Source organism: Salinivibrio sharmensis, assembly GCF_001995985.1.
GTDB classification, from domain to species: Bacteria; Pseudomonadota; Gammaproteobacteria; order Enterobacterales; family Vibrionaceae; genus Salinivibrio; species Salinivibrio sharmensis.
The window spans coordinates 1-57671 of record NZ_MUFC01000014.1; the positions used below are offsets into that span (position 1 = coordinate 1).

The following is a 57671-nucleotide window of genomic DNA, read 5'->3' on the forward strand; positions in this document are numbered from 1 at the left end:
CTCGAATAAACTCGAAGTCGATGGCACGGTCGATTTTACGAACAAGATGGTCTTTGGGAACAAGTTGTTCCATCGTCACCATTTCAAGTTCATATTGGTGTGGAGAAGGTTCTTGAAGCATACCGGAGCATCCCTATTGCGACACTCCTATTAGATCAAAGGTCTAGCTCGAAAGCTAGACCTTTGTCAGCAGTCTGATGCGCCAAATTGGCGCATTTTTTTCTAACCATGTTGCCCGTTTGGGCATCACTGTGTGGGCTAGGCCACTTCTTCTTCTGCCAGGTCGAACGAGGCGGCAATCAGACTACGCGTATACTCGTTTTGCGGGTTATGGAAGATTTCTTCTGGGGTGCCCGCTTCCATGACCTTCCCTTTTTGCATCACCATCACGCGATCGGAGAGGGCTCGAACCACACTCAAATCGTGGCTGATAAACAGATAACCGATGTTATGACGCTTCTGAATATCTTTCAGCAAGTCGATCACGGTCAGCTGTACGGAGCGGTCCAGTGCCGAGGTTGGTTCATCCAGCAAGATAAACGCAGGGTTCAAAATCAGTGCACGAGCAATGGCGATACGCTGACGCTGACCGCCGGAGAACTCGTGCGGATAACGGTTGATCGCTGAGGTATCTAGGCGTACCTCATACAACGCATCTTTCACTCGCTCGAGACGCTCTTTTTTGCTCAACTCGGGGAAATGCGTGCGCAAGCCTTCGGCAACGATTTCACCGACGGTCATGCGTGGCGACAAAGAGCCAAATGGGTCTTGGAAAACCATCTGCATATCGCGGCAAAGTGCTTTGTTCTCGCTGTTTTTGATCCCGTGAATATCTTGGCCTTTAAAGCAAACGCGACCTTCAGCCACGGGTAACAGGCGCATAATGGCGCGGCCTAGGGTTGATTTGCCCGAGCCGGACTCACCGACGATACCCAAGGTTTCGCCGCGACGCAGTGATAAGCTGATATCACTGACCGCTTCGAAGTAGCGTTTGTTGCCACCAAAGAAGTCGGCACCTAAGAAGTATTTGATGGTGACGTTATCCACGGTGAGCAAGTTTTCTGCATCGTCCTGCGGGGCTTCTTTACGGCCACGTGGCACCGCGTCGATCAGCATCTTGGTGTAATCTTTTTGTGGGTTCTCGAACAGGGCTTGGGTGTCGTTGGTTTCGACCACTTCGCCTTTACACATGACCACCACACGATCGGCCAGGTGTTTCACCACGCCGAGATCATGCGAAATAAACATGATGGCCATGCCCATTTTTTGCTGGAGCTCGCCAATCAGATTAAGCACTTCCGCTTGCACGGTCACATCAAGCGCGGTGGTTGGTTCGTCGGCAATCAACAAATCCGGTTCGTTAACCAGTGCCATGGCAATCATGATGCGTTGTAGCTGACCGCCAGAAAACTCGTGCGGATACTTTTCTAACGCGCTGGTTGGGTTAGGCAAGTGAACCAGGTTCAGCAAGTCGATGATGCGCTGTTTTGCTTTCTCAGCCGTAGTGCGATGGTGACATTGAATCGCTTCGGTCAACTGCTCGCCAACACGCATATACGGGTTAAGCGAGGTCATCGGCTCTTGGAAGATCATGGCAACACGATCGCCGCGCATCTTCTGAATTTGCTTGGTGGATAGCGTCAACACATTGGTGTCATTAAAGGTCACTTTAGAGGCTGGCTTAACCAGTGCGTTATTGGGGAGCAGCCCCATCACCGCGCTACTAGAAACCGATTTTCCCGACCCTGATTCACCAACGATTGCCACGGTTTCACCGGGCATGATGTCAAAGCTAACATTTTTAACGGCATCGACCATGCCGTCGTTGGTGGTAAATGACACACTCAGATTTTCGACACTGAGAAGTGGCTTAGAAGCAGATGAAGACATCATCACCTCACTGGTTGATTATTCGACGTCACGAGGTATCCGATAGCCTTTGATGCTGAGTTTGTTCAGTATCGTTGGCACGGTACATACTCGATGATTTGGATGGTCGCCCGCGATTTATACGCAAACGCCCGTCATTCGTGTTGGGTTGGTCATTGTTGGCCGGAGCCACAATGCACGCCCTGATGCGGATATCAGCCAGCTGGAGCCTTTCATCAATAGCCAAAACAGGCATGATGAACAGCTTGCGCCAGTGGAAGAGGTAGGATACGAGTGTCGCGATAACCGAAAGACGCTTAAGGTTACCTCTCCTTGCGAACACAGCTTTTCAACATCATCCGTGTTGAAACCAAGCAGCGTGAATATCCATATATCACCCACACAATATACGATTCGGATATAAAAGCAAATCGTTATTGCGTGCAAGGTTTGTGATGCCAGAGTTTGACCTGTCAGACAAAAACACCCTTGTTGACGTTTTATACAGTGAAATATCTGTTTTATGCGCGCGACACAGGGTCGCGCGCATGCATGCTAGACGCGCATGTTCAATGACTTACTGACGATCAAACTCAAGGCGCGTTGAATAGCGCTCTTCGCTGTGTTGACCGTGCTCAAAGGCGATTTGGCCATTGACGATGGTCATATCAATGCTAGAGCCAAACGTGTGGCCGTCAAACGGTGACCATTGGCATTGGTAGAAGAGGTTGTCTTTGCCAACAGTTTGGGTTTGGTTGAGATCCACCAAGACCAAATCGGCCCAGTAGCCTTCGCGGATAAAGCCACGATCTTTCACCTGATAACGCACTGCAGGGGCGTGTGCGACTTTTTGCACCACCAAAGGCAAATCGAAGATACCACGATGATAGAACTCTAAGGCGACTTGTAACGCATGTTGCACAAGTGGCAGGCCAGCCGGCGCGTTGAAATAGCTGTTTTGCTTTTCTTCATACGTATGAGGCGCATGATCGGTGGCAATCACATCAATCACGCCGTCTTTGACCGCTTGAATCAGTGCTTGCTGATGGTGAGCTTCTTTGATCGCTGGGTTGCATTTGATCAGCGTGCCTTTGGTCGCGTAATCATCACGGTTGAAAAACAAGTGATGGACACAGGCTTCCGCGGTGATCTGTTTTTGCTGCAGGGCTTCGAGCGTTTTAGCAGGCTCAAACTGATACAGCTCATCTTCAGTGGTTAAGTGGAGTACGTGTAAGCGTGTACCGTGTTTTTTAGCTAAATTGACCGCCAATTGTGAAGATTTTAAGCATGCCTCTTTGGAGCGAATATGGGCATGGGCGTCAATCGGTACGTCGTCGCCATACTTTTCACGGTAAATACTCTCTAGCTCACTGATCATGGGGGTGTCTTCGCAATGGGTCGCGATCAGCGTGGGACAATCAGCGAAAATGGCGTTGAGTGTCTCTGGGTTATTGACCAGCATATTGCCCGTGGAGGCGCCCATAAACACTTTTACCCCGCAGGCGCTATTTGGGTCTAAACGACGAATTTCGTCGATATTGTCGTTGGTCGCGCCCAAGTAAAACGCGTAGTTGGCATGGCTGGATTGTGCGGCGCGTTGGTATTTTTCTTCCAGCGCCTCTAGCGTCGTGGTAGGTGGATTAACGTTAGGCATTTCCATGTAGGTGGTAATGCCTCCCGCCACAGCGGCTTTGGATTCGGTGGCGATGGTGCCTTTTTTCGGAAAACCGGGCTCACGAAAATGCACTTGGTCGTCAATCATCCCTGGGAGAAGGTGCTTGCCGGTGGCATCAATCACGCGGCAATCGGCCGCGGCGGGCGCGCTGATATCTTGGGCGATTTGGCTGATTCGGCCATGCTCAATGAGGACGTCCGTTTCAACAACTTGTCCTTCGTTGACAACGGAGACATTCTTAAATAATAGGGTGGTCATGCTGTGATCCTTACATGTCAAGGCATTGTCGCTATGGTAACGCAATCGATTACTTGATTCAGCCCCTGATTGTTTAAGGAGATTAACCAAGTTTTAACCGAGTGTTGACGCAATTGTTGTACATTAGCACAGTCAGCATATTGCCCTTCAAGTAGGGCTGCCGCATACTTGGCGCGGTAAACAACAATAAAAGGGAGTGAACCATGGCGGAAGAAACCATTTTCAGCAAAATCATTCGTAAAGAGATCCCCGCAGATGTTTTGTACCAGGACGAACTCGTGACCGCCTTTCGCGATATCAACCCGCGTGCCCCTGTGCATATTTTGGTGGTACCGAATAAGCTGATCCCAACCACCAACGACGTGGAGACGGATGATGAACTGGCGCTTGGGCGCATGATTACCGTGGCGAAGAAGCTGGCCGCTGACGAAGGGATCGCCGAAGACGGTTACCGCTTGATCATGAACTGTAATCAACATGGTGGACAAGAGGTTTACCATATTCACATGCATCTAGTCGGTGGCCGTGCGTTGGGGCCGATGGTGGTTGGCTAGTCGAGATAAGCGTTAAGAGGGCAAGAGTATGGGTAAATGGTTGTGTTTACTGGCAACCCTGAGCCTGTTGGCTGGATGTACCACCGGCAAGCCATCTCTTTCGATCACGCCAGGACAATCTGTGGTTTATTCGGATACTACTCTGGCGCAGGTACTCGACGTTAAACGGCGGGCGTGTGCCGATGCGAAGACCATGCAACAAACCTGTTTAACGCTTATTAATCGTAGCCAGCATTCCCAGTGGATGCGTTACCGCTTTTATTGGTACGACAAACAAGGGCTGCAAGTGGAGGCCTCGCCGTCTGAGTGGCAGCGTATTAACTTGCCAGCAGAAGCCTCAAAGCGCATTGACACTCAGGTTCCTTCTGCAAGCGCGACGCAATACCGTATGGTGATTGTCCACTAGGGGCTGCTCAAGCCCCAAAACACCCGCAGACTCACGTTTACAATCTAGGAAACAACACAATGGCACTTGTTTGCTCTGCTTTTTCGTCTCCACGTTGGCTGGGACGTCAGCGTCCACAGCTAATCAAGCTCGTGGTGGCCATTTTTCTGCTCGGTTTGGTGGGTTGTGCGCCGCGCACCCAACCTGTCTATCAACCGTCAGGCACAGATAACCCATCTCCCATGCCAGCATCTGGCCAGCCACATCGGAGCGTTGAGCTAGCGATGCGCGCAGCAGTACGTGCACTGCTCGATAGTCAGCCGTTGCAATCCTCGCCGGTGACCTTGGTGCAGCCGATTCAAAACCTCAGTAACAGCTACTTTCCGACACAGCGCTATTCCGAGCAGCTTGAAGCGGGGCTCGTTAGCGCTGGCCGCATCACGCCAGTACCAGAGGTGAGAGTACAAGCGGTGCGTCAATCCCTTGGGCTTGCGCAAAATCAGGCATTGGTCGATCCCTCTACCATTGTTCAATATGGCCGCATGTTGGGGGCTGAATATCAGCTAAGTGGCAAAATCATTGGCCGCAGTCCGCATCGACTGCGTTTACAGCTGATGGACTTACACTCTGGTGTTATCGCGTGGCAAGGTGTTGAATCGTTTGTCAGTGAATGATTGGGCACCAGCGCTAGCGGCCAAGCTTAACACCGAGCTAAGCCGATATTACGCGCAACCTACCCAGATTACGGCGGTTGAGCCACTGGAAGCAGGCTTGACCAACCGATGCTTGCGTTTGACGGACTCTCAAGGTGGGCTGAGTGTATGGCGTCCTAATAGCCAAGCAGTCAGGGCATTTGACATCGAACGCTCCCGCGAAGCAAGTGCACAATCTTTGGCTGCCAATTACGGGTTGGCACCCCAGCCGATTGCGCTGTTGGCTGAAGGCTTACTGGTGCCCTGGGTGCCCGGTCAGCCACTTGATCAATGTAACGATGATTACACAGCGATCTTAATTGACCTGTTGGTTCGTATACACCAACTGCCGGTTGACGTTGAAACCGCCTCGGTGGATGCACAGTGCCAGCATTATGAGCGGCAGCTTTCAGCCGGGAACGTGCGTTGTCTAGCCGACATTAAAGCCTGGGCAATCGAGCAGCGACCTGCCGAGCAGGGTTACATCCCGGTGGTGTGTCACATGGATCTGGGCGCTTACAACGTTGTGATGACGCCCCATCGTGGCGCTTTAGTGCTCGATTGGGAATATGCGCGTACGGCCGATGCGCACCTTGATATTGCGCTGTTTTGTCGTGCCAATGGTCTTCAACCCGATACGGTGATTGAAGCTTACTGCGCCAAGCAGCAGATAAAGACGGTAGAGGCCGTGCGCAGGCGTGTGTTGGCTTGGTTGCCGTTTGCCGACTATTTGGCGCTATGCTGGTATGAGGTAGGTGCGAAGTTGTATCGGCTACCGGCCTATAAAGAGGCGGCTAATCAGCTTTTTGAACAGCTGGCGGCACAAAGGCGAGGCTAATTGAACACGGAGGAAGGGATGGTCAAACAAGGTTGTCGAACAGGGTGGTTAGTTGGCTGTTTGCTTTTGCTGGTGGGCTGTACCACAGAGCTGGCCTACAACACCTTGCCGTTTTGGATTCATTACTACATTGACGATATAGTCAATTTGCGCCCCGAGCAGTCCCGCCAAGTCAAAGCCGATCTCGATAAGATTCAACAATGGCACCGCACTCACGAATTGCCCGCGATTGCCGAGCGATTAGGATTGATCGCCTCGCAAAGCACTGAGCGGCACACCATGGCGCAATTACGCGCGCATCAAGAGGCGGTGAAAGAGAGAATTCGCGCGACGTTACAGGCTTTTGTGCCCGCCACCGCACGTTTACTTGATAGTTTTGACGATGAGCAAGCCAAAGCACTCACGCAGTGGATGGAAGAGGAAATTGAACAAGCCACTCAGCGCCGCGCCAAGCGTTCTGAGGACGAGCAGTTTGCCTATCAGCGCGATGACTTAGAAGAAGATACCGAAGAGTGGGTGGGTGATACCGACCGCGATCAGCAGCCGCTGTTCGCCGAAATGGCGCAATACCAACAAGCGGCGATGCCGACATTCCGTCAAGTACGCGAGCGGTTAGTCAGCCGTCTGTTCAACATTATCAATAACAGACAATCGATCGATACCGAGGCGGCGCTGGCCCAATGGGTCGATGATGTGGTGGCGTGGCGAGCGGGGCCAGAGGCCGAAACCGAAATGGCGATATACCGTTCGCGACGGCTTGACTGGCTGTTGCGCCTGGACCGCAGCTTAGACGATGAGCAACGTAACCACCTGGTGGAAAGCCTCAATGAGTGGCAGACACGCCTCGATAATATGAGTCGCTAGCGTGGCTCGGTGGGCGGACAGAGGACCTATACGCTTTTTTTTGACAGGCTCTGATTGACTGCAGTAATTGCGGTCACACCAATACCCTGATTATTTCTAAGGTGATCTTGCTCATTTTTCTGGTTGGAGGGCTATGCTATTGATAAGGGTCACAGCTCCGCGACAACCAAGGACGGCTTTACATGATCATATACCTTCACGGTTTCGATGCCACTAGCCCAGGCAACCATGAAAAAGTGCTGCAGCTTCAATTTGTCGATGACGATGTCCGTACCATCAACTACAGCACCATGCACCCTAAGCACGATATGCAACACCTGCTGAAACAGGTTCAGACTCAAATTGACGCGAGTAGCGATCCAGACCCTTTGATCTGCGGTGTCGGCTTGGGGGCTTATTGGTCTGAGCGCATTGGCTTTCTGTGCGGCATTAAGCAGGTGATGATTAACCCCAATCTGCATCCTTACGAGAATATGCAGGGCAAAATCGACCGTCCGGAAGAGTATGAAGACATCGCCACGAAATGCGTTACCGATTTTCGCCAGCGGAATCAACAGCGTGCATTAGTTATCTTGTCGCGCGAAGATGAGGTGCTAGACAGCCAGCGCAGTTATCACCTGTTGTCGCCTTTTTATCCGGTGCGCTGGGATGAAAAACAAACCCACAAATTTAAAAACCTCTCCGCCCATCTACAAGCCATTGCCCAGTTTAAACAATCGGCCTAATGCCATGCTCGTAACCACAGTGTTGCGAGCATTTGGTGTAATTTTCCTACATGTAATCCATTAATTAAGCGCAGACAAGGCTCGAAGTAATTGTCGTTTTACGGCAAAATAGAGCCTTGCGTTGACGAACAACCCAATAAAAAAGAACGCAGAATACGCAATAGATGTTGTTAGTTACTGACAAAATGCCAATGAGTGCCAGTTTTAGCCAGTCGCCGATGGGCGGCTAGCGTGTATTTTTTAATTAGGTAAGGATGTAGAAGTGACCAAAATTATCGTTGTCGGTGGCGGTGCAGGCGGGCTTGAGCTTGCAACCAAGCTGGGCCGCACGTTAGGCCGCAAGCGTCGTGCAGAGATCACCTTGGTGGACAAAAATAGCAGCCACCTTTGGAAACCGTTATTACACGAAGTGGCGACCGGTTCAATGGACGAGGGCGTCGATGCACTGAGCTATCGTGCCCACGCTAAAAACCATGGCTTTGATTTCCAAATGGGCACGCTGTGGGACATTGACCGTGATCAGAAAGTGATCACCCTCGCGCCCATGTATGATGAAAACAATGAGCTGTTGATGCCTGAGCGTGAGCTGGAGTACGACATCTTAGTGATGGCGATTGGCTCAACGTCGAACGACTTCAACACCCCAGGGGTGCGGGACAATTGTATTTTCCTCGACAACCCCAAGCAGGCGCATCGTTTCCGTCGTGAGATGAACAACGAGTTTATGCGCTTGCATGCCAAGCACGGCCAAGGCAGTGTCGATATCGCTATTGTGGGTGCGGGCGCGACAGGGGTAGAGCTGTCTGCCGAGCTACACAATGCGATTAAAGAGTTGCGTAACTATGGCTTCCGTGACCTCGATAACTCGAAATTGAACGTGACCTTGGTTGAAGCCGGTGAGCGGATCTTGCCCGCGCTGCCGCCACGCATTTCCAGTGCCGCACATCAAGAGCTATTAAAGTTAGGCGTGAAGGTGAAAACCAATACCTTTGTCACCAAGGCCGATGAGGAAGGGCTGGAAACCAAAGAAGGCGAGCGCATCCACGCTGATATTATGGTGTGGGCAGCAGGCATTAAAGCCCCTGACTTTTTGAAAGATATTGCCGGTTTAGAAACCAACCGTATCAATCAGCTAGAAGTAGAAAACACCTTGCAGACCACCCGTGACGAAAACATCTTTGTGATTGGTGACTGCGCGGCGTGTACACAAGAAGATGGCAGCAAAGTGCCACCACGCGCGCAATCTGCCCACCAGATGGCGAGTCGCTGTTTTAGTAACATTGTGGCGAAGTTGAATGGACGTGAACTCAAACCGTATGTCTTTAAAGATCACGGTTCGTTAGTCTCACTCAGCCGCTTTTCTACCGTGGGTAGCTTGATGGGTAACCTGACCAAAGGCTCGATGATGATCGAGGGCCGGATTGCTCGCATGGTTTATATCTCGTTGTACCGGATGCACCAAATTGCGTTGCACGGTTATGTCAAAACCGGCTTGATGATGCTGGTTGGACGGATTAACCGTGTATTGCGCCCAAGCCTAAAGCTGCATTAATACAACGTATTCGCTGACAAAACCGAGGCGTGTCCTCGGTTTTTTTATTGCCGCGGATCAACGATAGTGGTTGCCGCGTGGCGTGAAAGTCGTCACAATGGCGCGGTAATCAAGATTATTGATATCACTTCTAGAGCAACCCTCCTGACGCCGAGTTTTTCTCACAACACGATATTGATATTCATGACCCTAAGTGACGGGCCATGCGGCCTGTGACGACATTTTTTATTTATTGAGATCAATTGATGAGTTTCTCCTCTTTAGGACTATCTGCACCCCTACTAAAAGCCGTGCAAGAGCAAGGCTATACCACACCCTCACCGATTCAGGAAAAAGCGATTCCAGCGGTGATTGAAGGCCAAGATGTCATGGCTGCCGCGCAAACCGGTACAGGTAAAACGGCGGGCTTTACTTTGCCTATTTTAGAGCGTTTACAAGCGGGTAAACGTGCGCGTCCAAACCATGTACGCACGCTGATTCTGACCCCAACCCGCGAGCTTGCCGCCCAAGTACATAAAAATGTTGAGCAGTACAGCCAGCATACGTCGCTGAGCTCTATGGTGGTATTTGGCGGAGTGAAGATAAATCCGCAGATGATGAAGCTTCGCAAAGGCGCCGATGTGCTGGTGGCCACGCCAGGGCGCTTGTTGGATCTGTATCAGCAAAACGCGGTGCGTTTTTCTCAGCTTGAAGTGCTGGTATTGGATGAAGCTGATCGCATGCTAGACATGGGGTTTATTCGTGATATCCGCAAGATCTTGGGACTGTTGCCAGCCAAGCGTCAAAACTTGCTGTTCTCTGCCACCTTTTCAGATGACATCCGCCAGCTGGCGAAAGAGCTGGTGAATAACCCAGTTGAGATCTCGGTGAGCCCTGCGAACCAAACCGCGACAGGGGTGGAGCAGTGCATTTATCCGGTTGATAAGAAGCAAAAGCCTGCGATGCTGCTTTCTTTGATTGCTGACAATAATTGGCAGCAGGTGTTGGTGTTTAGCAAAACCAAGCACGGCGCCAACCGCTTGTCGCGTTATCTGGATGAGTACGGCGTAAGTGCCGCCGCCATTCATGGTAACAAGAGCCAAGGCGCGCGCACCAAAGCGCTTGAACAATTCAAAACCGGTGATGTGCGAGTGTTGGTGGCAACGGATATCGCAGCGCGTGGTATTGATATTGCCCAGTTGCCACAAGTGGTGAACTTCGATTTACCCCATGTGGCGGAAGATTATGTTCACCGTATTGGCCGCACCGGTCGTGCGGGGGCGGTAGGCAATGCGGTGTCTTTAGTGTGTGCTGATGAAGCCAAAGATCTGTTTGCCATTGAACGCTTGATTAAACAGGTCCTCCCGCGCCATAGCTTGGCAGACTTTCCGGTGGCAAACCCATTGCCAGAGTCTAAGCTCGATACGCGGCCCATCAAGCCCAAGAAACCGAAAAAGAACAAACCGCGTCAGGATGGTCAACGCTCTGGTGACAATGCACGTGGTCACAAACCGGTGGGGAAAAACCGTCGCCATACCAACAAACCAAGTGGCGGTAAGTCCAACCCATCTCGTTCACAGAGTAAAACGCCATCATAAGTGGGGCGTTCGGGTAGGCATCGGCATGCTGATTGCGTGCCTATGATTGTTGAGTAAAAAGCCGGTGTGGTCACACCGGCTTTCTTGTTTTAAGGCTTATAGGTCGCACCGACAGTCGGGACCTTATTGATCCTGAACTTTACGCACCTGGATGATCATGCCCATCATGGGGTTATCTAAATAGTGGATTTCGCCACTGCGCATTCGTCGTTTGTGTGTAAATGCATAAGGCTGTAAAAAGCGCTCGATGTGGTACTGCTTCTTCACCTTTTCTAAGCCCGCAACTTGCACGTTATCCGTCTTTGATGAGGCACCTTGCTGCGCATCTGTGGTTTGCAGTGGCATATTGACCACGTCTTCAACCAGTGCGCGCCGCTCGCTTGGCTCTCGTAGCACCATGTCGGCCTCGACGAACAAGTAATGCTGCACGTAAACGCGCAGTGTCCCATCTAGCTCATAGAGGGGCTGGCGAGGGGGCGCGGTTTCAAGCGCCTGCTCGTCCCACGTTTGTTCGCTATCTGACGCTGTATTGCTCTTGCTCGACGAGGTAGGTTGCGCTGTCACCGGCGTACCGTCTGGATTAAAACGGTCGCGATAGTCTTTTCCGGCACTGACACGCAGCAAAGGCAGGGCAGCGCGGCCACTGTCATCTTGACGCCATGCAACATGCACCATGGGCGTAAAACCCGCATGATTAGAAAGCTTATTATAAGCGCCCGTGAGCTGCCATTGACTACGTGGCAGCGGGGTGAGTCCTGCATTTTGTAGCGCGCTGTTATTCGTCACTGGCGTTGCACCACGTACCGATCCCATATCGGTTTGTGCCGGCCAGCTCTCCTCGACGCTGGCAGGGTCTTGGTTGCGTTTAAACACAATCAATTCGACATCATAAAGCCGCTTAGCTAAAACCGGTTGGCTAAGTGAGATCAGTAGCAACGCCCAAAGGCTCTGTTTGGCATAGCGTGCTAGCCAGCCTGGTGGGTGACATGAATGATTTTTCACAGGTTACTCCGTTTTCTTTGGCAAGCCATTATGCGACCAGTTGGTGGCTTGCAAATTGAGTCAACAGCTCATCAATAAAGTTCATCCGCTCCCGTCGATCGGTGAGACTTTCGATAAACTTAATTTTGGTTGGCCCGTCGAATTTATACTTGTCTGGCCGCGATTGTAACAGCCCGACCAAGAATCCGGGATCAATTTGCGCGTCCTCATGAAACTCGACCATGCCGCCACGATCACTGGCTTCGATCTTTTTCACCCCTAATGCAGCGGCGCGTATCTTGAGCTGCTGGATATGAAGCAGATTCTTGGTGGCGTCAGGTAGTAGACCAAAACGGTCTATCAACTCAACTTGCAGCTCATTGATGTCATCATTGGACTTGGCGCTGGCAATGCGTTTGTACATCGACAAACGCATGTTGATATCGGGAATATAGTCATCCGGTAACAGTGCAGGCAGGCGCAGTTCAATGTCGGTTTGCTCATTAAGAAGGGCATCTAAGCTTGGCTCTTTGCCTTCTTTGAGTGCCTCAACGGCCTGCTCAAGCATGTCCATGTACAAAGTGAAACCAATAGATTGGATTTGACCACTTTGCTCGTCTCCTAGTAACTCGCCCGCGCCACGTATTTCCAAATCTTGAGTGGCAAGGGTAAAGCCGGCGCCAAGATCTTCGAGTGACGCAATGGCTTCCAGTCGTTTGACTGCATCTTTGGTCATCCGTTTAGGGTGCGGAGTGAGCAAGTAAGCATAGGCTTGATGGTGTGAGCGACCCACACGGCCGCGCAGCTGGTGGAGTTGCGCCAGGCCAAAGTGGTCAGCACGATCGATGATAATGGTGTTGGCTGAGGGAATATCGATACCGGTTTCGATAATGGTGGTACATACCAGCACGTTGTATCGTTGATGGTAGAAATCGCTCATGATCTTTTCTAGCTCACGCTCGCGCATTTGGCCATGGGCCACGGTCACGCGCGCTTCTGGGATCATCTCACTGATTTCATTAGCCGTTTTTTCTATGGTCTCGATATCATTGTGTAAAAAGTACACTTGGCCACCGCGCATAATCTCACGCAGTAATGACTCTTTAATCAGACTGTCTTCGCGTTCACGGACAAAAGTTTTGACTGCGAGGCGACGCGACGGTGGGGTGGCGATAATCGAGAGATCGCGCATGCCACTCATCGCCATATTAAGCGTTCTTGGGATCGGCGTGGCGGTTAATGTGAGAATATCGACATTGGCGCGCATGGCCTTAATTTTCTCTTTCTGGCGAACGCCAAAGCGATGCTCTTCATCGACAATCAATAATCCAAGGTCGCGCAGCTTCACATCCGATTGCAGCAACTTATGGGTACCAATCAGAATGTCCACTTTGCCTGCTTCACAATCGGCCAAAATCGCTTTTTGCTCTTTTGCAGACTTAAAGCGTGAGAGTACCTCGACCCGAACGGGGAGGTTAGCGAAGCGGTCACGGAAATTCTCGAAATGCTGTTGCGCCAGCAAGGTGGTGGGGACTAATACAGCCACTTGCTTGCTGTTATTGACCGCTAAGAAGGCGGCACGCATGGCCACTTCGGTTTTACCAAAGCCGACATCGCCACACACCAAACGGTCCATGGCAATGGGGCGGCACATGTCTGAGAGCACCGCATTGATGGCTTGTGATTGATCACTGGTTTCTTCAAACGGGAAGGTCGCCCGGAAGGCGCGATAGGCGTCTTTGTCATGGCTAAAGGCAAAGCCAGGCTTGGTTTCTCGCTTGGCATAAACATCAAGCAGTTCGGCGGCGACATCACGTACTTTCTCTGCGGCGCGGCGGCGTGCTTTTTCCCAGGCTTCTCCGCCAAGTTTATGCACAGGCGCGCTCTCTTCCGCGCCACCTGAATAGCGGCTAATCAAGTGTAGTGCGCCCACCGGAACATATAACTTGGCGCCTTGTTGGTATTCCAGCGTCATATATTCGGTTTTGAGCCCGCCAGCTTCCAGAGTTTGTAAGCCTTGGTAGCGTCCAATGCCGTGCTCAAGATGCACAACGGGTTGGCCAGGTTTTAATTCGGCCAAGCTTCTGATCACCGCATCGCTGCTGACACTCTGCTTTCGCTTGTCGCGGCGGCGTTGCTGCACCGCACGCTCGCCAAACATATCGCTTTCACAAATCAGCGCAAACTGGCGGCTGTTGTCAATAAAGCCTTGGTCAACTGGGCCGATGATTAAACCAAACCGGCCAGGCTGCGCTATCGCCTCGGGCAGGCCATCAGCCACCATAGGGCGAATCTTGGCTTGGGCGAGGAGATCGAGCAGGGCTTCGCGTCGCCCTTCAGACTCGACTGAGAAAATGATGTCGCCGTTAAATTGCTCACTAAATTGGCGCAGCGCGGCGAGTGGCTCTTTGGCTTGGTGGTTGACCGTTAACGTTGGCAGCGGCGCAATATCGAGGTTTTCTCGCCCTGCCTTTTCAGTGACAGTGTCACTTTCTAGTTTTAAGCGTGGGTAGTGCTTAAGGGTAGTAAATAGTGCCTCTTTGCTTAACCACAGCGCATCGGGGGGGAGCAGTGGGCGAAGCGGATCGACGCGACGCTGATCATAGCGATTTGCCACGTCGGCTTGGAAATGATCAATGGCGCTCTCAATGTCGCCAACTGATAATACCAACGTATTGTCAGGCAAATAATCAAACAAGGTTTCTGTTTGTTCAAAAAACAGCGGCAGCCAGTATTCAATCCCCGCCGGCCAGGTTTTTTTACTTACCTGCTGGTAAATGGATTCTGGCTCTCGGCGTGCCTCAAAATGCTCGCGAAAACGGCCACGAAAATACTCCACTGCGGCATCATCGGTAGGAAATTCGTGTGCCGGCAACAGCTGGATGTGTTCCAGCTCCCCGTTTGAGCGCTGGTTTTCCGGGTCAAATTGACGAATGGTGTCGACTTCATCGTCAAAAAAGTCAATACGATAAGGCTCGTCACTGCCCATCGGGAACAAGTCGAGAATCGAGCCTCGGCTGGCAAATTCGCCATGCTCCATGACTTGATCAACATGACGATAGCCCGCATCGGTGAGCTGATCGCGCAGTTTTTCTAGCGATAAAATATCGCCTTTTTTCACCATTAAGGCGTGTTGATGGAGAAAATGTCGTGGCGTCACGCGCTGTAATGCGGTGCTCGCCGGTGCAATCAGGACGCCATCTTGTTGATGTGGCAGTTGATACAAACACGACAAACGCGCGGAAATAATATCCTGATGGGGCGAGAAACTGTCGTAGGGCAGGGTTTCCCAGTCAGGAAAGAGATCGCAATGGCCTTGAGTAAATTGGCGAATGGCGGGCTGCAAACGCACGGCGGTTTGGTTGTCCGGCACCAAAAGAAACACCGGACCGGCGTGTTGCTGGGTGAGCGTGGCAATGGCTAGCGGTAAAGCAGCCCCAGATAAATTACCAAGATGTTTAACATCGCCTGGCCCAGAGGGCAGCGTAAAAGCATAGAGCGGTTGTTGGGTCATGAGTTTAACTGCTTGATTGTTTGCGGTTTCGTGCACGCTTTTTTAAGAGTCTTTGTTGATGATGTAACGCAGCACGAATGAGCGTGTCGCGGTCTTCTTCCAATAAACGCGTGTACTGAATTTGGATCACATAGTCAGGGTTTTCTTGATCGCTGTCGGTATGTGGCTCGCATCCTGTCACGACGCCGTAGCAATAGATGGCCGTCGGCGGATAATCGAGAAACACCTTCACGCGCGCGTGCACGCCTTTTTTAAGCGGTGAATGACTATGATAAGAAAAACTGCTCGCCCCAAATGCGTGGGTCATAAAGCGATGGTCGGGCTGATCTTCGTGGCTAAGCATATAGCCCATCATCAGTGTCATTTTTTCGTTTTGAGCCTGTAGAACGCGAAATAATGCGGAGGCATCCTCCGGATCGATAGCCTTTAAATCTTTTTCCACATCACTATCGAGCTGGCCGCACTGGCTGGCGAGGCGGAAAGGCGCTGGTATTTCGGCCATGAAGGCGTCCGCATCGGGTTGTGCTTGGTTGTCGGCAAGTGGCTCAACATTGATACGAATCGCCGCTCGCACAGAAAAATATTCGTCTTGGCTCATCACTGTGCCTTAGATTGCAGTTGTATTAATGATTATCACGCACCCGTCGCGAGAGGTAAAGGTTAGTTGCTTTTTCTTGGTAAAGGAGACGGTGTTTATGCTGTGAATCCTGGCTTTAAAGTAAGGTTGGCTTGGCGTCCCTGTGTTGGACAGGTATGCTTGCAACGAATCAAAACAATAAGCTAGGTGCGCTATGTTTCAACCCTTGTCGGTGTTTATTGGCTTGCGATACTTACGCGGCCGTTCAGCCGACCGTTTTGGCCGATTTGTCTCGTCGATGTCCACCGCAGGCATTGCCATCGGCGTGATGGCTTTAATCACGGTGTCGTCGGTGATGAATGGCTTCGAAGCTCAATTGAAAGGCCGAATACTCGGCGTGTTGCCCCATGCGATTATTGCCAACGGGCAAGCACACCCAGATCAAACCGCGATTGAACGTTGGCCTCACGTGATTGATACGGCACCAATACAGACCACGGATGCCGTGATTCAAAGCCGCAGCAGTTTAAGTGCAGGCTTGTTGGAGGGCGTTGACCCTAATGCGCATGAACCCTTGGCCGCCCACCTTTTGCAAGGTGACCTCTCCGCACTTCGCCCTGGTGAGTATCAAGTGATCATTGGGCGCAGCATGGCCTCTGAGTTGCAATTGCGAGTCGGCGATCCGGTTCGGGTGATGGTAACCAGTGCCAGCCGCTTTACACCGATAGGGCGGATCCCTGCGCAACGTCTCTTTACGGTGGCGGGGATCTTTCATACCGGCACGGATGTTGATGGGCAACTGATGCTTGCTAACATCAAGGATGTGGCCAGGTTGAGTGGTATCGCACCAGACAATGCCAATGATGTGCGCCTGTTTTTAGATGATCCATTTGCCATTACCCAATTAAAGACACACGCCGATCCCGATACGTGGACGGATTGGCGTGTTTGGCGCGGCGAGCTGTTTCAAGCGGTAAAAATGGAAAAAAACATGATGAGCTTGATGCTCAGCCTGATTGTGATTGTCGCCGCGTTTAACATTATTTCTGCGCTGATCATGGTGGTTATGGAGAAACAATCTGAGGTTGCGATTCTAAAAACCCTCGGGATGCAAAATAAAGACATTGTTGCTGTCTTTATTGCCCAAGGCAGTTTGAGTGGTGTGCTTGGCGCAGCGGTTGGTGGCATCCTCGGCGTGCTCCTATCAGCATATATCAATGAAATTATGTCTATTTTTGGTGTGAGTTTGTTGGGTAATGGTTTGGCGTTACCTGTGGTTATTAATCCTTTTCATGTGGCGATGGTATTAGGCTTAGCAGTCGTGCTAAGTGTGCTAGCCACGTTATTTCCTGCATTTAAAGCGGCATCTGTTCACCCTGCTGAGGCACTGCGTTATGAGTAAATCTTTGTTGTCCTGTCACCGCGTCAGTAAAACGTATCAAGAGGGCGGACAGCCGACCTGCGTGTTAAACGATGTTTCCTTGACCATTGCCCCGGGGGAGCTGGTGGCGATAGTGGGCTCCTCGGGCTCGGGGAAAAGTACATTATTACACACCTTGGGTACCCTCGATTTGCCCTCGGAAGGTGGCGTGTGGATTGAGGGTGAGGCGGTCAATGCGATGACGGCCAAGCAGCAAGCGAAGCTGCGCAATCAAACTCTCGGGTTTGTTTATCAATTTCACCATTTGCTCGCCGATTTCACCGCGCTGGAAAATGTGATGATGCCGCTGTTGATTAACAAAATGAGTCACAGTGCGGCGTCTGAGCGTGCGACGGCGATGCTCAACGCGGTAGGGGTTGGACACCGACTCAGTCACCGTCCATCGGAGCTATCAGGTGGCGAGCGCCAGCGTGTTGCCATTGCGCGTGCGTTAGTCAATGAACCCAAGTTGGTGCTGGCTGATGAGCCTACGGGGAATCTCGATCACACCACCGCGCTGGAAATTTATGATTTGATGCGCCAGCTCAACGCGCAGCATGGCACGGCATTTTTGGTGGTGACCCACGATAGCGAGCTCGCCGCCAAGCTAGACCGTCAGCTGACGATGCAAGATGGCCAATTGCTGGGGCAGGAGGGAGCATGAAGCCTTTATCGTTGGCTATCGGCCGTCGTTTTAGTCGCGCTAGACAACGGAATCGTTTGGTGTCGTTTATTTCCTTGTCGTCAGTGATCGGGATTGCGGTGGGGGTGATGGTGATCATTGTGGGTCTGTCTGCGATGAACGGCTTTGAGCGCGAACTGAATCAACGTGTGCTGTCTGTGGTACCGCATGCACAAGTGTTTGGTGTCAATGGTCCCATCGATAATTGGCAACAGGTAAAACGTCAGACTGAACAGCATCCCAATGTGGTGGCTGCGGCTCCCTATGTTGAAATGACCGTGTTGATGGAGCATGGCTCTGCGCTGCAGCCTGCGAAAATTCGCGCCGTCGATCCGGATGATGAGCAAACCGTGAGTCGCATTGGTGATTATATCGAAGGTGGCTGGGAGAGCTTGCCGTCTGGGCAGTCGCAGATTGTGTTGGGACAAGGCGTGGCGGCAAAGCTGGGCGTCAGTCAAGGGGATTGGTTGACGGTCATGGTTCCCGCAACGGATAGCCAACTTGCATTACGCGCCCCGAAGCGAGTGAGAATGCAAGTGGCTGGCCTGTTGCGCCTCGGTGGCCAAATCGACCATTCATTGGCCCTGATGCGACTTCAGGACGCGCAATCTATTATGCGCATCGGCCAGTCAGTGACCGGTGTGTCGCTGAAAGTCTCTCCGGTGTTGCAAGCGCGGCAGATTGTGCATGAAGTCGGCCAAACGCTAACCACTTATGTGTATTTAAAAGACTGGACCAGTGAGTTCGGTTATTTGTATCGGGATATTCAATTGGTGAGAACCATCATGTATTTGGTGATGGTGTTAGTCATTGGTGTGGCCTGCTTTAATGTGGTGTCAACCTTGATGATGTCGGTAAAAGATAGAGCCGCAGATATCGCGATTTTGCGCACCATGGGGGCGGACGATCGACTGATCCGTCGCATCTTTATTTGGTATGGGCTCTTTTCTGGTGCCTTAGGCAGTGTGTTGGGCAGTGTATTGGGTGTTACCCTCGCCACTCACCTCACGGCGATATTGTCTCAGGTCGAACAGTGGCTCGGGCATCGCTTTTTGTCAGGTGATGTGTACTTTATTAATTTCTTACCCAGTGAGCTACATGCTACGGACGTGGCGCTTGTAAGTCTCACAGCCATACTGCTCAGCTTGCTGGCTGCCTGGTATCCTGCTCGACGCGCGTGCCAACTTGAACCGGCTGCGGTGCTGAGCGCGAAATAGCAAGCGGCAGTCAGATAGCTGCGTTGTTTCATTGAGAGCCCGAAATCGGGCTCTTTTTGATCTGGCTCGCTAAGTCGTGAAGGGGCGCCAATGAGTGAACACACAGCTGATGAGTGTGTCGCACGAATACCAATGAAGCATTGGTCGCGTCTGATGCTTCACTTAGAGTCCATCAGACGCTTAAGAGGATTTATTTGGATTCGGCAGAACTTCTTTAATTTTCTTGGGCAAGCGTAACTTACGTTTTTCCCAGCTTCTGACCACAGAATAGCGCCAGATGCCACGCACGGTGAAATACCCGATGACAGCCATCACCAGTCCGCTGGTGGCGCAGCCTAATAAAAACGGTGGGCCGATGTGGCTCATTTGCTCCGCTAAGTAGTGCCAAGAGAGCTCGAAGTGAAACGGGTATGGTGGACTGTTCATCATCCAGGTACCGAGCTTATAAGCAAGATAAAAAAGCACTGGCATAGTGATGGGGTTGCTTACCCATACTAAAGCGACGGCAAGCGGCAAGTTGACCCCAAATAAGATCGCCAGCCCGGCGGCCATGATCATTTGGCTTGGCAGGGGGACAAATGCCATAAACAGGCCGACGGCAAAGGCACCAGATGCTGACCGGCGGTTAAGGCACCATAAGTTGGGATCATGCAACAGGCTACCAAACACCCTGAGTGCCTTATTGTCGCGCAATGTTTCACGCTTGGGCATATAGCGTTGGAAAAACTTCTTGGGCATACCTGTTTACATTACCTGGAAATTACGCAATGACGCTGACCTTTACATTGACTGCCGCACTGGCCGTGCTGTCGCTACCTTGGTGGCCAATATTACCGCCACTTTGGGTCTGCATCATGACAGTGATCGTCTTCTTTGTTGGGTGGAAAAGACGTTGGTGGTGGCTTGCTGGAAGCGCGTTAGGGCTCACTTGGGCTGTATTGTCCGCAAACTTGTATCAAGCCGACGTGATCCACGTCATTTCACACCAAGAGGATACTACAATCAGTGGGAAAGTGGGCACCCTTTTCAGCGCAAAAAAGGGAGCGCAAGCGATTATTTTTGACGTTGATAAAATTAATCACACAAGATTGCCGCCTTTTCGCTCAGCCCGAGTGCGTGTTTATTGGCAATCTCCCCCGTATCCTAAGCAAGGCGAGCGTTGGCAGTTGGTGGTGACGTTTAAGCCGCCTTATGGGCGATTAAACGAGGCAGGTTTTGATGCTGAAAAATACTACGTTGCACGGCGAGTAAATGCCAAAGCTCGGCTCAAAGAAGCAACGCGGTTAACCGAGCAGGTGAGTTGGCGTCAGCAATTACTTGATAAACTCAGCCCCGTTTTGTCGCCGCTTTCCTTTGGGCCGCACCTTTTGGCATTGAGCCTTGGCGAGCGCGAGTGGCTAACTCCAGCGCACTGGAACACCCTGACGCACAGTGGTTTAGCCCATTTGATGGCCATTTCAGGGTTGCATATTGGTTTGGCCTACGGAATAGGGTGGCAAATCGGCCGTTGGGCGCGTGTCTTTCTCCCGGAACGACGCCTATTTCTATGGCTGCCCTTGTACGTTGCGGTAGGAGTAGCGGCACTCTATGCGGCATTAGCCGGGTTTGCATTGCCCACGCAACGCGCGCTCATTGCATTGATGCTGGTCTCGATCAGTAAGCGCTTGGGAGCGCGGATTTCGCCGCTCAATTTGTTGCAGCTAACCTTATTGCTGGTAGTGCTCCGCGATCCTTTTGCCGGTTTCTCAATGAGTTTTTGGCTCTCGTTTGCGGCCGTGGGAGCTTTATGTATGGCGCATTACACGCTGACTCACGCCGCTTCTGATGGTCGAAAACACACAAAGCCTTGGCTTCGTCCAATCAAGCAGCTTATTGGTATTCAACTGATTTTATTAGTGGGGATGCTCCCTTTGCAGTTGGGGTTGTTTGCCGGTATTAGCGGGGCCGCGACACCGGTTAATTTAATCGCGGTCCCTTGGGTTGGAATCGTGACTGTTCCCTTGGTTTTCCTTGGGTTGTTAACGACGAGTTTATCGTTTTCAGGTCTGAGTCAAGCGGTCTGGGATGGGGCCAGTACCAGCCTCAAGCCGGTTATGGCACTGGCAGAGTATGCCACTGAAACTTGGTTACCTGCACCGGCTTCCGCTTTTGGGTGGGCATTTGCTGCAATGGTTCTTATCTGGGGGTTGTACGGCTGGCGTTGGCATCGTTTAAGTTGGGTGACGATCGCATTGTTGATTGTTGTGGTGGCGTGGCGTGAGCCTGAACAAGGACACTGGCAACTTGATGTGTTGGACGTCGGGCATGGTTTGGCGGTTTTGATCAGTAAGAATAACCGCGCGGTGCTCTATGACACAGGCAACCGCTGGCAGGTGGGTGGCATTGCGCAAGCGGTGATCGCGCCGATTCTGACACATCGGCAAATCAGGCAGCTAGATGGCCTCATTCTCAGTCATGGCGACAGTGATCATGATGGTGGGGCGAAGTATATGTCTGACACCTATTCACCACAGTGGCGCCGCGCCAGTGAGCGTCGCGTTGGGTATCAAGCCTGTGTGGCCGGCGAGCGTTGGCGCTGGCAAGGGCTCACCTTTTCGGTACTCTGGCCCCCGGCACAAAAGCCGCGTGCTGATAATGATGATTCCTGTGTGATCCGAGTGTCTGGCGATGGGCGTAGCGTGTTGCTCACAGGCGATATAGAAGCCAGTGGAGAGGCTGATTTGTTGGCGTCTCTGACCGATAAACGGGCGCTTGATAGTGACATTCTCTTAGTGCCCCACCATGGTAGTGCGTCTTCGTCTTCCTCGGCGTTTATTCGCGCCGTTGAACCCATTTGGGGCGTGGCGTCAACCGGGCTTCTTAATCCATGGCAGCTTCCTTCACAAGACGTGAAGTTGGCGTATCAAAACGCCGGTATTATCTGGCTTGATACCGCCGCGAATGGCCAAGTGCGTTGGCAAGATGTTGGCTCTGGTTGGCAGTTAACACGTTGGCGGCAGAACCGCAGCGATTATTGGTATCGTCAGATGTTTAAACGTCGGCCAGTATATTTGGACGCAGACTTGTAAAAGAGTAGAATGCCCGTCTGTTTTACACATCTAAACGATTTTAATGAGCGAATATCACGATAAAACGACCTGGCAGACGTTTAAGCAGCTTTGGCCCTACATTGCCAACTATAAAGTAGGGCTCATTGTTGCCATTATTGCGTTGGTGATTAATGCCGCCAGTGACACCCTGATGCTCTCAATGCTGAAGCCTTTGCTTGATCAAGGCTTTACCTATGATGATGTCAAAGGCGATTTCCTCAAGTGGATGCCTGTCTATTTAGTCGCACTCATGGTGATACGTGGCTTGTCGAGCTTTGTGTCCGCTTATTGCTTATCTTGGGTGTCGGGCCATGTGGTGATGACCATGCGCCGCCGCATGTTCAATCACTTTATGAAAATGCCCGTCAGCTTTTTCGATCAAGAGTCGTCGGGGGCACTGCTTTCGCGAATTACCTATGACTCAGAACAAGTCGCGTCAGCGACCAGTAGCGCCTTGGTCAGCTTGGTGCGAGAGGGCGCGTCTATTATCGGATTGATGGCACTGATGTTTTGGTCAAGTTGGCAGCTTTCCGCCATTCTTCTGGTGATTGCGCCGGTGGTCGCGATTTCTATCCGCATCGTATCTAAGCGCTTCCGTCGCATTTCTTCCAATATGCAAGATGCAATGGGGTCGGTGACAAGCTCCGCCGAGCAAATGCTTAAAGGACACAAAGTGGTGCTTAGTTACGGTGGGCAAGACGTTGAAAAGACACGTTTTGAGAAAGTCAGTAACCGTATGCGTCAGCAGACCATGAAGCTGGTGTCCGCACAAGCGATTGCCAACCCAGTGATCCAGTTGATTGCGTCAATGGCATTGGTGGTGGTGTTGATTTTGGCCAACACCGAGGCGATCCGCTCTGAGCTGACCGCAGGTACCTTTGCGGTAGTATTTGGTGCCATGTTCGGTCTGATGCGGCCACTTAAATCCTTGACCAACGTTACCTCGCAATTCCAACGCGGGATGGCGGCCTGCCACAGCTTGTTTAACTTGATGGAGCTTGAGACCGAGAAAGACACCGGGACGCACGAGGTAGAGCAGGTCAATGGCGATATTAAGGTCGAGGATGTGGTCTTCACCTATCCCACTCGAGATGCGCCCGCGCTAAACCATGTCAGCTTCGAGCTCCCCGCGGGTCAAACCCTGGCCCTGGTGGGACGCTCAGGGTCAGGAAAAAGCACCATTGCTAATCTGTTAACCCGTTTTTATGAACTAGACAGTGGCGTGATTACGCTTGATGGCGTACCGATTGAGGACTATACCCTGGGTAATTTGCGTCAGCATGTCGCAGTGGTGTCGCAAAACGTTCATCTGTTTAATGACACGGTGGCGAATAACATCGCGTATGCCGCAGAAGATAAATACAGCCGTGAGCAAATAGAGCATGCCGCGAAGCTTGCCTATGCCGATGATTTTATCCGCGGGCTCGATCATGGCTATGACACCATGATTGGTGAAAACGGAGTGAGCTTGTCAGGCGGACAGCGTCAACGCTTGGCCATTGCGCGCGCCTTGCTGCGTAACGCGCCAGTTTTGATCCTGGATGAAGCAACGTCGGCACTGGATACCGAGTCTGAGCGTGCGATTCAGGCGGCGCTGGATGAGCTGCAAAAAGACCGTACGGTGTTGGTGATTGCACACCGGCTGTCGACCATTGAAGATGCCGATCAGATTCTGGTTGTCGACGAAGGTGAAATTGTCGAACGAGGTAGTCATCAAGCACTACTTGAACGTGATGGCGCTTATGCACAACTTCACCGTATTCAGTTTGGTGACTGAGTATGTTAGAGCAACTGTGGTTTGGTCATCAACGCCCGCTATGGTCGGTATTATTAAGGCCGCTTAGTGCGTTGTTTGGCATGATTGTACGCCATCGTCGTCGCCAGTTTTTACGCGGCAAAACACAGTGCTATTCAGCACCTGTGCCGGTTATCGTGGTGGGGAACATCATGATTGGCGGCAATGGCAAAACCCCGTTTGTGATTTGGTTGGTGGAACACCTAAAAGCGCATGGCTACCGACCAGGGGTGGTATCACGCGGCTATGGCGGGAAATCTGAGCAGTATCCACTATTACTCAGCCAAACCACGCCTCCGCGTACGGCGGGAGACGAGCCAGTATTAATTGCGCGTCGCACTCAGGTGCCGGTTTGTGTTGACCCCAATCGCAGCGAGGCGGTTAAGCGCGTCCTCCAAGAAGATGTAGATATCGTGGTCACGGATGATGGCCTGCAGCATTATCGGCTGGATAGAGACATCGAAATCGTGATCATTGATGGCCAGCGTCGGTTTGGTAACGGTCACTACCTGCCCCTGGGACCGTTGCGCGAATCACTCGATAGGCTTGAGAGCGTCGATATATTGGTCACCAATGGCGGCACGCCACAAGGCCAAGAGTGGGGGATGCATCTGGTGCCCGGCTTGGCGGTTAACCTACGCACGGGACAACGCTGTCAAGCTTCAATGCTACCGCAAGTGGTGGCGGTAGCAGGGATTGGCCATCCACCACGTTTTTTTAATACCTTACAACAAATGGGCGTGACACCTGTTCATAGCCAAGGAATTAACGATCATCAAACCCTCAACGCCGACGAGCTGGACAGCTTGAGCAAGAAGGGGCAACATTTGCTGATGACAGAAAAAGATGCGGTAAAATACCAAGGGATCGCCCAAGATAACTGGTGGTATTTGCCGGTAGAGGCGCGGCTGCCTGACGAGGCGGCTCAGGCCGTATTGACTAAGATCGAACGTTTGCACACAAACGCGAATAAAGAATAAAGGAACGCTATGGATCACCGCCTGCTTGAAATTGTTGCCTGCCCATCATGCCAGGGAAAACTCTATTATCAACGAGACAACAATGAGTTAGTTTGTAAGTTTGATCGTGTTGCCTATCCGATCATTGATGGTATCCCCGTGCTGCTTGAATCAGAAGCTCGCGATATGTCACTGGAAGAGGTCCAGGGATGAGCCCGTTTTATGTGGTGATCCCGGCGCGGTTTGGCTCAAGCCGCTTGCCGGGTAAACCGTTAGCTGATATCGCCGGTAAGCCGATGATCCAACATGTATACGAGCGCGCTCAAGCGGCCGGTGCCAGTCAGGTGATTGTTGCCACCGACGACCAGCGTATTGAAGCGGCGGTCAGAGCCTTTGGTGGAGAGGTGTGTTTAACACGTGCCGACCACGAATCGGGCACTGAGCGCTTAGCGGAAGTGGTCGAACGTTATAAGTTTGCCGATGACGATATCATCGTCAATGTGCAAGGCGATGAACCGCTGATCCCCTCTGCGGTAATTGGTCAAGTGGCGGAGAACCTCAGCCAAAATGACCAGGCACCGATGGCCACTTTGGCGGTTGCGATTGATGACAAAGAGCAGGTATTTAACCCGAATGTGGTGAAGGTAGTAACGGATCAAAAAGGGTTTGCCCTGTATTTTAGCCGCGCCACCATCCCTTGGGACCGCGATCATTTTGAGGCCGAATCACCTGATATTCCGCAGGCGTTACTGCGCCATATTGGTATTTACGGCTATCGTGCAGGATTTATCAGCCGTTACATCCACTGGGCGCCGAGCCCGTTGGAAAAGATTGAATCATTGGAACAACTGCGTGTGCTATGGCATGGCGAGAAGATCCATGTGGCAGTTGCCACACAGACCCCGCCGCATGGCGTCGATACCCAAGCGGACTTAGAGGCAGTACGCGCCTGTTTAGCCGCAGATAGCGACGCATAGGCGCGGTTTTACGCCTACTGCAATGGTAATAACAAAGCCGCGAATCAATCGCGGCTTTTTTGGTGGTTGATGCGCTTTGGGGATCTTAATTGGCCGGTTGCGCGATAAAATCGCGCAGCCTCTGCCATGCTTGCCCCAAGCGCTCGTGCCAATATCGCTCGAACTGCTCTAGATATTGTGCACGCGGGCCGTACTTTATCCATGGCTGCTTGATTTGCTTTTGCGCCATGAAGTTAGTGGGAGCTGGGATGGGGTTGAGACCGGCGCTTTGAAACTCATAGACGGCACGGTCCATATGTGCCGCCGAAGTGACGAGCACCAGGTTGCTGCTGCCAACAACGGACGCGGCTTGATAGGCTTCCTCCCACGTATCCTTGGCGGTTTCAAGCAACAGGATACTGTTTTTATTGACACCCAACGCCATTGCGACTCGTGCCAACATACGCGCATGGCTGACTTCATAACCATGGTCATAACCTGACAAAATCAGCTTGGAGGTGGGGTACATACGGTGAATACGGATGCCCTCTGCGAGGCGCATTAACGCCGCACGAGAAAGCTCAGAGGTTGGGGGTATGGCGTCATCTACCACATGACTGTTGCCCAGTACCATTACAAAGTCTACCGGCTTTTCCGTGGGGAGAAACGCGGTGTATTGACGCTCAAGTGGACGAAGGAGCCCAGAGGCGACCGGTTGAAACGAAGTGAGAAAAATCCCAGCAAACGCAACGAAGATAACAAAAGATGCCAGCCTTTTACGCTGAGAGAACCAAAGCAGGCATAGCCCGAAAAGACCCAACAACAACAGCGCGGGCAAGGGCATTATCAAGGTTGAGATAAGTTTTTTTAATTCAAACATGCAATGTCGCCCGAAATATAGTCAAACGAGGCACAAATAGTGCCATAAACCTTTATTAACGTAAGGCTTGTGACAGAATATGCCTTTCTACCACTCAATGATAACGAATGCCATTGTGACTGAGGATAAAAATTTCGACGACATTGCCCACAAATTTGTTAAAAACATTTATGGATCGGGCAAAGGCGAAATCCGCCAAGCGGTAGTTTGGCACGACATCGAGCAGATCCTGCAATGTTTTCCACCAGAGCAGACGCTGCATATTTTGGATGCCGGCGGTGGCGTTGCTCCTCTGTCTCGGCATTTGGCTGCGCGTGGTCACAGGGTCACTTTATGTGATCTTTCTTCGCAAATGCTCGACTTAGCCCGTCAGGAGATTGAACAACAGGGCTTACTTGCGCAGTATCAGCTGGTTCATTCGTCGGTGCAGACAGTTGGCGATCATTTGACCGATATGCCGGATGTGATTTTATTCCATGCGGTATTGGAGTGGACTGCCGAACCGGAGCTGGTGTTGAAAGACTTGCTCAAGCACTTGCGGCCGGGTGGGATGGCGTCAGTCATGTTTTATAACCAAACCGGGTTGCTATTTAAGAACCTTGTCTGCGGTAACTTGACGCATGTTGAAGAGGGGATGCCGCACCGCAAGCGGTTTAAGCTTCAGCCACCGAAAGGCTTGCAACCGGAAAGCGTGTATCGATGGATGCAAGACAGTGACATTACCCTCAAAGGTAAAACAGGCGTGCGCACCTTTCACGATTATATGCGTGATACCAATATTGGTGATTTTACCTTTGAGCAAGTTATTGCATTAGAGCAGCAGCTTTGCCGCCAAGAGCCGTTTGTGTCTCTTGGGCGATATATTCATGTCTGGGGCCAACATCATGCCCCAAGCAATCAAGATGAAAACAAGGACAACGGATGAGTGATCAGGCTCAGTCTTCCCAGTATTGGGCAGACGACGCTCAGACAGTACCTGAGTTGGTCAGTTGGGTGAAACAAAGTGGCTTGGGGTTAAACCTGCCGCCGGAGCGCTTGGCATTTTTGCTAGCGATGGCGGTGATGAGCCAGGAACGATTAGAAGATGAGTTGAGTGAGCACGAGCTCGTGGACGTCTTTCGGTTGGTTAGCGAGCAGTTTACGAGTGATGAAGGGGGCAGCCTTGGTAATGTTGCCTTCCGTGCCAATAATGCCATCAACGAGATGGTACAAGCGCGGCTGCTAAGCCGGTTCACCAGTGAAATGACTGATGGCGACAGCATTTATCGTCTCACCCCGTTGGCGTTGGGGATTGCAGATTATTATGCTCGTCACCGTGAGTATTCAACCTTAAAGCTTTCAGTGCAGCTATCCATGGTGGCCGATGAAATCGCCAAGGCGCGTCGCGCTGCCGAGCAAGATGGTGATGCCGCTTTTTGGCGCCATAATGTTTATGGCGTGTTGAAGTACTCAGTCGCAGAAATTTTTGACCGTATTGATCTTAACCAGCGGGTCATGGATGAGCAGCAGCAACAGGTAAAAGAAGACATTGCTGCGCTACTGACCCAAGATTGGCAAGCCGCAATCGCCAACTGTGAATACTTGCTCAACGAAACCTCGAGCACCTTGCAAGAGTTGCAAGAAACACTGCAAGCCGCAGGGGATGAACTTCAAAGCCAGCTTCTGGAGATTCAAGAAGTGGTTCGGGGCCGAGATGACCTCGATTTCGTTGATAGCATGGTATACAGCTTGCAAATGAAGCTGGATCGGATTGTGAACTGGGGACAGCAAGCCATCGACCTATGGATAGGCTACGACCGCCATGTGCATAAATTTATTCGTACCGCGATTGATATGGACAAAAACCGTGCATTCAGTCAGCGTCTGCGTCAATCGGTATCGGACTACCTTGATGCACCATGGTTTTTGACTTACGCCGATGCTGAGCGGCTGCGTGATACGCGCGATGAAGCGTTGGTATTGCGTGACGATGAAGTGACGGGGGAAATGCCAGAAGAAGTGGCATTTGAGCAGTTGAGTGTGGTCGACGACGGTCTATCACACAAAGTGTCCCAGATGCTTAACCGTCACCGAGAAACCGGACAAGCGATCGACTTAGGTCGTGTTCTGAAAGATTACTTAGCCGAGCATCCACAAGCTCGCCATTTTGATCTCGCGCGCTTAGTGATCAACCAAGCGGTCCGCATGGGCTACTCCCAATCTGATCTTAACGCGATTCAGCCTGATTGGCAGGCGATTAACGACTTCGGAGCTAAGGTACAAGCGAATGTCATCGATAAATACTGAACAGCCAATGCCAGAAGGGCTGGCCAAAGCCATTGCTAACCCTTTGTTCCCGGCGTTGGACAGTGCACTGCGTGCTGGCCGCCATATTGCCAGCGACGATCTGGATAACCACGCCTTGCTGATGGAATTTGAGCAAGAGCTTAATATTTTCTACCAGCGTTATAACGCTGAGCTCGTGCGTGCGCCAGAGGGCTTTTTCTATCTTCGTCCTCGCTCAACCAGTTTAATTCGGCGCAGCGTGTTGTCTGAGCTCGATATGCTGGTTGGCAAAGTGCTTTGTTTTTTGTACTTAAGCCCAGAGCGCTTGGCACAAGAGGGGATCTTTACCACCCAAGAGCTCTTTGATGAGCTGCTGGCGTTGGCGGATGAGAAAAAACTGATGAAGTTGGTCACGCATCGTGCAACGGGCTCTGATCTTGACCGTGAAAAGCTTTTCGACAAAGTGAAAACCTCGCTGCGACGTTTGCGTCGTCTTGGGATGATTTTACCCATCGGTGAAGGAAGCAAATTCCGCGTCAGTGAAGCGACTTTCCGCTTTGGTGCCGATGTACGAACCGGGGAAGATCCACAAGAAGCCCAGTTGCGTCTGATTCGTGACGGGGAAGCCGTGGTGCATAGCCAAGCGCATATTCAATCAAGCTTGCTTGATGACTACTCGGATGAAGACGCAGACAATGCCGACAAAGAGACAACGGAGGAGCCGACAGTATGAGTCAGCGCGGTAAGTATCACTCACTCACCATGGTGAACTGGAACGGCTTTTTTGCACGAACCTTTGATATTGACTCCCTTGTTACCACCTTATCAGGCGGGAACGGCGCGGGTAAGTCGACCACCATGGCGGCCTTTATCACTTCGTTGATCCCTGACCAAACCCTGTTGCACTTCCGTAACACCACAGAGGCGGGGAGCTCGAGCGCGTCTCGTGATAAGGGCTTGCATGGTAAACTACAGCCTGGCGCTTGTTATGCCGCGTTAGATGTGGTGAATTCACGCCAACAGCGGGTGCTGTTTGGTGTGCGTCTTCAACAAGTGGCAGGGCGTGATAAGAAGGTGGATATCAAGCCGTTTGTCTTACAAGGCTTACCTTCATCGGTGGCGCCGACCGATGTGTTGGTGGAAACTTTGGGCAATGGCCAAGCGCGAGTCCGTCAGCTGAACGAAGTAAAAGACGCGGCGGGCGCGTATGAGACTGCGCACTTTAAAGCGTTTAATTCAGTGACTGACTACCACGCGCAAATGTTTGAAGTTGGTGTGCTACCGAAAAAGCTGCGCACTCAGCAAGATAGAGGCAAGTTTTATCGACTAATTGAAGCCTCGCTTTACGGCGGTATTTCAAGCGCGATCACCAAATCGTTGCGTGAATATCTGTTACCACAAAATGGTGGCGTGAAAAAAGCCTTCCAAGATATGGAAGTGGCACTTAAAGAAAACCGTATGACGCTTGAGGCGATTAAGCTGACGCAGCGCGATCGTGATTTGTTTAAGCATTTGATCACCGAAGCGACCCATTATGTGGCCTCGGACTATATGCGTCATGCCAATGAGCGTCGAAGCAAGCTGGAACAAGCGCTATCGTTGCGGGCGGAGCTGAACGCCGCACAGCAGACATTGCAGCAAAAGCAGCAGCATGCGGAAACCATGCGCGCAGAATTAACCGAGCTGGAAGCGGGACAAGATCATCTCGAGCAAGATCACCAAGCGGCGGCCGATCATCTGCAGTTGGTGCAATCCGCGATGCGCCAACAAGAAAAGATTCAGCGTTACGAGGAAGACTTATTAGAGCTTTCTGAAAAGCTGGAAGAGCAAATCATGGTGGTGGAAGAGGCCACAGAGCAGCTTGCTGAGGCTGAATTGCGTGCGGCGCAAAGTGAAGAGGAAGTGGATAGTCTGAAGACTCAGCTTGCCGACTATCAACAAGCGCTCAACACGCAACAAACGCGGTCTTTGCAATACCAACAAGCGGTTAATGCGCTAGAAGCCGCCCGCCGCCTCACTGAGGATGAGACCCTCAGTGCAGACGAGGCCACGACACGGTTACAAGCGTTGAAAACGCAAGAATCTGAACAAACCGATCGCGTACTGTCACTCAAACACAAACGCGATCTAGCATCAGCGACGGCCAATCAATTTGAACAGGGTTTGCATCTTTTGCACCGTCTTGATCCATCCGTGCCCCGCGCAGATGCGGGAACGGAAGCAAAGCGTTGGGTCGAGCAGGGCAGAGAGCGTCGCTATCTGGCCGACAGTGTGACACAGCGCCAGTATGAACAGCGTGAACTGAACCAACGGGCTGAGCAATATCAGCAAGCGAGTCAGTTAGTGTCGGAATATCAGGACCTAACAGGCGAACCGCTGGCTGACAGTGACGCGGTCGAGCAAGCCGCAGCGGTGCAGCAAGCACGACGCGACGCGCTACAAGAGGAAAAAGAGACTCAGGCCGAGCAAGTCCGCGAGTTGGCACGGACACAAGAAGCGATTGATTTGGAAATCCAAGCGCTTGAGGGCAAAGCACCGTCTTGGTTTGCGGCCAATGACGCCTTGACCAAACTGGAAAGCCAAACTGAAAAAAGCTTGGAGGATGGCCAAGCGGTCATGGCGGCGATGCATGAGACGCATGAGGCGGTGCGCACGCGCGCGCAGCATCAAGAGCTACTGGGCAAACAGAAGGCGGAGATTGAACAGGCGATTGAACAACTAGCGCAGCCAGGTGGCAGCGACGATGCGCAATTGCAAGGCCTCGCCGACACACTTGGTGGTACCTTACTCTCTGAAATTTATGATGATATCACCTTAGATGACGCTCCTTACTTCAGCGCACTGTATGGCCCGGCGCGGCATGCCATCGTGGTGCCCGATCTAAAAGGCGTAAAGGATAAGCTCACGGATTTAGACGCATGTCCTGATGACTTATACATCATTGAGGGTGACGCAGACGCGTTTGATGATAGCGTGTTTGATGCGCAAGAGCTGTCGGGTGCCGTGTGTGTACACCTCAATGATCGGCAAATGCGCTATTCGCGCTTCCCAGCTACCCCACTGTTTGGTCGTGCTGCCCGAGAGCACCGTCTTGAGCAGCTACGTGAACAGCGGGAGGCCTTGGTCGAAGATCACGCCAAAGCTTCTTTTGATGTACAAAAGTGGCAACGCTTGTCTCAAGCCTTTAGTCAGTTTATTGCCGAGCACCTCACGGTGGCGTTTGAGCCCGACCCTGAGCAGGCGATCGCCGCTTGCCGCGAGAAACGAGCGCAGACGCAGCGTGCGATAACCGATGCCAAACAGGCATTGGCACAACATGAGGCGGAGGTGACGCGGTGTCAGCAAGCGCTGCAAATCCTCGATAAACTTCGCTACTGTGCCGAGGCGCTTACAGAGGATAACCTTGAGGCGCGCTTGCAAATGGCTACTGAGCGCGTAGAGGCGGCGAAAGAGGCACAAGGCTTTATCCAGCAACATGGTGAAACCTTGGCGGCACTGGAAACAAGCCTCGCAACGCTCGACAGCGACCCTGAGCAATTTGATAAACTAGAGCAGGCCTACCAAGAGGCGGATAACACGTTACAGGCTATTAAGCAGCAAGTGTTTGCAGTCGCGGATTTAGCGGAGCGTCGTCCGCACTTTGCTTATCAAGATGCGTCTGAAATGCTGACGCAAAGCAGTGAGCTTAATGAACAGCTAAAAGCCAAACTCAAAGACGCCGAACAGGTGCGCCAACGTGAGCGTGAATCGCTCAAGCAGATTCAGTCGCAGACGAGTCAATATCACCAGGTGCTCGCGTCACTCAAAAGCGCCCATCAATCTAAGCAAGAGACGCTGAACGAGTTTAAACGAGAGCTCAGTGAGTTGGGTGTGCAAGCGGATGAAGATGCCTTAATGCGTGCGCAAAGTCGTCGTGATGCCTTGTACGAGCAAATGCACCAGACGCGGCAGCGCCATAGCGAGCTGTCTCGCGGTATCACATCGCTGGAGATGGAAACCAAATCACTGACTAAAGAGCTGCGTAAACTGCTTAAGCAGTACAAAGAGCTGCGCCAGTTTGTGGTCAACGCCAAAGCGGGTTGGTGCAGTGTCCTGCGTATTGCGCGCGACAATGGGGTAGAAAAACAACTGCATCGTCGAGAAATGGCGTATATGTCTGCTGACGAGTTGCGCTCATTATCAGATAAATCGTTAGGTGCATTGCGCCTTGCGGTTGCGGACAACGAAACCTTGCGCGATGCCTTGCGTGCCTCTGAGGATGTCGGGCGGCCTGAGCGTAAAGTCTTGTTCTATGTCGCCGTGTATCAGCACTTACGCGAACGTATCCGCCACGACATTATTCGCACCGATGATCCGGTTGAAGCGATTGAGGAAATGGAAGTCGAACTGGCTCGTCTTACTGAAGAACTCACGCAGCGTGAACAACGCTTGGCAATCAGCTCTGAATCGGTCGCCAATATTATTCGCAAGACGATTCAGCGTGAACAAAACCGGATCCGCATGCTCAACCAAGGGCTACAGAACGTAGGCTTTGGTCAAGTGCAAGGTGTGCGCCTGAATGTGTCTATCCGTGAAACCCATGCACAGTTGCTGATGGGCTTGGCTGAACATGCCGATCAGCACCAAGATTTGTTCGGCAACCCAAACCTCACCTTCTCGGAAGCCATGGCGAAGTTGTTCCAACGTTTGAACCCGCATATTGAAATGGGGCAACGTGCGCCACAGACTTTGGGTGAAGAGCTGTTGGACTATCGTAACTATCTGGACTTGGGGATTGAAGTTAATCGAGGAACGGATGGCTGGCTGAAAGCAGAGTCCGGCGCTTTGTCGACCGGTGAAGCGATTGGTACCGGGCAGGCTATCTTGCTGATGGTGATTCAAAGCTGGGAAGAAGAGTCGCGCCGACTGCGTGGCAAAGATGTGATCCCATGTCGCTTACTCTTCCTCGATGAGGCAGCGCGCTTGGATGCCAAATCGATCTCAACCTTGTTTGAGCTGTGTCATCGTTTAGATATGCAGTTGTTGATTGCGGCACCAGAAAACATCAGCCCAGAGCAAGGGACGACGTATAAACTGGTGCGTAAAATCTTCAATGATCGTGAGCACGTCCATGTTGTGGGCTTGCGCGGGTTTGGTGAAGAGAAGCGTCGGGAGTTAGAGCGTGAGCCGGTGATGGAATAATCGTCCGACAAGGTGAAAACGAAGGGGTCGGCCTTGAGGCCGACCCCTTTGGATCTTAGTCGGTTTTAAAGTGACTGATCCGCGCTTCCAAGGTACTGGCATGCTCACGTAAGTGATTGACGGTTTGCTCAGTGTTGCGCGTGCGCTCTGAAACATGGTCAGCCGATTGTGCCATCGTGTTGACATTTTGGCTGATTTCATCGGTAACCTGCGTTTGCTGGTTGGCCGCGGTGGCGATTTGCATATTCATTTCGTTGATTTGCTCAATCATGGTTTTGATTTGACCCAGCTTATCGTTGTTTTCGTGGCAATGCTCAACACTTCGGGTCACCGCGTCATTAGCTTGGGTCATCCCATCGGCGGCACCACGCGTCTCCTGTTGCAATGCATCGACCTTGGCACGAATTTCCTCTGTAGAGGATTGGGTGCGTGTCGCCAAAGAACGCACTTCGTCAGCGACCACGGCAAACCCCCTTCCTTGTTCACCAGCTCGCGCCGCTTCAATCGCCGCATTGAGCGCCAACAAGTTGGTTTGCTCGGCAATTTCTTGAATCACATCTAACACGGATCCGATTGATTCACTCTCGTGCGATAGTTTCTCCATCGAGCGAGTGGCTTTGTCCATGTGATCTTTGAGTGTTTGCATTTGGCTGACCAAGGCTTCACCTTTTTGGCTGCCTTCATTGGCAGTGAGGGTAATGGTGTCAGACGCTTCAGAGGCATTGCTCGCATGCTCTGACACTTCGCTGATAGAGGCGGCCATCTGTGTGGCAGCGGTAGCGACCTGGTTCGAGCTTTTGGCTTGCTCGTCCACTTGCCCGCGCACAGCGACTACGTCATCACTGATATCGTTGGCTGATGACAACAAGGTTTTTGACGCGCCGTGTGTTTTTTGAATCACGTCTCGGAAGCTTTGGAACATTTCATTGAGGCTGTCAGCCAACGTAGAGAGCTCATCTTTACTGGTGTGGTGCAACGTGATGGTCAAATCTTTACTGTCTGCCACCTGTTTGATGCTGGTGGCGAGTTTCAAGATAGGCGCCCCAATGCTTTTACCCAACCAATACGCCGCTAGTGCGGCGAGACTGCCGAGCAGCACTGCCGTGAACGCGGTTACTACGCCGATATCAGTGCGTAATTTGGTAATGGCTGTAAAGGCTTCATCGGTGTCTTGTTGACTGATCACCGCCCATGTCACCCCGTAGACGTCAATGGGTGAATAAGAAACAAGCACCTCAGTATTACGATAGCTCGTTTGCGTGATAAACCCTTGCTCTCCCCGTAGCGCCCTTTTTACCGCAGGGTTATCGAGGGGTTGGTTACCCGCAGCGGAATTTTGATAATCAATGCGGTGAATGGTATCGGCATTGAGCCCATGGCTTTCTAGTGCACTGAGGTAGGCGTCTTTATCGTCACTTAAAAGACGTGGTTGTGTACGTAATAGGTTATCGGGGCCAACCAATAAGATCTCGCCGCTTTTGCCCATCCCTGATTCAGCCCATTGACCATTATTGCTAATGAGCTCACTGATACGATCGATTGGCATTTGAAATATCAACGCCCCGATCTGCTGACCGTTTTTGTAAACCGGGCTGGAGATAAATGAAGCCGGGCTGTCGTAGGAGGGGTAGTAAGGGCGAAAATCAATGAAGCCCAGTTCCCCTTGCGGCGCTTTGCGTACCGCTTTATAGGCATCAGCCAAACCACTGGTTGAGTACGGGCCGGTTAATAGGTTGGTCGCGTAATCCAGCTCTTTGTAAACGCTGTAGACAATATTGCCCTGATTATCGACCAGGAAAATATCGTAGTAGCCGAAGGTTTTTAAATAATGCTGAAAGTTGGGATGAAAGACGCTGTGGATCTCACTGTAGACACTGCCGTCGTTGGCTTTTGCCATGGCATCTTTACTTCCTAATGGATGGGGGTTGTCGCTGATATACGCGTGTTGCAACCGTTTCGCTACAACAGGTAACTGATTGTACCTTCCCATTACGTCGGTAGAGGTATCGTTAATCTCTTGATAGGTCGCGCCGAATTGATTGCGATAATAACTGGCTAGTTGGCTCTCTTGGCTGGGAGAGTTGGCAGTGTCTGCGGCGATGCTTTTAAATGCTTGTGCCAGTTGTGCCAGTTGTGCCAGTTGTGCCAATGCATCTTCTGTCATGGTTGAGTCTGACAGCGTATTAATTTGATCACCAATGAACTTGAAGTAATTACTTATTTCCGACTTTTTCGACGCTTTCACTGCCGTTAGTTGCGATTTTACTTTCTTATCAAGTGCTTGTGATGATAAGCCGATGGTTCTAAACGCTAAGATAGCCGCAATAGTTAAAACACAGGTTAATGATGCCGCAACGATTGCGAGCGTGATCTTATTACTGATTCTCATCGTGACACTCCTTCTTACATCACGTTTTGAATCTAGTCACTGCGGATAAAAAGTGCGTAGAAAAGGGGATAAAATTTGAACAAATGGTGAGCGTGTGTCTAGCTAGTCAGTCTTAATGAGTGGTTTCTAGACAGACAGCGAGAAAAGCAGGGAGGTGCGATGACCTCCCTAGATAGGGTGAGTATTTACTCAGTTTTGAAATGACCGATAGTATCAGCCAGACGTGCTGACCGTTGGCTTAAGCCGGTGACGGTTTCTGCGGTGTCATGCGTGCGTTGTGAGACGGTTTCAGCCGATTGCGCGATATCAGAGATGCTTTCGCTGATTTCTGTCGTCACTTGCGTTTGCTGCTGAGTGGCATTGGCAATGTGTGAGGTCATCTGATTGATTTCGGTGACCATGTTGGCAATATCAACCAGTGCGGCGTTATTTTGCTGACAATAATCCACACAAGCGTCGACGGTTTGGCTGGTGGTATCCATATCTGCCACCGCTGACTGCGTCTCTTGACGTAATGCGGCAATTTTATCGCGAATACTCTCCGTTGAATCCTGGGTACGAGAAGCCAGGGTACGTACTTCTTCGGCGACCACGCTGAACCCGCGGCCTTGCTCGCCCGCGCGCGCCGCTTCAATCGCCGCATTCAGCGCCAACAAGTTGGTTTGCTCGGCGATGGCTTGAATCACATCCAGTACGGTACCGATTTCTTCGCTCTGTTGCGATAAACGCCCCATGGTGGCTGTGGCCGCTTCCATACTCGATGACAGGGTACGGATTTGCGCAACCAGGTCGTCTCCAATTTGTGAGCCCTTATTGACGGCTTGGGTAATATCATCAGAAGCCGTGGAAGCTTGATTGGCATATTGGGCAACATCGGTGACGGAGGTGGCCATTTCTGTGGCCGCAGACGCGACCTGATGTGTGTGCTTGACCTGATCGGTCACGCGATCGCGCATGGTGGCTACGTCTTGGTTAATATCGCTAGACGCTTGACCGAGTAGCCCGGATGCTTGGTGCGCTTCTTGGATCACTTGCTGGAAACTGGCGAACATATCATTAAGAGAACGGCCTAACATTGCCATTTCATCTTTGCCTTTGTCTGATAAACGCTGGGTTAGATCTTTGTTTTCGGCAATGGTTTTTATCCGGGTGGTGACCGCAATCATCGGTTTAGCAATATTGCCGCCGAGGATATAGGCAATCACAATCGCAACAACGACTAACACCAATGAAGTAATCACCGTCGCTTTGAGAATGGTATCTTGCATGGTTGCCACTTGTGATAGGGCTTCCCGTTGACTGATTTGGTTAATCAGCGCCCAGCGCGTGCCGAACACGTCAATCGGTGAGTAAGCGGTATAGACGGTTTGGTTACGATAGCTTTGTTCTTTGCCCGTCCCCGTCTCGCCGGCCAATGCTTGTTCAACGCTACGGGACGTAATGGGCATCTGGCCCGCTGCAGTATCGGTGAAATCGATTCGGCGAATTAGGTCTGAGTTGACGCCATTGGTGCGCAGCAAGTTTAAATACGCTGATTTATCTTCTTGTAACGCGCGCGCCTCGGTGCGCAAGACTTTATCTGGCCCTACCATAAACATTTCGCCGCTTTGTCCAAAGCCTGCTGACTGCCATTGGCCTTGACCGCTGATCACGCCGCTCAAACGCTGAATCGGCAATTTAAAGATGAGTACGCCCTGCGTTTCGCCGTTTTCGACGATAGGGGTGGCGATAAATGAGGCTGGCTCATCGTAGCTGGGAAAGTAAGGGCGGTAATCAACAAAGCTGATGTCACCGGCTTTTGCATCAATGGCTTCTAAGAAGGCATCGCCCATCCCGCTAGTGGCATAGGGGCCTGCAAATAAGCTGGTGCCAAAATCAATTTCTTTTGCCACCGAGTAGACAATACGGCCGTTGGCGTCTGCTAACAGAATATCTTGATAGCCAAAAGTCTCGGCAAAACGGTGGTAATTAGGATGGTATTGAGTATGAACATTGTCATACGTAGAGCCGTCGTTGGTGGTCACCAACCTGTCTTTCTCACCCAGAGGGTGTGGACTGCCGCTAATATAAAACTGTTGTAATGTCCGAGTGGCAGGGGCGAGAGCCGCGAGGTTAGACCGTGCATTGGCGTTGGTATCGTTACGTGCTTGATAGACCTCGCCAAATGTGTCTGTGTAGTAATCTTGCAGCGCGCGGCGAGCTGATCTGTCGGTGCGGACTTCGCGGCCGTAAAGCCGATAGGCTTGGCTAAAAGCATCGACCGCATTTTCGGTCATGGTGGAGTCGGCCATGGATGTTAATTGCTGACCGATAAATGAAAAATAACTGGTTAATTCTGAGTGTTTGGCTTCACGCACGGCTTTAAGCTGGCTAATCGCCTGCTCGCGCATTTCATCGCCAAACAGTGTGGTGGTTCGGTTTGCCAACACCGCGGCGGTGGCGACAATACAAATAACACAGGCGGAGATGATCGCCGCAGAAACCTTGGTGCGAACTTTCATACTACTAAACTCCTGAAACGTCGTTATGACGGCATCAAATTAGGGCACCTTACTGGCGTAAAGTGGAGGTGGGGGCTTATTCGATAGGGAAATAACATGCTCAAACCGTCAGGTCGCACTCTAGCATTGCCACACTGTGGTATTGGCCAAATTTTTCACCGACATCATTTAGCTGTCCAACTTGTTGGAAGCCAAAGCGACGATGCAATGCCAATGACGCTGGGTTGGGTAGGGTGACGAGAGAATAGGCGTGGCGCAGGGCCTTATCGCGCATACCGTCAAGCAAGGTTTGCATTAATGCAGAGCCAACCCCACGGCCACCGGCATCGGGGGCCGCATAAATGGTGATTTCTGAGGCGATGTGGAAAGCCTGCTTGGGATTGAAAGGCGTATTGTAAGCAAAGCCAAGGATTTGTTGGTCTCGCTCTGCCACCCAAGCTTGATAGCAGGAGGACGGGTCAAACTGAGCGAACCATTGTTCACGTTCGGCTAATTGCCATGGGCACAAGTCAAACGTAATGGCGGTGTGTGTAATGTAATAATTATAAATCGTATTGATCGCGTCACAATCACGCAATTCCATGCGTCGAATAAGCATTTTCGCTTCCTTTTCGCTTTTCTTTGCGCGACATAAGATAACGAAGTTCACCGCATTCGCCAAGTGTTGGTGATAAATTGAACACTTGGAGGTCGTTTTGTGTCCAATCATTACGGTGTTTTGAGCGAAAACAAACGTACGCCCCGTTGGTCTAACAAAATACTCGGTAGGCATTGAGGGTATCGGAAGATAGGATTAGCATGATAGCTCCACTTCTCGGCATAAAGGATGCGTTTTGTCAGAGTTTAAAGCTACATCTATTTCTCCGGTCGGTCCGTTTTTCTCGCCCATGGTGCAAGGCTACTGGCGACTGGACGATTGGCAAATGACGCCGCAGCAACGGTTGAGTTTTCTTAAGGCACATATTGATCTAGGTATTACCACGGTCGACCATGCCGACATATACGGCGATTACCGCTGTGAGACACTCTTTGGCCAGGCGCTCAAGCTTGACCCAAGTGTAAGAGATGATATTCAGGTGGTGTCGAAATGCGATATCAAGTTGGTCAGTGAGGCGGCTCCAAACCGTAAAATCAACCATTACGATACCAGTTACCGGCATATTTTGGAGTCGGTCGATAACTCGTTGTCTCGTTTGGGTGTGGAAAAACTAGATGTGTTACTGATCCACCGTCCTGACGCGTTGATGGATGCGGATGAAGTGGCTGAAGCATTCACCACGCTACGTCATCACGGCAAGGTGGCGCACTTTGGGGTGTCTAACTTTACGCCTGCACAGTTCGACCTGCTTCAGTCTCGTTGGGATGAATCTTTGGTGACCAACCAAGTTGAAATCAACCCGCTACGGTTTGATGTGGTTCATGATGGAACCCTGGATCAGCTGCAGCGGTTGCGTATTAAACCGATGGCGTGGTCTTGCCTTGCAGGCGGTGAGATGTTTAACGGCGAGTCTGAGCAGGCTGTACGGGTACGTGATACCTTGCATGCTATTGGCGAAGAGCTCGGTGGCGCGACGATCGATCAGGTGATTTATGCTTGGGTCATGCGCCATCCGTCTCAACCTTTACCTATAATCGGTTCGGGCAACATTGAGCGCGTTAAAGCTGCCAAAGCGGCTTATGACCTCAAACTCACGCGTGAGCAATGGTACCGGATATGGGTGGCGTCAAAAGGACACAATGTACCTTAAAGAACAGTGTGTAACCGACTGACTCTCAATCAATAAGGCGGCTATTAGCCGTCTTTTTTGTTGATAGTTTGGTGACGGAATAGGGGCAATATGGCGTATTGATAACGGATGAGTGGAAAGTGCTATACGATAAATGGTGCGACTTGCTGTCGCATGCAGAGCCAGTGTATGAGACTGATGGCGACAAAAAGCGAACGTCCCTTGCTTTTAATACGCCACTTGCTTTTACTACGCCATAGTAGGCAGGTGGACCGGTGGAGACATCCTGTTTACCCGCCGGAAACCATTATTTTTTTGCTTGGAGTTGTGAGTTATGCGAGGTGAGGGCAGATACTTCTAACAGCGGTGCCGCATCAATATCATCGGCGTTCATCATCGAAGAGATACGTTGTACCGATGACAGCAATAACGATTGTTCCCACTCATCTAAACTTTGAAAGCGTGAAATAAAGTTTTCTTGTAGGGGTTTGGGAGCTTGTTCTAACGCCGCTTCCCCTTGCTCGGTCAAGTGGGCATGCACTTTACGTTTATCAAGCTCACTGCGAACACGCAAAATTAATCCGCGCTTTTCAAGACGATCAAGAATGGTCGTTGCCGTTGCTTGACTCATATTGGTATGGGTCGAGAGCTTACGAATGGTCACTTGGCCCAGCTCTTTAATCGCACGCATTAGGACAAGTTGGGGGCCAGTGATCCCGGATACTTTGTTAAGTTTTCGTGAATGCAGGTCTATTGCGCGGATGATTTGCCGCAGCGCAACCAGTACTTCTTCGTGTTTTTCCATTTACTCACCTCCACCAGAAAAAATCGCCAACGAAACTTACAATACCCGCGGTTGGAGTGCAAAGGCATCGAGAGAAAAATCGACTTTTTATGTTTTTTTTCACTATCAAATAATCAATGTGCTTTCAGTCTATTATAACTCTTAGAGTTCAAATTAAATCTAATTTATTGTTATTTTTAGCTGTTTCAGTGAGCGGGCGCAAAAAGTGCCATATAGTCATCAATTTAAGCAGTCAAGAGGTCGGATCAGCGTTGCAACAAGTTGCATCAACCATGCTTGGAGTGTGGAGATCACAGCTTTGATAATAGCCTCAATTCTTTGTTGCATTTAGTAACATAATGCTTAGAATCTCTCGCATACAAACGATAATAGTTCTCATAACTGTTCATATCAAAGCGAAGGACAAAGTACCATGGAAATGACCCCTTTTAAGCGTAACCTTATTGCGCTTTCCTTATTTGCCGCACCTCTGGGTGTTAATGCGGCGACGCAAGAAGACGTTGTTGAACATTACGCAGATATCGCGCATGCGGTATTCGCAGACTCCCACGCGACCGCGGTCGCGCTGGATGAGGCCATTGAGGCTTTTACTGCCAGCCCCTCTCAAAAAACCTTTCAGGCAGCAAAAAAAGCATGGCTAGACGCGCGAGTCCCTTATCAGCAATCAGAAGTGTTCCGTTTTGGCAACGCGATTGTTGATGATTGGGAAGGACAGCTGAACGCGTGGCCATTGGATGAAGGCTTGATTGATTATGTGGCAGACGGTTATCAAGCCGAACTGGGTAATGCCGGTGCGACAGCAAACATTATTGCCAACCAGAGTATTCAAATTGGTGCGACCGATTTAGATGTGGCTGAGATTACGCCAAAACTGTTGGCAAGTCTCAATGAGGTAGGCGGGTCAGAAGCCAACGTTGCTTCCGGTTATCATGCGATTGAGTTTTTGCTGTGGGGGCAAGACTTAAATGGCACCAATCCAGGTGCGGGTGAACGCCCATACTCAGACTTTGCTTACGGGGAAGACTGCACGAACGGCCACTGCGATCGTCGCCGCGCGTACTTGAAAGCGGCCGCCGCTCTCTTGGTTGATGATCTAGCCTGGATGCGCGATCAGTGGGCGGAAGGTAATAAAGACAACTATCGTGCGAGCCTACTTGCCGATTCAAGCGAAAATGGCCTACGCAAAATGCTGTTTGGTATGGGCTCTCTCTCTCTGGGTGAATTGGCGGGTGAGCGTATGAAAGTTGCGTTGGAAGCCAACTCAACAGAAGATGAGCACGATTGTTTCTCTGATAACACGCATAACTCGCATTTCTACAATGAGCAGGGCATCTATAACGTGATGATGGGCTCTTACCAGCGTGTTGACGGCAGCAAGCTGACAGGGCCATCGGTGCTAGATTTGGTAGAGGACAAAAACACCGAAGCGGCAGACGCGATCAAGAAAAGCTTTGAGCAGGCGCGTGAGCAAGTAAAAACGCTGGTCGTGTCAGCGGAAGAAGACAATGTGCATTTTGATCAATTGATAGCAGCGGGCAACAATGACGGTAACCAACTCGTCAATGCCTCTATTTCGGCGTTGGTTGACCAAACCAAACACATTGAGAAAGCCGCTCAAATTATCGGCATTGATAATCTCAACCCAGATACCGCGGACCATCAATTCTAATTGTCCGCTAATGATGTTAAGCCCCGTGCCGCGGGGCTTTTTGCTTTGTCAGGATACAACATGAAGTCCAAATTCATTGTTTACCTCGGTGCAATCGGCATCAGTGCCTTGGTGAGCGCGTCAGCGGTTGCTTTTGAACGCACCTCTGGTGGCCGCACCACGGTGATTAAAGAAGGTGCCAACGCTTTCTCCCAACCTGCCGCTAACCTACCCATGAGCGAGCGTATCGACTTCAGTGTGGGGAACAGCTTTTTTCGTAATCCCTGGGTGAGCTCGCCGGCTTCAACCGATGCGCGAGATGGCTTAGGCCCTTTGTTCAATACCAATGGCTGTCAAAATTGTCATATTAAAGACGGCCGTGGGCATCCGCCTTCTCCTGGCGATCCCAACGCCGTGTCTATGTTGGTGCGATTGAGTGTGCCTGCAATGAGCGAAGCAGAACGGCAGAAATTGATCCAATATGGCAATATTCCCGAGCCAAACTACGGCGGGCAGTTGCAAGACTTTGCACTGCCAGGCGCGAAGCCAGAAGGAAAGGTCGCCATCACCTATTCATCCGTCCCCGTGACCTTTGCCGATGGTGAGACCGTCACTCTGCGTCAGCCACATTTAACGGTTACCGATCTTAATTATGGGCCGATGGCTGAAAATGTTCAGATGTCGGCGCGGATTGCGCCTCCCATGATTGGATTGGGATTGCTGGAATCTATCCCTGCGGAAGACATATACGCACTGGCTGATCCTGATGATGCCAATAGTGATGGGATCTCAGGACGACCCAACCAGGTGTGGGATATCGAAAAGCAGCGTACGGCGCTTGGCCGGTTTGGTTGGAAGGCAGGGCTACCCACGGTTAACCAACAAAACGCGGCGGCCTTCAATGGCGATGTGGGATTAACCACCTCCATGTTTCCTCATCACAATTGTATGCCGTCACAGTCTGTGTGCGACGAGATGCCCAATGGTGGTGATCCAGAAGTCAGCGACAATATCCTCGGGTTTGTAGAGTTTTACGCCCGTCATTTGGCGGTACCAGCGCGTCGCAATATGCAGGATCCGGCAGTGAAAAAGGGGCAAGATACCTTCGTTCAAGCCGGCTGCAATGCGTGCCATGTTGAGTCGTTTACTACCGCAAAACGCCCCGATCTTAGTGCCCTGAGCGAACAGCGTATTCATCCTTATACGGATTTGTTGTTGCATGATATGGGAGCGGGGCTAGCTGATCATCGAGGGGAGTTTATCGCCAACGGCAGAGAGTGGCGAACGCCGCCTTTATGGGGCATTGGATACACCAAAGAAGTGAATGCGGATGCCACCTATCTGCACGATGGTCGCGCGCGTACCCTCATGGAAGCCATTTTATGGCATGATGGCGAAGCCGCCAGTGCGAAACAGCGCGTGCTGGCGATGCCGAAAGCGGAGCGTGATGCCTTAATCGCGTTTTTACGTTCCTTATAACAACAATATGCTGGAGTCTTGTCGCATGCGTTTTCGACTCAATCCTATCGCTGCGCTCTCTCTGAGCGCCACGGTATTTCTCGGTGGGTGCCTATCTCAAACCGAGACTGGGCCTAATCATGGCCTATGGCAACTACAAAAGCAGCGAAGTGAGCAGTTTCTTTCTGCGACCACGGATCTAGCTAAAACCACGCAATCGGTCTGTACTCAGGGTACGCCCATTGATGATGCGCGCCAAGCGTGGAAGACAGTGATGGCCAATTGGATGCCGTTACAAGGGGTAGAAAAAGGGTCTGAGGACGCCTTGGCGCAAAGTTGGCGTATTCAGTTTTATCCTGACAAAAAGAACACCACTGGGCGTAAAATAAACGCTTTACTTGCCAGTGATACACAGTGGACCGCGGAGGCGTTGGCTGAGCAAAGTGTGGCCGTGCAAGGCGTCGGCGCGATGGAGTGGTTGCTTTATGATCAGCAAGCTGACTTAAGTCAACCGAAGCACTGTGAAGTAGCGATGGCGGTCAGTGCTCGCTTGCAACAAACGGCATCCGCGCTCAATGCGGCTTGGCAGCACAACCCTTGGCGTGGCATGCCGCCTTCGATGGCGGTGTCAGAAAAGCTCGGTGCGCTGACCCATCAGCTGGATTATGTGCTGAAGAAACTGTCTGGCCCTCTGGGTAAGCCGGGCTTTCCTAACCCTTACCAAGGGGAAGCGTGGCGCTCGCGGCATTCTCTCACACTGTTACGCCAAAGCATCAAAGCGATGCAAACTCAATATCACGCTGAAGGCGGCATTGAGCAAGCGCTCCGTGAGCGAGGCTATGATGAGGTCGCGGATCGTGTCAGCGAGCATTGGCAGTTGGCGTATAACAGCGTGCCACAAGATGGTGAGTCTTTATTTGACAGGTTAAATAGCGTTGCGGGGTACCGTGACATGCTCACTGTGTACAATAATCTTGAGTATCTCAAATTGGTGCTTGGCGGCCAGGTCGCACAAGATTTAGGTATTATCGTTGGGTTTAATGCATCAGATGGAGACTAGTTTAAAGCGCCGCCGCCTATTAAAAGCGGCTCTGATGGGCGCAGCGCTGCCTACAGTGGTGAATGCGTTGAGTGGTTGTCGTGGCAATCCTACTGCCGACCGTTGCGAGTTACTCGGCTGCGCGCTGAGCAGTGATGGTTCGTTTACGGTCGTTGGTGCTGATCGAAACGGGCAGCCTTTGTTTCGGTTGCCTTTACCTGACCGAGGGCACGGTGTTGCAGCTCAGCGGCGAGAAGTTGGATCGCTTGGGGTGGCGTTTGCGCGACGCCCGGGTGATTTTATGCAGGTGTTTGATTATCAACGTGGCGTGACGTTGTCACAGGTAGCGGTCAGCGCAGAACGCTACTTTTATGGCCATGGTGTGATTTCTGATGATGGCCAATGGTTATATACCACTGAAGGAAAACGTCAAACCAGCGAGGGCGTGGTCGGTGTTTATCGACTGAGCGAGCACGGCCAGGTGAAAAAAGTGCGTGAGATAAGCGGCTTTGGGATTGGTCCTCATGAAATCGCGCTGGCGGATACGAACACACTGGTGGTGGGGGTCGGTGGCATGCATACCGATGGCCGCACTGTGCTAAACATCGATTCAATGTCACCGGCGTTGGTGTACATCGACATCGACACGGGTAAGGTGGTTGAGCGTGCCGAATTAGCCAACAAAAAGCTGAGTATTCGTCATTTGATGGTATCAAATGAGGGCTATGTGGTGACGGGGCAGCAATACCATGGTCAGGATAATGCCCCCTTAGTGGCCATTCACCGTCGTGGTGAGCCGATGACAATGCTCAATGCCACCCCTGAGCAATGGGCGCGATTTAACAACTATGTGGCGAGTATCGCGACACTCAATGGCTGGGTAGTGGCGACCTCGCCCAGAGGCAATTGCTACGGTGTCTGGTCATTAGACACGAAAAATATGATAGGTTTGCATCCATTAGTGGATGCCTCTGGTGCCAGCCGTGACGGTGATGTGATCAATTTAAGTTCAGGGGGCGGCAAAATGGTGACCCTTGATAGCGCACACCATCCCGATTATCAGATGACGCCAGTACGATGGGATAATCATTGGATAACGCTGGTGTAATGAAAGCGTGGTAGCGTGAAGAGCGGTAGTCTGGAGAGGCTGCCGCTTTTTGTTTCAGTGCGGTGTGGGGAGCGAGAAAAAATCAGTCGATGATTTTGTCGAGACGGGGGCAAAATTTGCCATAATTAAAGAATGGATGAGGAGGGGCGTATGGTGAGAAGGCACGGTGCCTGGTTGGCTAACCTTCTGATAGGATTTTGTTTTTGGGTAACCCCCGTCATGGCAAATGAGACGCTCGAGGCCGGTGGTATGCGGTTTCTGGCACCATCCACCTCGGCGCTCTCGAGCTCAGATCAAGCGGCGTCGGCTGAGCAAACTCTGTCGGCTGACGATCATCGTCAACGCGCCTATCAGTATGCGCGCGACTGGTTGGAATCGGCAGCCCCCGATGCCACTGTCTTGGCCTACTCCTCAGCGCTGGCTCAAGACTACCTCGATAATGGGTTTTCGCTGCTTTGGACCCAGGATGCAGCGCGGGATGAGCTGGCAACGCAAGTTAATGTGATTTCATTGGCCAGCTTCAGTCCGGAATTTGAGTGGCGCGCCTGGCAACTTCGCCAACTCCGCCAGCAGGGTAGCGACACCGCGTATGATATTTTTGCTACCGACACGGCGTATGCCTTAATGAGTTACCTGGATGCGGTGTCCGATAAAGGTATGCGCTGGTTTTTTGGCTCTTTGCATCACACGCCGCTGCCCGAGCCATCCGAGTCTCAGCGCGCGTCCTTTTTTCAAGCGGGTTTGGGGCCGGCGTTGCCCGCTTTTCTGCGCAAGCTTCGGCCACAGCATCCGCAATATACCGCGCTGATTAAGCAGATTGTTCGCTTGCAACGTCAAGCCCGCTCAGTGTGGCCCAGCGTGACCAGCGATGGATTGATTTACCCTGACCAAGCGGTAGCGATCCCCTTGGCGCTCAACTTAGTTGATAACCTGCGGGTGCAGGGATATTGGGGGGACAGTCAACGGTTAGAGGCACTGGATGGTAAAACGGTGCAATATGGTGGCGATCTACTCGATGCCGTTAAACGGTTTCAGTCACAACACGGACTGAGTGTGGATGGCATCATTGGCCCATCAACGTTGAAATGGCTTAATTTAGATGCGTCGGCGCGTATCCGGCTGCTGGCGCTTAATGCCGAGCGGTTACGGTTATGGCCCCAGCAGCAACCGGATCGCATTGTGGTTAACATCCCAGATTATCGTATGCGTCTGTGGGCTAACGATCAGAATGTATTCGAGAGCAAAGTGGTAGTCGGACGTCAATCTAGACGCACGCCGCTGTTCTCGTCACGACTCGACTCTGTGGTACTCAATCCAAGCTGGAATGTGCCTCGGAGCATAGTGCAAAAAGATATCTTGCCCAAGCTGGTTGATGGGCACGAGTATTTGTCTCAGCATCAATATCGTATTTTGCCCAATTGGCAAAGTGACACCCAGATTGACCCTAGCTCGATTGATTGGCAAAAAGTGTCAGTCGACGGGTTTCCCTACCGGCTTCAGCAGGCACCAGGTCGAGGCAACGCCCTCGGAAAATACAAATTCAACACGCCCAATCGTAATGCTATCTACCTGCATGATACGCCAGCGCAAAGCTTATTCAGCCGGTCACGGCGTGCATTTAGCTCCGGTTGCATCCGTGTCGAGCAAGCGGAGCAACTGGCGGACTTATTATTGGATTTATCGGGTAAGCAGCTGACTGACTACCAGTCCTATATTGATAGAACCCAGACCAAGTGGGTACCGCTCAAAAAACGTTTAGCGGTACAGACCATTTACCAGACAGCTTGGGTCACGGATGACGGGGAGGTGGCCTTTCGTGATGATGTGTACGCCTATGATGTCCCCGCAAAACGGAAGATCACCACACAAAAGCCCAGTTATTTAACCCAGCAGCGTCATTCTGTGGCGGTGCAAGCGCAATAGTCACTAGGAAGCCGTGTATAACCGCGGCTCCCTCTTCATGTCGGTGTCGGCGAGTCACGCCATTATCGTTATCTCAACGAGAAGTATCAGCGTTAGCCTGGTGGCTCAGGTGAGGGGCAATGTAGCGTTGATAACGTTTGGGTTTTAAGCGCTTAAGATCGACCAAAACAAGGCCATCAATACAATCGGCAAAGTCAGGATCCACACCGAAGTCCAGGAACTGGACACCACCTGGTTCGCATAACTCACTGTACTGTTTGTACAAGGTGGGGATCCCAACGCCCAAGTGATCGAGTAGCATTTTAAGTTGTTTAAGGTCTTTGGCGTAATCGTTCCCGCAGAAGTGACCCAGAAGCTCGCTTTCTTTACTGTCTGCCAGTTCAAAGGGGCGTTTGGAGCGTGCACACTCGCTCTCGCCAGTAAAGTAGGTACGGTAAAAGAAAATGAGCAACTCTTTAGCCGCCTGTGGCATGGCGTTGCTGATGGTGACTGGACCAAACAGATAACGATACTGTGGCTTTTGCGCGAGCAAAGCGCCAATACCAAGCCATAAATAGTCCAAACTCCGTTTGCCCCAATATTTAGGTTGCACAAAACTACGCCCCAGCTCCAGCCCCTGTGCAAGATACGGCTGCATGCCTTGCTCAAAATCGAATAAGCTCGCGCTATAGATCCCATCAAGCCCTTGGGCGGTGAGCGTCGCTTGGGTGTCACATAAGCGGTAGGCGCCCACAATATCGAGTTCGGCGGGATCCCAAAGGACTAAATGCCAGTAATGCTGATCATATTTATCGAGATCACGTCGCTGACCTGTGCCTTCTCCCACAGCACGAAAAGCAACTTCACGTAATCGTCCAATCTCGCGCATGACAGGGGAGTCTGCTTGATAGTCGAGTAAGTAAATCAGTTTGCCATCAGGTGTTTGTCCGAGTTGCTGGCCAGCGTTGAGGGCTTGTTTAAGCGCTAAACGAGGCTCGGGAGAGGCGATTGCTGTCTCTGTGGGAAACAAGCCAGGTTTGCGTTTGGCAATACGATACAAGTGCTTATGGAATAACTTAACGCGTGTTTTGACGGGCAGGGAGGCGGTAGCACTATAGCTGTGGTGTGGGATTAATTCGCCGACGGTAAAAGCAATGGTATTGTTCTCTTGGCGAAACATTTCCTCGACGAGCAACAGGGTAGAGAGCGGCTTGTACACCATCGACGCGCCATAAAAACGGGCTGAATTGCGGCCCTGGACGTGAATAGGGAGAATGGGCGCTTTTGATTTGGTTGCCATGCGTAAAAAGCCTGGATGCCAGGCGCCATCACGGATCCCGGTTGGCGCAACCCGCGATACTTCTCCGGCGGGGAAAATGATGACTGCCCCGTCACTTTCCAGCCACTGAGTGATGTTTTGTAGGTTCTGTTTCGGGGTATACCCACCCATATTGTTGACCGGCAACAAGCAACCGTGGAGCGGTTTAACTTGCATCAATAAATCGTTGGCAATGACTTTGATGTCCGGCCGAACAGAGCGCACCAGTTTTAACAGCGCTAACCCATCCAGCGAGCCGATAGGGTGGTTGGCGATAATCACTACCCGCCCTGATTCGGGAATCCGTTCTTTCTCGCGATCACTCACCCGATAGCTAAAGTTAAAGTAGTCGAGCACTTGCTCAACAAACTCAAACCCTTGCAGATGAGGATACCGCTCGGCAAAGGCCTGAAACTCCTGTTCATGAAGTAACCGTTTAAGGGTTCGACTGACGGGACGTTTTAGCCAGTCACGCTGTTCTAGTTGGGGATAATGAGACGATAGAACTTTATCAACATCTAACATAAGCAACCCTGCATGCAAAAATGCGTATCTGATTTATCCAGATATCCTGACGTTAGCCTAGAGAGCAAAAGTGACACCTCCTTGGCAGCATAGTTGCAAACTGATGACAGCGTGGCATAGTGAGGCGCACATTGACGATTGAAAACCTGAGGGCGTGTCACGGATTACGTGTTATTGCGTCACTGAACAGACAAAGAGAAGGTTAACTCCATGGCGTTGCATTATGAAATTGTGCCAGTCACGGCATTTCAGCAAAATTGCTCCATTATTTGGTGCGACCAAACGCAACAGGCGGCTGTCGTGGATCCCGGTGGGGATATTGCTAAAATTCGCCAAGTCATTCATTCGCTCGAAGTGACGGTGACGAAAATCCTCCTAACGCATGGCCATTTAGATCATGTTGGCGGCACTGTTGAGCTTGCTAGCGCGTTGAATGTCCCTGTGGTGGGACCGCACAAAGAAGACGCTTTTTGGTTACAAGCGTTACCGGCACAGGCGCAAATGTTTGGTTTCGCGCACGCTGAGCCGTTTGATCCTGACCAGTGGCTGCAGCAAGGTGACACCGTGTCCGTGGGCAATAGTACGCTCTCAGTGTTGTTTGCCCCTGGACATACCCCAGGCCACATTGTGTTTGTCGATTTGGAAGGGCGAACCGCTTGGGTAGGAGATGTGCTGTTTAACGGTGGTATCGGGCGGACTGATTTTCCCAAAGGAGATCACGCCACCTTGATCAACGCCATCAAACACACCTTGCTGCCAGTTGGGGATGATGTGACCTTTATCCCTGGCCATGGCCCTACATCGACCTTGGGTCATGAGCGGAAAACGAACCCATTTTTGACTGGGGCGTTCTAACATATTGCCGAGGACAACCGGCCTTTTGCTGCTATCTCATGCTAAAGGCTGGTTTTTAGTCATCACCACTGGCAGCGGCCAAATAGCGCCGGGCGACGCCGACAAAGTCTTCTAGTGGCCTATCAAGTAAGTCTTCACTGATAAACAAATCATACCCGAGCAGCTCCCGAGTGTAGCGCATTCGGTTGGCCAACATAGCCATCAAGCCTTTATATAGCACACCATTTTTCCCTCTATAGGGGGTGTCATCAAACATCATATCTTCCAGCGGTTTGCTGGGTTTGTGATCGCCTCGCCGATACGCAGTAATGAGCAATGCACGTTGCGTCATCACAATGTGGGTGACCATTCGTAAGCTGATGCTGTCCAAAAGGGCATCGTAACGCTTAATCTTAATACCAACCCATGGAAGTGGTTCACCTAACCCTTGCCGGTGGAGGTGCGGAATGCCAATGGCTTCAATATTTCGCCATTTCAGCGCCCAGCCACCACGAAAGCTATGGTGTTGTAAATGCATAAACGACAGAGAAAAAGATAGCTGAGCGCGTTGAAGTAACTGATTAACTGCATAAAAAATGGCGATAATAGCAATCAGCCCTAGCAAACCTTGACCTATCGACAAGGTGGGTTGGACGAGAAAAAAACAGATCAAGCCGAAGGCGACTGCCATCGCCGCCAACATACTCCAACGTGCAGCTTCAAACTGAGGCGGGTAGATTTTGATCGTTTTCAAGGCATCCATGAGCATCCACTCCAATGGCGAGAGAAAGATGACGACTCACGCCTATTCGATATCTTTCGAAGACTAATATACGTGCAATGTGTCTGATTAGTTTGCCTAATAATTACTGAATTAGTAAACATTTATCGCTGAATATCACGATCTTTGCGTCTATTAGGGGGCGGTTACCTACAAAAGCGAGCAGAAATTTGGTATAACACGCGCTTTGTTTTTCACCCGCTGCATTCAGCGCGCCTGAACGTAGTGCTTCGGAGTAGGATGATTGAATGAAAATCTCTCACAAGCGTAAGGTACAACTTAAACTCAACAAGCGTGTTAAGGCATCATCGCCAGCGCGTCAGCGTCCGGTTAAATCCAAGCCGGTTGCGCCTGCAAAACCTGCGGTAGAAACATCGCCTAAGGTATCTACTGCCAACACAGCGTCTTCACTGACGCCGAAACAGCAGCAGGTTTTAGAGATTGTTCAAGCAAACCCTGAAGGAATTAATCCAAAAGGGATTGGCCTTGCGGCTGGTCAAGAAGACACCAAAGCAGCGTCTTGGGCAACAGGTGCATTGAAAAAGCTGACCGAAGAAGGCGCCGTTGAGCGTGTTCAAGTCGCCGCCAACAAGGTGATTTACAAAGCTTGCTGATCCCTTTGCGCATCCGCTTACGTGTTTGATGATGAGATTTCATGCGTAAGCGGATGTTCACCCGACTCAGCAATCGTCTTGTCTGATTTCCTTCCCGCATTGTGATGTAAGAGTAAACAAATCTTTCTAATATCAAATAGTTGTTTTTATTGTGCTAATAAAGTTTGTCTTTATTGCGCATTCCCTTAGCTAAAGCATGATCAAGCGCAAAATACTGTACGATCTTCCAGACATATGTTTGAAACTGCCTATAGTGGGAGTGTCTATTTCATTTTCTGTCTGGAGGTAAGCCATGGATGTGCTGTCAACCCAGCTGAAAGCGCCCACAGAAGTCGTGTTCGACTACACCCACTTTTTGTGTGAGAGTCAGCAACCAACCTGGACGTTTACCGATATTTTTCGCAGTTTATTACCCATCTTTACGACTGTGCTTGAACACCAGGCCAGTGAGGGAACTTCACCGCTTTCTGCACAAGAGCAGCTATACCAGCAAGCCACTCGCGTGATGTCGGTCCGTAACACCGATACGGCCAATTTGGTGCAGCTGGCACGTCTTGCGCGTCAACAAGGCATTGAAGAGCTAACGATTTTAATGCCTTATGCCCTTGAATATCGGCAGATGGAAGCGATTAGCCAGCAAACCGATGCGCAAATTGAGTACAGCAATGAGAACCGTGAATGGGTTCGCCTAACGCTATCGTCAAGTATTAATCCTCAACCCTAATCACTCGTGATCCCAACTTGTTGATACTGCGTGAATTAGTGACGCTGAATGAAGGTGGGATCGACGCGCGCGATCCCTTGTTTGTTTTGCTCACAGTAATTGAACGGCTTAGCTGTTGGGGTAAAGGCGATAATGGCACATGAGGTGTCAGCCGCTAACGCTGCATCAATAAGCGCTTCATCATCGTACCCTGCTTGGCGATGAACCACTCGTACCTGATTCGCATTAATACCCCAAAGGCTAAGCTGTGCCGCATTTAAAGCGCGAGGTGGATTGATGATCGTGACCCACTTGGGCTGGCGTGCTTGCAGTGCAATCGCGCGTAAGGTCGCTTGCCAGTGCGCGTTTACCTGTGTTGCGGCAGTAAAGGCAGCATGATAGCAAGACGATGGCGTGACACGCGCGGGAGACTGAGCCTTAGCTTGATTTGACACATTGGACGTCACGTACATAAAACACCTGTATATATAATCAATGCTGTATGTTTAAACAGTAATGTTTTGTGGCGTCACTCGCAAGCCACTCAGTGGCTAGTTTGTGATCAAGATCGATAATAGCGGCTAACGCGCCTGAGTCTCGACGTTAATGAGTTTGGGGAAATAACTTGCTAAAATCATCGTTTTTATCACCTTGGAGAGAGCATGGAACAAGAGTTCTGGCATCAGCGCTGGGCAGAAAATCAAATAGGCTTTCACCGCGATACCGTACACCCGATGCTTATCCGCCACTGGCCATCACTGGCCCCACAAAGTGACGAGCCTGTATTGGTCCCCCTATGCGGTAAATCGATAGATCTCAACTGGCTTGCTGAAAAACATCAGCATGTGATTGGTGTCGAGCTTAGTGAGATCGCAGTGCGTGCCTTTTTCTCGGAAAACCTATATACCCCTCAGGTTTATCGCGCACCGTCAGGGCATGTGCACTATTGTTTTGATGAACTGGAGCTAATTAATGGCGACTTCTTTACCGCGCGCCTGAGTCCTATGCCATTGATTTATGATCGCGCCGCCTTGGTGGCCATGCCGCCTGCTATGCGTGCTCAGTATGTCAGCCATATTCGAACCTTGCTTGCACCTGGGGGGCGTTTACTGCTGATCACCTTATTTTATCCACAAACGGATGACACACCGCCGTTCTCTATTGACGCGGCGGTGGTAGAAGAGGCGTTCCAAGGATTAGACATTGCGTTGCTAGAGACGCATACGGAGCCAGACGGTGAGCGCGGTGAGCAGGTGTGGCTAATTAAGGCAACTGACTAGTACGTATCAGTGACCGTTTGGTGTTATTCATGAAGGGGGCGATAGACCCCTTCATTGTTTTGACTCTCAAAGTGCAGCTGGCAGCGGGTAGGATACAAGATAATCGGTTAAGCGGGTTTACGTTGAGTTTGTGTGTACTGGCGAGATTCCCAGTGAGTAATAAAAAAGACCGCTGCAATAATAATACCCGCTCCTAACCACAATCGACCGGGTGGTACCCAGCTAAACACCAACCATCCGAAAAGAACATTTAGGGGGAGTTTAGCGTGATCAAAAGGCTGTACAAAAGAGGCATCGGAAACAGCATATGCCTTGGCAATAGCCCACTGGGCGAGGGCAGTAAGTATGCCGGCGCCAAACAGCATCCACCAAGCGGTTGATGCCTGGGGGAACGTCCAATCAGGCACCGCGAGCAGCAAATTAAAGGGCGTGATCAACAAGAGCAGGTAGACCACCATGGTGGTCGGTGGGTCGTATGCGGAAAGGCGCTTCACCATCAGGGAGTAGGTAGCCCAGAAAAACGCTGCGCCCACCGGTAATAAGGTGGCCCAAGTAAATCCATTTGACCATGGCTCGAGGATAATCATGGCGCCGCAAAACCCAGCGAGCGTCGCAAGACCGCGTGCGATCCCCACTCGCTCTCGTAAAAACAGCCCAGAGCCTACCGTTGCGAATAGCGGTGAGGTCATTAATAGCGCAATCCCTTGCCAAATGGGCACTGGGTAGGCCAGCGCCCACAGCCATAGTTGAATGCCAATCACGGAGATAAACACCCGCAGACAATGCTGACCAAGATGCTGGGTTTTGAGTGCTTGACGGATCCCGAGTTGCTTCAACCAGGGGATCATCGCCACCAAGGCGATGGCGTATTGAATGAAGGCAACCGTGGTAGAGGGTAAGCCCATTTTAAAACTAACGTACTGAGACAGGCTGTTAACGAGGGCAAAACACAGGCCTGCGGTCAGCATCCAGGCTGCGCCTTGGAGTGGGTTATGAACTTGTTTCATCGCCGAGATAATCCGAAAAAAGACGCACGGATAGTAGCGTAAAACCGACCTCAGGGCGATCGGAAATCCCCCCGAGCGTCGGATTAATCAGACATGGCGCTTATAAGGTTGAATAGACTAAGGGAATGTCTGGATCAATGGCATCCAGTGTCGCCTGTGTATCGGCAAGGTGACTGACTGTACTCGTTGCCATTTCGGCCAGCGCAACAGAGCGAATGTCTGCCCAATGATAGCCCGCCATATTGACCGCAATTAATGCAACCTGAAGAGGCGGAAGACTTGGGTTAAAAGCTGCGTTCTCGGCATACATGCCAGAGAAAAATTCGCCATCATTGGTTTCAACCGCGGCCCCGCTATAGTTACCTGAGTAGGGCGCGTGACTGCGATTAGCGGCGTCAGCGGCGGCTTTTAGCAATGGAATATCGATATCATCCGTTGATAATTGATTGGACTCGTTGGTCAATAGGCGAGAGTCAATCCCCAAATCGGCAGGACCAAACGGCTCGGGTAGATAGGTGTGCAAATCTTTCGGATCGGATTGTGGCAGCTGGATGATCAAGGACTCAGCGCCATTGAGCTCATTCATGAACTGCCGACAGTGACCACATGGGCTGTAATTGATCGTAATATCGGTGAGGCGTTTTGCCCCTTTTGTCCAAGCATGGCTAATAGCACATTGCTCGGCATGCACTGTTTGCCCTAGCTGCACCCCGGTGAATTCTATGTTTGCGCCTAAATACAGGGTGCCACTTTGGTCACGGACAATTGCACCAACATTAAACTGAGAAATGGGAGTAACCGCATAGGCCGCCGCCAAAGGCAATAAAGCAAGACGCAGTGCGGCACCGTTAAGGCCACTGGCGGATTCCATTTGCGCCACCTGCTCTGGCGTAAAGGTAGCACCAAAGTTTGCGTCATTTATCCAATCAGAGACGACGTTTTGCAGGGCGTCGGGCAATTGTGTCAGTGCGTCAGTTAGTGCGGTTCGCATAGCATCTCTTCTTTATCGTTAACGGGAGGACAGTGTAGAGAATCCTTTTCAATAATTATATGAGCAATGTCACGCAAGTTTTGCAAGAGTGGATTTGTTGCTGAAAGTTAGAGTGACATCAATGTTTTTATGCCTCTTGATATGACCACCATGACGGCGTGCATAGGCAGACACGTCCATGAGCCGAAATACGGTTGATGCATTATGGCTGCCAATCGACATAGGGGCGATGTACCTTTCGGTACTCATGCATCAGATTCCCCTGTTCACGCAAGCGAGTAATCAGTCGTGTGAGATACGCATCGATTTCTCGGCCCGCTATGCCTTTAGGGATAAAAAAGACATCGTCAAAATCCGCAAAGTGCGCGCGTTTGATCATGGTTAAGCCTAGCTCTTTAAGTGCCAAGTCAGCTTCCTCTTGCGCCCAAACGAAACCATCAATTCTCCCCGCGGCCAAGCGCAACAAAGATTGTTTAATACTGTGTGAGCGTTGGACCTTAAAAGGCATATAGTAGGGAACGGCTTCAATGGTATAG

General features: G+C 51.2%; 46 protein-coding genes and 1 pseudogene (1 of these 47 running past the window's edge). 30 read left to right on the forward strand and 17 right to left on the reverse strand.

All coding sequences use genetic code 11. The features are described 5' to 3' along the window. Window positions 1-258: 258 nt before the first annotated feature. Both BZG74_RS12215 and BZG74_RS12220 read right to left on the reverse strand, forming a co-directional pair. The gene (locus BZG74_RS12215) at window positions 259-1890 is read right to left on the reverse strand and encodes an ABC transporter ATP-binding protein (protein WP_077772853.1); all 1632 of its coding nucleotides are present in this window, start codon (window positions 1888-1890) and stop codon (window positions 259-261) included. Window positions 1891-2446: 556 nt separating this feature from the next. Continuing rightward, window positions 2447-3802 (reverse strand): dihydroorotase, encoded by a 1356-nt coding sequence (locus BZG74_RS12220; protein WP_077772854.1) that lies wholly within the window; start codon window positions 3800-3802, stop codon window positions 2447-2449. 203 nt (window positions 3803-4005) lie between these two features. Between BZG74_RS12220 and hinT the strand changes: the two genes are divergently transcribed. The 8 genes from hinT to BZG74_RS12260 all read left to right on the forward strand — a co-directional run bounded on the left by hinT (window position 4006) and on the right by BZG74_RS12260 (window position 10989). Then, window positions 4006-4356, forward strand: coding sequence for a purine nucleoside phosphoramidase (gene hinT, locus BZG74_RS12225; RefSeq protein WP_077772855.1), 351 nt, complete (start codon window positions 4006-4008; stop codon window positions 4354-4356). Between the two features lie 28 nt (window positions 4357-4384). Continuing rightward, the gene (locus tag BZG74_RS12230; protein ID WP_077772856.1) at window positions 4385-4762 is read left to right on the forward strand and encodes a DUF1425 domain-containing protein; all 378 of its coding nucleotides are present in this window, start codon (window positions 4385-4387) and stop codon (window positions 4760-4762) included. A gap of 59 nt (window positions 4763-4821) precedes the next feature. Then, window positions 4822-5415 (forward strand): hypothetical protein, encoded by a 594-nt coding sequence (locus BZG74_RS12235; RefSeq protein WP_077772857.1) that lies wholly within the window; start codon window positions 4822-4824, stop codon window positions 5413-5415. Beyond that, window positions 5408-6271, forward strand: coding sequence for a phosphotransferase (locus BZG74_RS12240; protein ID WP_235605760.1), 864 nt, complete (start codon window positions 5408-5410; stop codon window positions 6269-6271). Before BZG74_RS12235 ends, BZG74_RS12240 begins: the two co-directional genes overlap by 8 nt. 18 nt (window positions 6272-6289) lie before the next feature. Continuing rightward, window positions 6290-7135, forward strand: coding sequence for a DUF6279 family lipoprotein (locus tag BZG74_RS12245; RefSeq protein ID WP_077772859.1), 846 nt, complete (start codon window positions 6290-6292; stop codon window positions 7133-7135). Between the two features lie 182 nt (window positions 7136-7317). Beyond that, a complete protein-coding gene (ycfP, locus tag BZG74_RS12250) occupies window positions 7318-7860 on the forward strand; it encodes an alpha/beta hydrolase YcfP (RefSeq protein ID WP_077772860.1) in 543 nt (180 codons plus the stop codon). A gap of 262 nt (window positions 7861-8122) precedes the next feature. Continuing rightward, complete coding sequence (locus tag BZG74_RS12255) at window positions 8123-9412, forward strand: NAD(P)/FAD-dependent oxidoreductase (RefSeq protein WP_077772861.1); 1290 nt, start codon at window positions 8123-8125, stop codon at window positions 9410-9412. Window positions 9413-9657: 245 nt separating this feature from the next. Next, the gene (locus BZG74_RS12260) at window positions 9658-10989 is read left to right on the forward strand and encodes a DEAD/DEAH box helicase (protein ID WP_077772862.1); all 1332 of its coding nucleotides are present in this window, start codon (window positions 9658-9660) and stop codon (window positions 10987-10989) included. Between the two features lie 123 nt (window positions 10990-11112). On the opposite strand, the gene BZG74_RS12265 is transcribed toward BZG74_RS12260, so the two are convergent. Genes BZG74_RS12265 through BZG74_RS12275 form a run of 3 tightly spaced genes read right to left on the reverse strand, consistent with a single transcriptional unit; the run spans window position 11113 to window position 16082 of the window. Continuing rightward, window positions 11113-11991, reverse strand: coding sequence for a peptidoglycan binding protein CsiV (locus BZG74_RS12265; protein ID WP_077772863.1), 879 nt, complete (start codon window positions 11989-11991; stop codon window positions 11113-11115). Between the two features lie 28 nt (window positions 11992-12019). Next, window positions 12020-15484, reverse strand: a complete 3465-nt coding sequence (gene mfd, locus BZG74_RS12270; protein WP_077772864.1) for a transcription-repair coupling factor — start codon at window positions 15482-15484, stop codon at window positions 12020-12022. Window positions 15485-15488: 4 nt separating this feature from the next. Further along, window positions 15489-16082 carry a hypothetical protein gene (locus BZG74_RS12275; protein WP_077772865.1) on the reverse strand — a complete coding sequence of 198 codons (594 nt, stop codon included), beginning with the start codon at window positions 16080-16082 and terminating at the stop codon, window positions 15489-15491. 193 nt (window positions 16083-16275) lie between these two features. On the opposite strand from BZG74_RS12275, the gene lolC reads away from it, so the two are divergent. From lolC to lolE, 3 genes are read left to right on the forward strand one after another with little or no spacing between them, the layout of a single operon-like run. Then, complete coding sequence (gene lolC / locus BZG74_RS12280) at window positions 16276-17463, forward strand: lipoprotein-releasing ABC transporter permease subunit LolC (RefSeq protein WP_077772866.1); 1188 nt, start codon at window positions 16276-16278, stop codon at window positions 17461-17463. Further along, window positions 17456-18145, forward strand: a complete 690-nt coding sequence (lolD, locus tag BZG74_RS12285) for a lipoprotein-releasing ABC transporter ATP-binding protein LolD (RefSeq protein WP_077772867.1) — start codon at window positions 17456-17458, stop codon at window positions 18143-18145. Before lolC ends, lolD begins: the two co-directional genes overlap by 8 nt. After that, a complete protein-coding gene (lolE, locus tag BZG74_RS12290) occupies window positions 18142-19380 on the forward strand; it encodes a lipoprotein-releasing ABC transporter permease subunit LolE (RefSeq protein WP_077772868.1) in 1239 nt (412 codons plus the stop codon). The genes lolD and lolE overlap by 4 nt, the downstream gene beginning before the upstream one ends. Before the next feature lie 180 nt (window positions 19381-19560). Here the strand turns inward: lolE and BZG74_RS12295 are convergent, their stop codons facing one another. Then, window positions 19561-20118, reverse strand: a complete 558-nt coding sequence (locus BZG74_RS12295; RefSeq protein ID WP_077772899.1) for a DUF2062 domain-containing protein — start codon at window positions 20116-20118, stop codon at window positions 19561-19563. Between the two features lie 29 nt (window positions 20119-20147). Here BZG74_RS12295 and BZG74_RS12300 point away from each other — a divergent pair, with 29 nt between their 5' ends. The 5 genes and pseudogenes from BZG74_RS12300 (at window position 20148) to kdsB (ending at window position 26200) form a co-directional block, all read left to right on the forward strand. After that, window positions 20148-22448: a DNA internalization-related competence protein ComEC/Rec2 gene (locus tag BZG74_RS12300; protein WP_158020653.1), complete on the forward strand. Its 2301-nt coding sequence runs from the start codon at window positions 20148-20150 to the stop codon at window positions 22446-22448. Window positions 22449-22491: 43 nt separating this feature from the next. After that, window positions 22492-24246 (forward strand): lipid A ABC transporter ATP-binding protein/permease MsbA, encoded by a 1755-nt coding sequence (msbA, locus tag BZG74_RS12305; RefSeq protein WP_077772870.1) that lies wholly within the window; start codon window positions 22492-22494, stop codon window positions 24244-24246. A gap of 2 nt (window positions 24247-24248) precedes the next feature. Further along, window positions 24249-25273 (forward strand): annotated as a pseudogene (gene lpxK / locus BZG74_RS12310) (tetraacyldisaccharide 4'-kinase). After that, complete coding sequence (locus tag BZG74_RS12315) at window positions 25254-25436, forward strand: Trm112 family protein (RefSeq protein ID WP_046073143.1); 183 nt, start codon at window positions 25254-25256, stop codon at window positions 25434-25436. The pseudogene lpxK and the gene BZG74_RS12315 overlap by 20 nt, the downstream one beginning before the upstream one ends. Continuing rightward, window positions 25433-26200: a 3-deoxy-manno-octulosonate cytidylyltransferase gene (kdsB, locus tag BZG74_RS12320; RefSeq protein ID WP_077772872.1), complete on the forward strand. Its 768-nt coding sequence runs from the start codon at window positions 25433-25435 to the stop codon at window positions 26198-26200. Before BZG74_RS12315 ends, kdsB begins: the two co-directional genes overlap by 4 nt. Before the next feature lie 85 nt (window positions 26201-26285). Here kdsB and elyC read toward each other — a convergent pair whose 3' ends face one another. After that, window positions 26286-27059, reverse strand: a complete 774-nt coding sequence (gene elyC, locus BZG74_RS12325) for an envelope biogenesis factor ElyC (RefSeq protein WP_077772873.1) — start codon at window positions 27057-27059, stop codon at window positions 26286-26288. Between the two features lie 115 nt (window positions 27060-27174). Here elyC and cmoM point away from each other — a divergent pair, with 115 nt between their 5' ends. From cmoM to mukB, 4 genes are read left to right on the forward strand one after another with little or no spacing between them, the layout of a single operon-like run. Next, entirely contained in the window at window positions 27175-27984 is an 810-nt protein-coding gene (gene cmoM / locus BZG74_RS12330; RefSeq protein ID WP_201247385.1) for a tRNA uridine 5-oxyacetic acid(34) methyltransferase CmoM, read from the forward strand. Beyond that, window positions 27981-29345, forward strand: a complete 1365-nt coding sequence (gene mukF / locus BZG74_RS12335; protein ID WP_077772875.1) for a chromosome partition protein MukF — start codon at window positions 27981-27983, stop codon at window positions 29343-29345. Before cmoM ends, mukF begins: the two co-directional genes overlap by 4 nt. Then, on the forward strand, window positions 29326-30057 hold the full coding sequence (gene mukE / locus BZG74_RS12340; protein WP_077772876.1) for a chromosome partition protein MukE: 732 nt from the start codon (window positions 29326-29328) through the stop codon (window positions 30055-30057). Before mukF ends, mukE begins: the two co-directional genes overlap by 20 nt. Further along, window positions 30054-34505 (forward strand): chromosome partition protein MukB, encoded by a 4452-nt coding sequence (mukB, locus tag BZG74_RS12345; RefSeq protein ID WP_077772877.1) that lies wholly within the window; start codon window positions 30054-30056, stop codon window positions 34503-34505. Before mukE ends, mukB begins: the two co-directional genes overlap by 4 nt. A gap of 55 nt (window positions 34506-34560) precedes the next feature. On the opposite strand, the gene BZG74_RS12350 is transcribed toward mukB, so the two are convergent. The 3 genes from BZG74_RS12350 to BZG74_RS12360 all read right to left on the reverse strand — a co-directional run bounded on the left by BZG74_RS12350 (window position 34561) and on the right by BZG74_RS12360 (window position 39993). Next, window positions 34561-36894 (reverse strand): methyl-accepting chemotaxis protein, encoded by a 2334-nt coding sequence (locus BZG74_RS12350; RefSeq protein WP_077772878.1) that lies wholly within the window; start codon window positions 36892-36894, stop codon window positions 34561-34563. Window positions 36895-37079: 185 nt separating this feature from the next. Further along, on the reverse strand, window positions 37080-39395 hold the full coding sequence (locus BZG74_RS12355; protein ID WP_077772879.1) for a methyl-accepting chemotaxis protein: 2316 nt from the start codon (window positions 39393-39395) through the stop codon (window positions 37080-37082). Between the two features lie 100 nt (window positions 39396-39495). Then, entirely contained in the window at window positions 39496-39993 is a 498-nt protein-coding gene (locus BZG74_RS12360; protein WP_077772880.1) for a GNAT family N-acetyltransferase, read from the reverse strand. A gap of 289 nt (window positions 39994-40282) precedes the next feature. On the opposite strand from BZG74_RS12360, the gene BZG74_RS12365 reads away from it, so the two are divergent. Further along, window positions 40283-41143, forward strand: a complete 861-nt coding sequence (locus BZG74_RS12365; protein ID WP_077772900.1) for an aldo/keto reductase — start codon at window positions 40283-40285, stop codon at window positions 41141-41143. A 286-nt stretch (window positions 41144-41429) separates the two neighbouring features. Here BZG74_RS12365 and BZG74_RS12370 read toward each other — a convergent pair whose 3' ends face one another. Beyond that, window positions 41430-41927, reverse strand: coding sequence for a MarR family winged helix-turn-helix transcriptional regulator (locus BZG74_RS12370; protein WP_077772881.1), 498 nt, complete (start codon window positions 41925-41927; stop codon window positions 41430-41432). Window positions 41928-42339: 412 nt separating this feature from the next. Here BZG74_RS12370 and BZG74_RS12375 point away from each other — a divergent pair, with 412 nt between their 5' ends. The 5 genes from BZG74_RS12375 (at window position 42340) to BZG74_RS12395 (ending at window position 49103) form a co-directional block, all read left to right on the forward strand. Beyond that, complete coding sequence (locus tag BZG74_RS12375) at window positions 42340-43596, forward strand: imelysin family protein (RefSeq protein ID WP_077772882.1); 1257 nt, start codon at window positions 42340-42342, stop codon at window positions 43594-43596. A 60-nt stretch (window positions 43597-43656) separates the two neighbouring features. Beyond that, on the forward strand, window positions 43657-45054 hold the full coding sequence (locus BZG74_RS12380) for a di-heme oxidoreductase family protein (protein ID WP_077772883.1): 1398 nt from the start codon (window positions 43657-43659) through the stop codon (window positions 45052-45054). A gap of 25 nt (window positions 45055-45079) precedes the next feature. Further along, complete coding sequence (locus tag BZG74_RS12385; protein WP_158020654.1) at window positions 45080-46093, forward strand: imelysin family protein; 1014 nt, start codon at window positions 45080-45082, stop codon at window positions 46091-46093. Further along, the gene (locus BZG74_RS12390; RefSeq protein ID WP_077772885.1) at window positions 46083-47180 is read left to right on the forward strand and encodes a DUF1513 domain-containing protein; all 1098 of its coding nucleotides are present in this window, start codon (window positions 46083-46085) and stop codon (window positions 47178-47180) included. Before BZG74_RS12385 ends, BZG74_RS12390 begins: the two co-directional genes overlap by 11 nt. Before the next feature lie 219 nt (window positions 47181-47399). Beyond that, on the forward strand, window positions 47400-49103 hold the full coding sequence (locus BZG74_RS12395; RefSeq protein ID WP_162274019.1) for a L,D-transpeptidase family protein: 1704 nt from the start codon (window positions 47400-47402) through the stop codon (window positions 49101-49103). Window positions 49104-49176: 73 nt separating this feature from the next. On the opposite strand, the gene BZG74_RS12400 is transcribed toward BZG74_RS12395, so the two are convergent. Continuing rightward, window positions 49177-50925 (reverse strand): GNAT family N-acyltransferase, encoded by a 1749-nt coding sequence (locus tag BZG74_RS12400; RefSeq protein ID WP_077772886.1) that lies wholly within the window; start codon window positions 50923-50925, stop codon window positions 49177-49179. 210 nt (window positions 50926-51135) lie between these two features. On the opposite strand from BZG74_RS12400, the gene BZG74_RS12405 reads away from it, so the two are divergent. Continuing rightward, a complete protein-coding gene (locus tag BZG74_RS12405) occupies window positions 51136-51780 on the forward strand; it encodes an MBL fold metallo-hydrolase (protein ID WP_046073157.1) in 645 nt (214 codons plus the stop codon). A 55-nt stretch (window positions 51781-51835) separates the two neighbouring features. Here BZG74_RS12405 and BZG74_RS12410 read toward each other — a convergent pair whose 3' ends face one another. Next, window positions 51836-52522 carry a DUF2982 domain-containing protein gene (locus BZG74_RS12410; protein ID WP_235605758.1) on the reverse strand — a complete coding sequence of 229 codons (687 nt, stop codon included), beginning with the start codon at window positions 52520-52522 and terminating at the stop codon, window positions 51836-51838. 266 nt (window positions 52523-52788) lie between these two features. Here BZG74_RS12410 and BZG74_RS12415 point away from each other — a divergent pair, with 266 nt between their 5' ends. Then, the gene (locus tag BZG74_RS12415) at window positions 52789-53154 is read left to right on the forward strand and encodes a MarR family transcriptional regulator (protein WP_077772887.1); all 366 of its coding nucleotides are present in this window, start codon (window positions 52789-52791) and stop codon (window positions 53152-53154) included. 292 nt (window positions 53155-53446) lie between these two features. Continuing rightward, window positions 53447-53878: a hypothetical protein gene (locus BZG74_RS12420; protein WP_077772888.1), complete on the forward strand. Its 432-nt coding sequence runs from the start codon at window positions 53447-53449 to the stop codon at window positions 53876-53878. Window positions 53879-53913: 35 nt separating this feature from the next. On the opposite strand, the gene BZG74_RS12425 is transcribed toward BZG74_RS12420, so the two are convergent. After that, entirely contained in the window at window positions 53914-54324 is a 411-nt protein-coding gene (locus tag BZG74_RS12425) for a hypothetical protein (protein ID WP_131825638.1), read from the reverse strand. A 195-nt stretch (window positions 54325-54519) separates the two neighbouring features. Between BZG74_RS12425 and BZG74_RS12430 the strand changes: the two genes are divergently transcribed. After that, a complete protein-coding gene (locus BZG74_RS12430) occupies window positions 54520-55137 on the forward strand; it encodes a thiopurine S-methyltransferase (protein WP_077772890.1) in 618 nt (205 codons plus the stop codon). Between the two features lie 107 nt (window positions 55138-55244). Here the strand turns inward: BZG74_RS12430 and BZG74_RS12435 are convergent, their stop codons facing one another. From BZG74_RS12435 to BZG74_RS12445, 3 genes are all read right to left on the reverse strand, one after another. Further along, a complete protein-coding gene (locus BZG74_RS12435) occupies window positions 55245-56144 on the reverse strand; it encodes a DMT family transporter (RefSeq protein WP_201247386.1) in 900 nt (299 codons plus the stop codon). A gap of 100 nt (window positions 56145-56244) precedes the next feature. Beyond that, entirely contained in the window at window positions 56245-57135 is an 891-nt protein-coding gene (gene cdd, locus BZG74_RS12440; RefSeq protein WP_077772891.1) for a cytidine deaminase, read from the reverse strand. A 202-nt stretch (window positions 57136-57337) separates the two neighbouring features. Beyond that, window positions 57338-57671 carry the end of an ABC transporter substrate-binding protein gene (locus tag BZG74_RS12445; protein ID WP_077772892.1) on the reverse strand. It continues 401 nt past the right edge of the window, so only the last 334 of its 735 coding nucleotides appear in the window; the start codon falls outside the window, past its right edge; the stop codon is at window positions 57338-57340.

Bases quoted from the DNA above. Each gene is read 5' to 3' on its own strand.
- BZG74_RS12215 (WP_077772853.1), bottom strand. From the start codon at position 1,890: ATGTCTTCATCTGCTTCTAAGCCACTTCTCAGTGTCGAAAATCTGAGT.
- BZG74_RS12220 (WP_077772854.1), bottom strand. From the start codon at position 3,802: ATGACCACCCTATTATTTAAGAATGTCTCCGTTGTCAACGAAGGACAA.
- hinT (WP_077772855.1), top strand. From the start codon at position 4,006: ATGGCGGAAGAAACCATTTTCAGCAAAATCATTCGTAAAGAGATCCCC.
- BZG74_RS12230 (WP_077772856.1), top strand. From the start codon at position 4,385: ATGGGTAAATGGTTGTGTTTACTGGCAACCCTGAGCCTGTTGGCTGGA.
- BZG74_RS12235 (WP_077772857.1), top strand. From the start codon at position 4,822: ATGGCACTTGTTTGCTCTGCTTTTTCGTCTCCACGTTGGCTGGGACGT.
- BZG74_RS12245 (WP_077772859.1), top strand. From the start codon at position 6,290: ATGGTCAAACAAGGTTGTCGAACAGGGTGGTTAGTTGGCTGTTTGCTT.
- ycfP (WP_077772860.1), top strand. From the start codon at position 7,318: ATGATCATATACCTTCACGGTTTCGATGCCACTAGCCCAGGCAACCAT.
- BZG74_RS12260 (WP_077772862.1), top strand. From the start codon at position 9,658: ATGAGTTTCTCCTCTTTAGGACTATCTGCACCCCTACTAAAAGCCGTG.
- mfd (WP_077772864.1), bottom strand. From the start codon at position 15,484: ATGACCCAACAACCGCTCTATGCTTTTACGCTGCCCTCTGGGCCAGGC.
- BZG74_RS12275 (WP_077772865.1), bottom strand. From the start codon at position 16,082: ATGAGCCAAGACGAATATTTTTCTGTGCGAGCGGCGATTCGTATCAAT.
- lolC (WP_077772866.1), top strand. From the start codon at position 16,276: ATGTTTCAACCCTTGTCGGTGTTTATTGGCTTGCGATACTTACGCGGC.
- lolD (WP_077772867.1), top strand. From the start codon at position 17,456: ATGAGTAAATCTTTGTTGTCCTGTCACCGCGTCAGTAAAACGTATCAA.
- lolE (WP_077772868.1), top strand. From the start codon at position 18,142: ATGAAGCCTTTATCGTTGGCTATCGGCCGTCGTTTTAGTCGCGCTAGA.
- BZG74_RS12295 (WP_077772899.1), bottom strand. From the start codon at position 20,118: ATGCCCAAGAAGTTTTTCCAACGCTATATGCCCAAGCGTGAAACATTG.
- BZG74_RS12300 (WP_158020653.1), top strand. From the start codon at position 20,148: ATGACGCTGACCTTTACATTGACTGCCGCACTGGCCGTGCTGTCGCTA.
- msbA (WP_077772870.1), top strand. From the start codon at position 22,492: ATGAGCGAATATCACGATAAAACGACCTGGCAGACGTTTAAGCAGCTT.
- BZG74_RS12315 (WP_046073143.1), top strand. From the start codon at position 25,254: ATGGATCACCGCCTGCTTGAAATTGTTGCCTGCCCATCATGCCAGGGA.
- kdsB (WP_077772872.1), top strand. From the start codon at position 25,433: ATGAGCCCGTTTTATGTGGTGATCCCGGCGCGGTTTGGCTCAAGCCGC.
- elyC (WP_077772873.1), bottom strand. From the start codon at position 27,059: ATGTTTGAATTAAAAAAACTTATCTCAACCTTGATAATGCCCTTGCCC.
- mukF (WP_077772875.1), top strand. From the start codon at position 27,981: ATGAGTGATCAGGCTCAGTCTTCCCAGTATTGGGCAGACGACGCTCAG.
- mukE (WP_077772876.1), top strand. From the start codon at position 29,326: ATGTCATCGATAAATACTGAACAGCCAATGCCAGAAGGGCTGGCCAAA.
- mukB (WP_077772877.1), top strand. From the start codon at position 30,054: ATGAGTCAGCGCGGTAAGTATCACTCACTCACCATGGTGAACTGGAAC.
- BZG74_RS12350 (WP_077772878.1), bottom strand. From the start codon at position 36,894: ATGAGAATCAGTAATAAGATCACGCTCGCAATCGTTGCGGCATCATTA.
- BZG74_RS12355 (WP_077772879.1), bottom strand. From the start codon at position 39,395: ATGAAAGTTCGCACCAAGGTTTCTGCGGCGATCATCTCCGCCTGTGTT.
- BZG74_RS12360 (WP_077772880.1), bottom strand. From the start codon at position 39,993: ATGCTTATTCGACGCATGGAATTGCGTGATTGTGACGCGATCAATACG.
- BZG74_RS12365 (WP_077772900.1), top strand. From the start codon at position 40,283: ATGGTGCAAGGCTACTGGCGACTGGACGATTGGCAAATGACGCCGCAG.
- BZG74_RS12370 (WP_077772881.1), bottom strand. From the start codon at position 41,927: ATGGAAAAACACGAAGAAGTACTGGTTGCGCTGCGGCAAATCATCCGC.
- BZG74_RS12375 (WP_077772882.1), top strand. From the start codon at position 42,340: ATGGAAATGACCCCTTTTAAGCGTAACCTTATTGCGCTTTCCTTATTT.
- BZG74_RS12380 (WP_077772883.1), top strand. From the start codon at position 43,657: ATGAAGTCCAAATTCATTGTTTACCTCGGTGCAATCGGCATCAGTGCC.
- BZG74_RS12385 (WP_158020654.1), top strand. From the start codon at position 45,080: ATGCGTTTTCGACTCAATCCTATCGCTGCGCTCTCTCTGAGCGCCACG.
- BZG74_RS12390 (WP_077772885.1), top strand. From the start codon at position 46,083: ATGGAGACTAGTTTAAAGCGCCGCCGCCTATTAAAAGCGGCTCTGATG.
- BZG74_RS12395 (WP_162274019.1), top strand. From the start codon at position 47,400: ATGGCAAATGAGACGCTCGAGGCCGGTGGTATGCGGTTTCTGGCACCA.
- BZG74_RS12400 (WP_077772886.1), bottom strand. From the start codon at position 50,925: ATGTTAGATGTTGATAAAGTTCTATCGTCTCATTATCCCCAACTAGAA.
- BZG74_RS12405 (WP_046073157.1), top strand. From the start codon at position 51,136: ATGGCGTTGCATTATGAAATTGTGCCAGTCACGGCATTTCAGCAAAAT.
- BZG74_RS12410 (WP_235605758.1), bottom strand. From the start codon at position 52,522: ATGGATGCCTTGAAAACGATCAAAATCTACCCGCCTCAGTTTGAAGCT.
- BZG74_RS12415 (WP_077772887.1), top strand. From the start codon at position 52,789: ATGAAAATCTCTCACAAGCGTAAGGTACAACTTAAACTCAACAAGCGT.
- BZG74_RS12420 (WP_077772888.1), top strand. From the start codon at position 53,447: ATGGATGTGCTGTCAACCCAGCTGAAAGCGCCCACAGAAGTCGTGTTC.
- BZG74_RS12430 (WP_077772890.1), top strand. From the start codon at position 54,520: ATGGAACAAGAGTTCTGGCATCAGCGCTGGGCAGAAAATCAAATAGGC.
- BZG74_RS12435 (WP_201247386.1), bottom strand. From the start codon at position 56,144: ATGAAACAAGTTCATAACCCACTCCAAGGCGCAGCCTGGATGCTGACC.
- cdd (WP_077772891.1), bottom strand. From the start codon at position 57,135: ATGCGAACCGCACTAACTGACGCACTGACACAATTGCCCGACGCCCTG.